Origin of the sequence: uncultured Photobacterium sp. (genome assembly GCF_947502415.1) — a bacterium.
In the GTDB taxonomy this organism is placed as follows: Bacteria; Pseudomonadota; Gammaproteobacteria; order Enterobacterales; family Vibrionaceae; genus Photobacterium.
In genome coordinates, this window is the sequence record NZ_CANMZV010000004.1 from 57,672 (window position 1) to 115,342 (window position 57,671).

Annotated in this window: 50 protein-coding genes, 1 tRNA gene and 2 pseudogenes (2 of these 53 cut by a window edge); 29 read left to right on the top strand and 24 right to left on the bottom strand. The window is 43.7% G+C overall.

Translation table 11 applies throughout. The annotated features are described in order from the left end of the window. Positions 1 to 133, bottom strand: partial view of a GTP cyclohydrolase I FolE gene (folE, locus tag Q0852_RS05670; protein WP_299015108.1) — the beginning only. The gene continues 521 nt to the left of window position 1, outside the view; 133 of the gene's 654 nt are visible here — the first part of the coding sequence; its start codon is at positions 131 to 133; its stop codon lies beyond the left edge, outside the window. 216 nt (positions 134 to 349) lie between these two features. Here folE and moeA point away from each other — a divergent pair, with 216 nt between their 5' ends. Further along, positions 350 to 1,582, top strand: a complete 1,233-nt coding sequence (gene moeA / locus Q0852_RS05675) for a molybdopterin molybdotransferase MoeA (protein ID WP_299015110.1) — start codon at positions 350 to 352, stop codon at positions 1,580 to 1,582. Positions 1,583 to 1,591: 9 nt separating this feature from the next. Beyond that, positions 1,592 to 2,338 carry a molybdopterin-synthase adenylyltransferase MoeB gene (moeB, locus tag Q0852_RS05680; RefSeq protein ID WP_299015113.1) on the top strand — a complete coding sequence of 249 codons (747 nt, stop codon included), beginning with the start codon at positions 1,592 to 1,594 and terminating at the stop codon, positions 2,336 to 2,338. An 81-nt stretch (positions 2,339 to 2,419) separates the two neighbouring features. Here the strand turns inward: moeB and Q0852_RS05685 are convergent, their stop codons facing one another. The 3 genes from Q0852_RS05685 to Q0852_RS05695 form a co-directional block, all read right to left on the bottom strand. After that, positions 2,420 to 2,971 carry an OmpA family protein gene (locus tag Q0852_RS05685; RefSeq protein ID WP_299015116.1) on the bottom strand — a complete coding sequence of 184 codons (552 nt, stop codon included), beginning with the start codon at positions 2,969 to 2,971 and terminating at the stop codon, positions 2,420 to 2,422. A 205-nt stretch (positions 2,972 to 3,176) separates the two neighbouring features. Continuing rightward, positions 3,177 to 4,796 (bottom strand): ABC transporter substrate-binding protein, encoded by a 1,620-nt coding sequence (locus Q0852_RS05690; protein ID WP_299015119.1) that lies wholly within the window; start codon positions 4,794 to 4,796, stop codon positions 3,177 to 3,179. A gap of 124 nt (positions 4,797 to 4,920) precedes the next feature. Then, positions 4,921 to 5,760, bottom strand: a complete 840-nt coding sequence (locus Q0852_RS05695) for a S1-like domain-containing RNA-binding protein (RefSeq protein ID WP_299015122.1) — start codon at positions 5,758 to 5,760, stop codon at positions 4,921 to 4,923. A gap of 326 nt (positions 5,761 to 6,086) precedes the next feature. On the opposite strand from Q0852_RS05695, the gene Q0852_RS05700 reads away from it, so the two are divergent. Next, a complete protein-coding gene (locus Q0852_RS05700; protein WP_299015125.1) occupies positions 6,087 to 7,430 on the top strand; it encodes a hypothetical protein in 1,344 nt (447 codons plus the stop codon). A 185-nt stretch (positions 7,431 to 7,615) separates the two neighbouring features. After that, on the top strand, positions 7,616 to 8,638 hold the full coding sequence (locus Q0852_RS05705) for an acyltransferase family protein (RefSeq protein ID WP_299015127.1): 1,023 nt from the start codon (positions 7,616 to 7,618) through the stop codon (positions 8,636 to 8,638). A 116-nt stretch (positions 8,639 to 8,754) separates the two neighbouring features. Here the strand turns inward: Q0852_RS05705 and Q0852_RS05710 are convergent, their stop codons facing one another. Next, on the bottom strand, positions 8,755 to 9,645 hold the full coding sequence (locus Q0852_RS05710) for a putative PEP-binding protein (protein ID WP_299015130.1): 891 nt from the start codon (positions 9,643 to 9,645) through the stop codon (positions 8,755 to 8,757). 197 nt (positions 9,646 to 9,842) lie between these two features. On the opposite strand from Q0852_RS05710, the gene Q0852_RS05715 reads away from it, so the two are divergent. The 5 genes from Q0852_RS05715 (at position 9,843) to Q0852_RS05735 (ending at position 14,510) form a co-directional block, all read left to right on the top strand. Further along, positions 9,843 to 10,898, top strand: coding sequence for a 3-deoxy-7-phosphoheptulonate synthase (locus tag Q0852_RS05715; protein WP_299015132.1), 1,056 nt, complete (start codon positions 9,843 to 9,845; stop codon positions 10,896 to 10,898). Between the two features lie 111 nt (positions 10,899 to 11,009). Beyond that, positions 11,010 to 11,492 (top strand): YajQ family cyclic di-GMP-binding protein, encoded by a 483-nt coding sequence (locus tag Q0852_RS05720; RefSeq protein WP_299015135.1) that lies wholly within the window; start codon positions 11,010 to 11,012, stop codon positions 11,490 to 11,492. Between the two features lie 613 nt (positions 11,493 to 12,105). Then, positions 12,106 to 13,398: a serine/threonine transporter gene (locus Q0852_RS05725; protein WP_299015138.1), complete on the top strand. Its 1,293-nt coding sequence runs from the start codon at positions 12,106 to 12,108 to the stop codon at positions 13,396 to 13,398. Between the two features lie 146 nt (positions 13,399 to 13,544). After that, positions 13,545 to 14,153: a DNA-J related domain-containing protein gene (locus tag Q0852_RS05730; RefSeq protein WP_299015141.1), complete on the top strand. Its 609-nt coding sequence runs from the start codon at positions 13,545 to 13,547 to the stop codon at positions 14,151 to 14,153. Between the two features lie 201 nt (positions 14,154 to 14,354). Continuing rightward, a complete protein-coding gene (locus Q0852_RS05735; RefSeq protein ID WP_299015145.1) occupies positions 14,355 to 14,510 on the top strand; it encodes a hypothetical protein in 156 nt (51 codons plus the stop codon). 59 nt (positions 14,511 to 14,569) lie between these two features. Here the strand turns inward: Q0852_RS05735 and lpxL are convergent, their stop codons facing one another. From lpxL to Q0852_RS05755, 4 genes and pseudogenes are all read right to left on the bottom strand, one after another. After that, complete coding sequence (lpxL, locus tag Q0852_RS05740; protein ID WP_299015148.1) at positions 14,570 to 15,496, bottom strand: LpxL/LpxP family Kdo(2)-lipid IV(A) lauroyl/palmitoleoyl acyltransferase; 927 nt, start codon at positions 15,494 to 15,496, stop codon at positions 14,570 to 14,572. Between the two features lie 421 nt (positions 15,497 to 15,917). Then, positions 15,918 to 16,850, bottom strand: coding sequence for an LpxL/LpxP family Kdo(2)-lipid IV(A) lauroyl/palmitoleoyl acyltransferase (locus Q0852_RS05745; RefSeq protein ID WP_299015151.1), 933 nt, complete (start codon positions 16,848 to 16,850; stop codon positions 15,918 to 15,920). 324 nt (positions 16,851 to 17,174) lie between these two features. Further along, a pseudogene (locus Q0852_RS05750) lies at positions 17,175 to 17,549 on the bottom strand (molybdopterin-dependent oxidoreductase); the annotation flags it as partial. Then, positions 17,535 to 17,657 (bottom strand): annotated as a pseudogene (locus Q0852_RS05755) (periplasmic nitrate reductase, NapE protein); the annotation flags it as partial. The pseudogenes Q0852_RS05750 and Q0852_RS05755, both read right to left, overlap by 15 nt. 131 nt (positions 17,658 to 17,788) lie before the next feature. Between Q0852_RS05755 and Q0852_RS05760 the strand changes: the two are divergent. Both Q0852_RS05760 and Q0852_RS05765 read left to right on the top strand, forming a co-directional pair. Further along, the gene (locus Q0852_RS05760; RefSeq protein ID WP_299015154.1) at positions 17,789 to 18,082 is read left to right on the top strand and encodes a winged helix-turn-helix domain-containing protein; all 294 of its coding nucleotides are present in this window, start codon (positions 17,789 to 17,791) and stop codon (positions 18,080 to 18,082) included. 173 nt (positions 18,083 to 18,255) lie between these two features. Then, positions 18,256 to 19,338: a site-2 protease family protein gene (locus tag Q0852_RS05765; RefSeq protein WP_299015157.1), complete on the top strand. Its 1,083-nt coding sequence runs from the start codon at positions 18,256 to 18,258 to the stop codon at positions 19,336 to 19,338. A 91-nt stretch (positions 19,339 to 19,429) separates the two neighbouring features. Here Q0852_RS05765 and Q0852_RS05770 read toward each other — a convergent pair whose 3' ends face one another. Continuing rightward, positions 19,430 to 19,783, bottom strand: a complete 354-nt coding sequence (locus Q0852_RS05770; protein ID WP_299015159.1) for a YajD family HNH nuclease — start codon at positions 19,781 to 19,783, stop codon at positions 19,430 to 19,432. Positions 19,784 to 20,336: 553 nt separating this feature from the next. Here Q0852_RS05770 and Q0852_RS05775 point away from each other — a divergent pair. The 4 genes from Q0852_RS05775 to Q0852_RS05790 all read left to right on the top strand — a co-directional run bounded on the left by Q0852_RS05775 (position 20,337) and on the right by Q0852_RS05790 (position 25,995). After that, positions 20,337 to 20,963, top strand: coding sequence for a DUF2760 domain-containing protein (locus Q0852_RS05775; protein ID WP_299015594.1), 627 nt, complete (start codon positions 20,337 to 20,339; stop codon positions 20,961 to 20,963). Further along, entirely contained in the window at positions 20,963 to 22,798 is a 1,836-nt protein-coding gene (locus Q0852_RS05780) for an Hsp70 family protein (protein ID WP_299015162.1), read from the top strand. The genes Q0852_RS05775 and Q0852_RS05780 overlap by 1 nt, the downstream gene beginning before the upstream one ends. 55 nt (positions 22,799 to 22,853) lie before the next feature. Next, on the top strand, positions 22,854 to 25,688 hold the full coding sequence (locus tag Q0852_RS05785; protein ID WP_299015165.1) for an Hsp70 family protein: 2,835 nt from the start codon (positions 22,854 to 22,856) through the stop codon (positions 25,686 to 25,688). A gap of 103 nt (positions 25,689 to 25,791) precedes the next feature. Then, the gene (locus Q0852_RS05790) at positions 25,792 to 25,995 is read left to right on the top strand and encodes a hypothetical protein (RefSeq protein ID WP_299015168.1); all 204 of its coding nucleotides are present in this window, start codon (positions 25,792 to 25,794) and stop codon (positions 25,993 to 25,995) included. Positions 25,996 to 26,136: 141 nt separating this feature from the next. Here the strand turns inward: Q0852_RS05790 and Q0852_RS05795 are convergent, their stop codons facing one another. The 3 genes from Q0852_RS05795 to Q0852_RS05805 form a co-directional block, all read right to left on the bottom strand. After that, on the bottom strand, positions 26,137 to 26,982 hold the full coding sequence (locus Q0852_RS05795) for an ABC transporter (RefSeq protein WP_299015170.1): 846 nt from the start codon (positions 26,980 to 26,982) through the stop codon (positions 26,137 to 26,139). Beyond that, positions 26,979 to 27,836: an ABC transporter ATP-binding protein gene (locus Q0852_RS05800; protein WP_299015173.1), complete on the bottom strand. Its 858-nt coding sequence runs from the start codon at positions 27,834 to 27,836 to the stop codon at positions 26,979 to 26,981. Before Q0852_RS05800 ends, Q0852_RS05795 begins: the two co-directional genes overlap by 4 nt. A gap of 544 nt (positions 27,837 to 28,380) precedes the next feature. Beyond that, positions 28,381 to 28,683 carry a hypothetical protein gene (locus tag Q0852_RS05805; protein WP_299015176.1) on the bottom strand — a complete coding sequence of 101 codons (303 nt, stop codon included), beginning with the start codon at positions 28,681 to 28,683 and terminating at the stop codon, positions 28,381 to 28,383. A 901-nt stretch (positions 28,684 to 29,584) separates the two neighbouring features. On the opposite strand from Q0852_RS05805, the gene Q0852_RS05810 reads away from it, so the two are divergent. Both Q0852_RS05810 and Q0852_RS05815 read left to right on the top strand, forming a co-directional pair. After that, positions 29,585 to 29,661: transfer RNA gene (locus Q0852_RS05810), tRNA-Pro, on the top strand. A 1,029-nt stretch (positions 29,662 to 30,690) separates the two neighbouring features. Then, positions 30,691 to 32,175, top strand: coding sequence for a sodium:alanine symporter family protein (locus Q0852_RS05815; RefSeq protein WP_299015179.1), 1,485 nt, complete (start codon positions 30,691 to 30,693; stop codon positions 32,173 to 32,175). Between the two features lie 201 nt (positions 32,176 to 32,376). Here the strand turns inward: Q0852_RS05815 and Q0852_RS05820 are convergent, their stop codons facing one another. Further along, a complete protein-coding gene (locus tag Q0852_RS05820) occupies positions 32,377 to 32,724 on the bottom strand; it encodes a DUF3802 family protein (protein ID WP_299015182.1) in 348 nt (115 codons plus the stop codon). A 192-nt stretch (positions 32,725 to 32,916) separates the two neighbouring features. Continuing rightward, complete coding sequence (locus tag Q0852_RS05825) at positions 32,917 to 33,195, bottom strand: diguanylate cyclase (RefSeq protein ID WP_299015185.1); 279 nt, start codon at positions 33,193 to 33,195, stop codon at positions 32,917 to 32,919. A 172-nt stretch (positions 33,196 to 33,367) separates the two neighbouring features. Between Q0852_RS05825 and Q0852_RS05830 the strand changes: the two genes are divergently transcribed. The 3 genes from Q0852_RS05830 to Q0852_RS05840 all read left to right on the top strand — a co-directional run bounded on the left by Q0852_RS05830 (position 33,368) and on the right by Q0852_RS05840 (position 35,863). Next, complete coding sequence (locus Q0852_RS05830; protein WP_299015188.1) at positions 33,368 to 33,727, top strand: glutathione S-transferase N-terminal domain-containing protein; 360 nt, start codon at positions 33,368 to 33,370, stop codon at positions 33,725 to 33,727. Positions 33,728 to 33,977: 250 nt separating this feature from the next. Further along, positions 33,978 to 34,655 (top strand): DUF3334 family protein, encoded by a 678-nt coding sequence (locus Q0852_RS05835; RefSeq protein WP_299015191.1) that lies wholly within the window; start codon positions 33,978 to 33,980, stop codon positions 34,653 to 34,655. 158 nt (positions 34,656 to 34,813) lie between these two features. After that, positions 34,814 to 35,863: a ParB/Srx family N-terminal domain-containing protein gene (locus Q0852_RS05840; RefSeq protein ID WP_299015194.1), complete on the top strand. Its 1,050-nt coding sequence runs from the start codon at positions 34,814 to 34,816 to the stop codon at positions 35,861 to 35,863. 21 nt (positions 35,864 to 35,884) lie between these two features. Here Q0852_RS05840 and Q0852_RS05845 read toward each other — a convergent pair whose 3' ends face one another. From Q0852_RS05845 to Q0852_RS05860, 4 genes are all read right to left on the bottom strand, one after another. Further along, on the bottom strand, positions 35,885 to 36,349 hold the full coding sequence (locus tag Q0852_RS05845) for a YaiI/YqxD family protein (protein ID WP_299015196.1): 465 nt from the start codon (positions 36,347 to 36,349) through the stop codon (positions 35,885 to 35,887). A 92-nt stretch (positions 36,350 to 36,441) separates the two neighbouring features. Further along, entirely contained in the window at positions 36,442 to 38,037 is a 1,596-nt protein-coding gene (locus Q0852_RS05850; protein WP_299015199.1) for an ABC-F family ATPase, read from the bottom strand. Between the two features lie 182 nt (positions 38,038 to 38,219). Then, positions 38,220 to 39,251, bottom strand: a complete 1,032-nt coding sequence (gene tdh / locus Q0852_RS05855; RefSeq protein ID WP_299015202.1) for an L-threonine 3-dehydrogenase — start codon at positions 39,249 to 39,251, stop codon at positions 38,220 to 38,222. A gap of 120 nt (positions 39,252 to 39,371) precedes the next feature. Beyond that, entirely contained in the window at positions 39,372 to 40,565 is a 1,194-nt protein-coding gene (locus Q0852_RS05860; protein WP_299015204.1) for a glycine C-acetyltransferase, read from the bottom strand. A gap of 189 nt (positions 40,566 to 40,754) precedes the next feature. Here Q0852_RS05860 and Q0852_RS05865 point away from each other — a divergent pair, with 189 nt between their 5' ends. From Q0852_RS05865 to Q0852_RS05880, 4 genes are all read left to right on the top strand, one after another. Beyond that, positions 40,755 to 41,678 carry a LysR family transcriptional regulator gene (locus Q0852_RS05865; protein ID WP_299015207.1) on the top strand — a complete coding sequence of 308 codons (924 nt, stop codon included), beginning with the start codon at positions 40,755 to 40,757 and terminating at the stop codon, positions 41,676 to 41,678. Between the two features lie 181 nt (positions 41,679 to 41,859). Further along, positions 41,860 to 42,303, top strand: a complete 444-nt coding sequence (locus Q0852_RS05870) for a DUF4174 domain-containing protein (protein WP_299015210.1) — start codon at positions 41,860 to 41,862, stop codon at positions 42,301 to 42,303. A 107-nt stretch (positions 42,304 to 42,410) separates the two neighbouring features. Beyond that, positions 42,411 to 44,282: a maltodextrin glucosidase gene (malZ, locus tag Q0852_RS05875; protein WP_299015213.1), complete on the top strand. Its 1,872-nt coding sequence runs from the start codon at positions 42,411 to 42,413 to the stop codon at positions 44,280 to 44,282. 140 nt (positions 44,283 to 44,422) lie between these two features. Then, positions 44,423 to 45,517, top strand: a complete 1,095-nt coding sequence (locus Q0852_RS05880) for an anhydro-N-acetylmuramic acid kinase (RefSeq protein ID WP_299015215.1) — start codon at positions 44,423 to 44,425, stop codon at positions 45,515 to 45,517. A 280-nt stretch (positions 45,518 to 45,797) separates the two neighbouring features. Here Q0852_RS05880 and Q0852_RS05885 read toward each other — a convergent pair whose 3' ends face one another. Next, positions 45,798 to 47,060 carry an Imm49 family immunity protein gene (locus Q0852_RS05885; protein WP_299015218.1) on the bottom strand — a complete coding sequence of 421 codons (1,263 nt, stop codon included), beginning with the start codon at positions 47,058 to 47,060 and terminating at the stop codon, positions 45,798 to 45,800. Continuing rightward, positions 47,057 to 47,479, bottom strand: a complete 423-nt coding sequence (locus Q0852_RS05890) for a hypothetical protein (protein WP_299015221.1) — start codon at positions 47,477 to 47,479, stop codon at positions 47,057 to 47,059. The genes Q0852_RS05885 and Q0852_RS05890 overlap by 4 nt, the downstream gene beginning before the upstream one ends. 400 nt (positions 47,480 to 47,879) lie before the next feature. Between Q0852_RS05890 and Q0852_RS05895 the strand changes: the two genes are divergently transcribed. Continuing rightward, complete coding sequence (locus tag Q0852_RS05895; RefSeq protein WP_299015223.1) at positions 47,880 to 49,319, top strand: glyceraldehyde-3-phosphate dehydrogenase; 1,440 nt, start codon at positions 47,880 to 47,882, stop codon at positions 49,317 to 49,319. Positions 49,320 to 49,428: 109 nt separating this feature from the next. On the opposite strand, the gene Q0852_RS05900 is transcribed toward Q0852_RS05895, so the two are convergent. Next, positions 49,429 to 51,228 (bottom strand): carboxylesterase family protein, encoded by a 1,800-nt coding sequence (locus Q0852_RS05900; protein WP_299015226.1) that lies wholly within the window; start codon positions 51,226 to 51,228, stop codon positions 49,429 to 49,431. A 691-nt stretch (positions 51,229 to 51,919) separates the two neighbouring features. On the opposite strand from Q0852_RS05900, the gene Q0852_RS05905 reads away from it, so the two are divergent. Continuing rightward, positions 51,920 to 53,215: an outer membrane protein transport protein gene (locus Q0852_RS05905; protein ID WP_299015229.1), complete on the top strand. Its 1,296-nt coding sequence runs from the start codon at positions 51,920 to 51,922 to the stop codon at positions 53,213 to 53,215. Positions 53,216 to 54,130: 915 nt separating this feature from the next. After that, on the top strand, positions 54,131 to 54,325 hold the full coding sequence (locus Q0852_RS05910; RefSeq protein ID WP_299015232.1) for a hypothetical protein: 195 nt from the start codon (positions 54,131 to 54,133) through the stop codon (positions 54,323 to 54,325). 107 nt (positions 54,326 to 54,432) lie between these two features. Here Q0852_RS05910 and Q0852_RS05915 read toward each other — a convergent pair whose 3' ends face one another. After that, a complete protein-coding gene (locus Q0852_RS05915) occupies positions 54,433 to 55,350 on the bottom strand; it encodes a LysR family transcriptional regulator (RefSeq protein ID WP_299015235.1) in 918 nt (305 codons plus the stop codon). Positions 55,351 to 55,527: 177 nt separating this feature from the next. Here Q0852_RS05915 and Q0852_RS05920 point away from each other — a divergent pair, with 177 nt between their 5' ends. Beyond that, complete coding sequence (locus Q0852_RS05920; protein WP_299015238.1) at positions 55,528 to 55,836, top strand: monooxygenase; 309 nt, start codon at positions 55,528 to 55,530, stop codon at positions 55,834 to 55,836. A 35-nt stretch (positions 55,837 to 55,871) separates the two neighbouring features. Then, positions 55,872 to 56,249, top strand: coding sequence for a hypothetical protein (locus Q0852_RS05925; protein ID WP_299015241.1), 378 nt, complete (start codon positions 55,872 to 55,874; stop codon positions 56,247 to 56,249). Between the two features lie 172 nt (positions 56,250 to 56,421). Here the strand turns inward: Q0852_RS05925 and ppsA are convergent, their stop codons facing one another. After that, positions 56,422 to 57,671, bottom strand: partial view of a phosphoenolpyruvate synthase gene (gene ppsA / locus Q0852_RS05930; protein WP_299015244.1) — the 3' portion only. Its footprint extends 1,123 nt past the window's final position; the window shows 1,250 of its 2,373 coding nt (coding positions 1,124-2,373); its start codon lies beyond the right edge, outside the window; its stop codon occupies positions 56,422 to 56,424.

Consider the following 57,671-nt stretch of genomic DNA (forward strand, 5'->3'; position numbering starts at 1 on the left):
CCTCGCGCATGTGGTATTCGATCCTCTCTTTTTTCTCTTCGCGGCCAACCACCTTATCTGTCATCGGGGTTTCTAGTCCGCGATCTTGCAGTGCCTTACGCACTTTCAATGCAGATTCACTTAATGCTGTCATTCTTTCCCTCCAACTGGCATGGGCGCAATGCGAAAGTACCCTACTTAACTCTGCCAGCGATAATTCAGACCGAAGGATACCTGTAATTGCCAAGAATACCAAATTGAATAATTACAGCTCGCATTCACTAAGGCATTAGTTATAACCCGATTTTTTTGTCATAATAATTCCTTACACCAATGATAATAAGCGAAAGACTTATAACGGATACCAATTATGGGATGTTGTGACGCACCAGGCCTGATGCCTGTTGAAACTGCTCTGGCCAAGATCTTGGCTGAAGTTAAGCCACTGGAAACAGTTAACACGGTTTCCTTGTCTGAAGCGATGGGACAGGTGATCGCAGAAGATATTCTTTCTCCAATTAATGTACCGCCATTTGCCAACTCTGCAATGGATGGATATGCCATGCGCGGTGCCGATCTGGAAAGTACTGACACCCTGACCATGGCTGGCAAATCTTTTGCCGGGATCCCGTTTGACGGTAAATGCGAAAAAGGCCAGTGTATCCGTATTATGACCGGAGCCCAGATGCCAGAAGGTACTGATACTGTCATTATGCAGGAAGAAGCTGAAGCTGATGGTGACAGCATCCGCTTCATGATCAAACCACCAGCAGGTGACAACGTCCGCCCTATCGGTGACGATGTTCGTCTCGGTGACACTGTTGTTGGCAAAGGCACACGCCTTACAGCCCGTGATATGCCTCTTCTGGCTTCGTTAGGTATCGCAACCGTCAATACTTACCGCCGTCCAACCGTTGCCTTTTTCTCTACCGGTGACGAACTACGCTCTGTTGGCGAGCCGCTTGAAGCGGGGCAAATTTACGACAGTAACCGCTACGGTATTCGTGCCCTGCTTGAAAAATTCGGCTGTGACGTAATCGACTTGGGTATTATCCCGGACAACCCTGAAAAATTACGCCAGGCATTCGACGAAGCGACCAAAGCTGACGTGCTGATCACCTCCGGTGGTGTAAGCGTGGGTGAAGCTGACTACACCAAAGACATTCTTGATGAGCAAGGTGAAATTGGCTTCTGGAAAATCGCCATGAAACCAGGCAAGCCATTTGCCTTCGGTACTATCAACAATACTTGGTTCTGCGGCCTGCCAGGCAACCCGGTTTCAGCTATGCTGACCCTGTACCAGCTGGTGCAACCAATGATTGCCAAACTATCCGGTCACAGCCAATATCAGCCACCTCAGCGCATCAAAGCCCAAGCAACAACTGTATTCAAGAAACGTCCTGGCCGTACTGATTTCCAGCGCGGTATCTACCAGATCAATGCCCAAGGACAGATTGAAGTTGCAACAACCGGCAACCAAGGTTCTGGCGCATTCAGTTCAATGCATCAGGCAAACTGTTTCGTTGTTCTGGAACAGGAACGCGGACGTGTTATGCCGGGTGAAGAAGTTACCATCGAACTGTTCAATCATACGATGTACTAGGGAAACGCAGTGGTAGAACTTACAGATGCAGAAATGCTGCGCTACAACCGTCAGATCATCCTGAAGCAGTTTGATTTTGACGGACAAGAAGCGCTTAAAGCGTCATCAATGCTGATCCTTGGTGCAGGCGGACTGGGTTGTGCCTCAACCCAATATCTGGCTGCGGCCGGTACGGGTAAACTGACTCTTGTTGACGATGACAAGGTCGAGGTATCTAACCTGCAACGTCAGGTACTTCACAATGACAACACCGTCGGTATGCTGAAAGTCGAATCGGCTAAGCAAGCGCTGACAATGATCAACCCTAATACCCAGGTTGAAACTGTCGCCAAGCGCCTGACTGACGATGAACTGCTGCCGTTGATTGAGCAACACACCCTAGTGCTTGACTGCAGCGATAATGTCGAAACCCGCAACCAGCTGAATCGTCTTTGTTATCAAACGAAAACGCCGCTGATTTCCGGAGCGGCTATCCGTATGGAAGGTCAAATCAGCGTTTATACCTATCAGGATAACGAACCTTGCTACCAGTGCCTGAGCGCCCTGTTTGGCCAGCAAGCCCTGACTTGTGTGGAAGCCGGTATCATGTCTCCTGTTGTTGGCATTGTCGGCGCCGTACAGGCAATGGAAGCAATTAAAGTCGTCGCCGGCATGGGCCAGCCACTAATCGGTAAGATCCTGATGCTTGATGCTATGAGCATGAACTGGCGTGAAATGAAACTTAGCAAACAGCCATCCTGCTCCGTTTGCTGTTAATATCAATCCGCCAATAGAGAAAAAGGAAGCCGAAGCTTCCTTTTTCCCTTTCCCTCTACACGTTTCTAACTCTCAAATCTTTTAAATAACGAACAACTCAAACTTTGGCGTAATGCGGACTTCAATCCGACGATTCTCTCGACGCCCAACAGCCGAATCATTTTCAGCAATCGGGATCATCTCACCAAAGCCAAAAGTGCCAAGCCTTTCGGAATCCACACCTTGCGAGACTATGAACTCAGAAACCGACAACGCCCGTCGTTCTGATAGCTGTTTATTGTATAACTCCGCCCCCACACTATCGGTATGGCCAGCAATAAAAATCTTGGACTGTGGATGCTCCACCAGCAGGGAGGAAAGGCGCTCCAGTACGTAATGACTCTCTTTACGAACCTCTGCACTATCATGTTTAAAGCTCTTATCACCATGGAGAACCACAATCACCTGATCTCCAACGCGCTTTACCGTGCCATCTTCAGTTGTAATAAACTTCTGGGCCTGCTCATAGGTATCATTCAAAAACGCGTCGACCTTTTTCATAGAGACATTGTCTCCATATGTATTCGCGTTCGATGAACAACCGAACATCAGTGCCGACATCAAAAATAAAATGGTAATTTTCACCTTGTGCATAAAACTCGCCCTATCAATCTGATTCGTAGATAACTCTATCAAATCAACAAGTTGCTATGTTACTTGAAATATCTATTATGGAGGTGCTTCACAATAGTTATTTTCACCCCACATTGATTACATTGAAAACAAAAATATCCGATACAAAAAAGCCGAGTACACGTACTCAGCTTTAGTCATTGTGAAGTTAAAGCAATAGTGATAATTACTGCTTAATAACATACAAATCACGGGTAAATCGTGCTTCAGCCGCATTTGTTGTCGAGTATCCCCCAACATCCGTCTGCTTAAGTACAGAGCGAGTGTAATGATAAAGCGGAATCGCCGGCATCTCTTGGGCAAATACCAATTCCGCCTGTTGGTAATACTGATTACGTTTAGCGTTATCTGGAGCTTTTATCGCGTTAGCCATTGCCTCGTCATAAGCCTTATTACTCCATTTCGAATAATTCATGCCTGAAGTTTCGAAATAAGACAAAAATGTCGAAGCTTCGTTATAGTCACCATTCCATGCATAACGAGCTACAGTAAAGTCTCTCTGGCTCAGTTTCTGCAAGAAAGTCTTCCACTCCTGATTGGCGAGATCAACTTTCACACCCAAGGTCTTCTTCCACATCGCCGCCATTACAATTGCAAGCTTCTTATGTGATTCCATGGTGTTATAAATCAACTCAAACTCCAACGGATTCGACTTATTATAGCCAGCAGCTTCAAGCAACGTCTTCGCCTTGGCATTTCGCTCTTTCTGGCTCATATCGGCCCAGGTAAGCTCCGGGGCTTCAAAGCCGGAAACCGATGGCGGAGTAATGCCGTATGCTGGAAGCTGTCCTTGCCCCAGAATCACCTTAGTTACTACATCACGGTCAATCGCGTAAGCCAGCGCCTTACGTACGCGCGCATCGTTAAATGGTGCTTTATCGATATTAAACAAGTAGTAATAAGTGCCGAGAGATGGCATGGTCAGCAATTCATCCGGACGCTGCTTCTTGATCGCGTTGTATTGCTCTAGCGGGAAGGACGAGGTGATATCAATTTCACCGGTACGGAAGCGGTTATATTCGGCTGTCATATCCTGAATTGGTAAATACGTCACCTTATTGATAACCGTCTTGCCGTTATTCCAGTAAGTCGGGTTACGTTCTAAAACGATTCGTTCATTAATCACCCATTTAGATAGCTTGTAGGCACTACTGGTAACAATATGTTCCGGTTTAGTCCAGCCGTCACCATATGTTTCAACAGCTTTAGGATAAACCGGTGACATCGATGGATGTACCAGCATCTTTTCAAAATACGGGACAGCCTTATCTAAGATGATCTGAAGCGTCAAATCGTCCAGCGCTTTCACACCTAATTTGTCCTTAGGCATTTCACCACGGCTAATTGCATCGGCATTTAAGATATGAGCCATGGAGTAATACCACGCATAATTTGAACCAGTATTCGGATCGATTACACGCTGGTAGCTATATTCAAAATCACGAGCTGTGATCGGCTCACCGTTTGACCATTTTGCGCCTTCACGCAGAAAGAAGGTATAAACCTTGCCATCATCAGATTGCTGCCAACGGGTAGCCAATGCTGGAATAATATTTCCATCTGGGTCTTGGGTTATCAGGCCTTCAAACATATCATGAATAACACGGGAACTGGCTGTATCAGAAGAAAATGCGGGATCAAGCGTTGGTACTTCATCACCATTACCGCGAACAATTTCCTGAACATCAGCCAATGTTACATTCGCGGGTACCTCTGCAGCCATAGCGGGCGCTGCAACTATCAATGCCATCAAAGCCGCCAGCTTTGATACTTTACTTCCATGCATAGTATTTCCTTGCTTTTGGTTTTTTTTTCCTCCCGTAACATACACCTATACACTATGACTTTGTATACCTATGCTCACAAAAAAGCCGATGAAATCATCGGCTTTTTTATTGAATTTCTAATTATTAATTGTCGTTAAGTTTGATACCTTCACGCTCAATTACAATCAGCCCCTTTTTATACAGGCCACCAATTGTTTTCTTAAACGTCGCTTTACTGGTACGGAACTCTTTGAAAATCGCTTCAGGTGAAGACTTATCGCTAAGCGGTACAAAACCACCCTTACGAGCCAACGTCGTCAGGATCTTGTCGGCAAGATCATCAACCTTCGCTCGGCCAGCCTTCTGCAACGACAGGTTAATTTTACCATCCGGGCGGATTTCCTTGATGTAAGCTTTCAGCTTCTTACCCGGGAACAGCTTACCAAAGGATTCTGTCTTGAAAATCAAGCCCCAGTGCGCCTCTTCAATCACAGCTTTGTAACCCAGCTCGGTCACTTCTGCAATCATCACTTGCACTTCCTGACCAACCTTATAGTTTGCCGGCGTTTTATCCAGGAAACGATTGAACTTAGTAGAACCAACAATACGGCCAGAGGCTTTATCAGTGTATACCCGAACCATGATGTCCTGGCCAACTTCAAGGCGGCGGCGCTGCTCACTGAAAGGTACCAGAAGATCTTTGTCCAGCCCCCAGTCTACGAATGCACCCACACCACAAATACCAACAACTCGCAACAGAGCAAAATCACCAACTAGAGCCAGTGGCTGCTTAGTTGTCGCGATGACATCATCTTCGGAATCAAAATAAATAAAGACTTCAATGTTATCCCCCAACTCAGTGCCAGCCGGAACAGAGGATTTCGGCAACAATATATTGCCAAAGTCTTCACCACCATCAAGGAATACGCCAAAATCAACCAGCTTGACGACCTCTAACGTGTTGTATTGTCCTATTTTAATCATTTATTCGACACTCTCTGGGTAAATAAAACAACTGTCGTATCACTGTTCCCACAACGCCTGCGAGAAAAAAAACGAAAGTCGTCATCGTCTATACTTTAAGCCGCGCATTATACGTGATGTTGGCACAACACGCCTGACCTATATTTAGTAAATAGACTAATTTTTACTCTGTCGATATCCTAAAACACAAATTGAACTGATAATAAAAAATTCATTCATCTAAAATCAGCACTATTGCTAACATTTCTATCAGATGTAAGTGATAATCAACTTCTAACATTTTTCCTAACCAGTTCAATTATTTTCTCGCGAGGTTTAAAGACATAGTGATCACTGTTGAAAAGAAAGATGGGCACAAAGTAAAAATATCCCATGTCATTCAGGAAACAACCAATCGACAGCTTGACCTCTATGTTTTCGTACCCGGTGAACTTGGCCTAAACTCCAACATCATTTCTGAAGACGAGTTTTACCATAATGCCATTATTGGCAAACGCACCTATTACAGTGACGTCAACCATCTGCCATTGGTTCACAGCCGCCTAGCAAGCCGGGGCAAACTCTCTACTGAACAGTACCGCCTTAGTTTAAGTTTATATGCATTTCAATATGCACTGGCGCTAGAAAAAACAGCCCAGCAATTACTGGAAGACAAAGAAGAGCGAACACTGGAAGAAGTCGAGGATGTAGCACAACTTGCTGTCCATATCTTGAAGCGGTTACGCCGTAGCGCACCTAGTGATAAAAAGCTGCTGAAATATTACGAGAATATTGATAACTATCTATCATGGTACACCGAGCAACGCTTGCTATCACTGGTTTCACATCTGCCCCGTGGCAATGATTATTCGGAAATAAAAAAGCTGCTGCTCGACATTTGCGAAAAAGAATCCCAGCACCGCCTCGACAATGACTACAACTCCATCAAGGCGACTCAGGATCCAACCCGAATGTCCAACAAAATGCGTCTTTTACGCCGTTTGATTGAATATCCGGTAACCATGAAAGAAAAGACCATTGCTCTGGGTAAAAACACCAAGAAATTTGTCGCCGGATTTGCTGCCGGTTTTGTGATGATCTTCGTCTCCTTACTGATGATCAAGGCGCGAGGTGTTCTGGGAGATATTACCGCCTCTTTCCTGTTGGTTCTCTCGTTTATTTACGCCGTGCGCGAAGTTTTCAAAGACGATCTAAAAAGCATGTTATGGCGCTGGATGCGTAAAGGGAAACCCAAATGGCGTAAACAGTTTTTCGACGCCAACTCTAACCGCTTGGTAGGACGCCAGCTGGAGTGGCTGGAATATATCAGCTACCGCAAAGTCGATGAAGAAATAAAAAAAATCAGAAAGCACAAAGTCTCACAACGCGAAGAGACGATCCTTCACTACAAAAGTACGACCCGAATGTCACCAACCAAGTTCCTGACAGGTTACGAACAGACACTTGAGTCTCTTACTCTGGACCTTCGAGTGCTATCTAAGCTGATGGAAAGAGGTTCACAACGGATTTATCAGTTGAAGGACGGTCAGGTCTCCAAAGAATCCGTTGAAAAACGTCACCTGATCAACCTGATCACCCGTGAAACAGATGAAGATAAAACCGTTCGTATCCGCCGCTGGAAAATCATCATCAATCGTTCAAAAATTGTTGAGATCGAAGCAATCACCTAAGTGAGCGCATTACAATGGGGCAAAAAACCTGAGATAAGTTGTTAATCTTAATGATAATTTGAGAACTAATTCACGCTTCAAAATATCTTTTTAACTTTTAGCCGCGAACCTGATCCTGTCGGGTTTACAAAACTCATTTCATTGATACTTTTTGCCAATGTTAAATTAGGTGGAGAGCAATCACTATGAGTAACAACCGAATAGCCAGTCTGGAATGGGGGCGAATATTAGCCATTTTTGCGGTTATCACGATTCATTGCGCGCCATTTCAAACAACACCCCTCATCGGCGAACATGCCTGGTTCGGAATGATGTTAAACCAGTTGTCGCGCTTTGCCGTCCCTTTCTTCTTCATCCTTGCTGGCTACTTCATAATGCCCCACCTTGTCGCAAAGCCAGCTGAAACACTGAAAAGCTATAACATCCCATTACTGAAAATCTGGCTGGCGTGGAGTGTTATCTATCTGCTTATCCCTTTTAACTTGGGAACTGTTGTTGAACAAGGCTACCTTGCTGAGCGATCCGGCTATTGGGACTTCTTAGTTTCCGCCCCACTTAACTCCCTTTTTGAAGGTGGTATAGTTCATTTGTGGTTTATTCCGGGGCTTATGTGCGGATTGGCTATCATTGGCCTGCTCTGTCATTTAAAGCAGACAAGTCTTATTATCCCTACTGCTATTATCCTTTATGCTTACGGCCTGATGGCTGGAAGTTACCAACCGCTCTTTGGCTTCGAGGCACCAATCTTCACCCGCAATGGTCCATTCTTGAGCACTCTGATGATTACCATTGGTTTTGAAACCCGGCGTCGGGATATTACGGTTTCCACAGTTAATGCTTCTGCACTCATGTTAATGGGACTGGCACTGCATCTTTTTGAGGCAAAATACCTGATGGGTTTCGAAATACCATTTGTTAACCATGACTTCCTAATCGGCACACCATTCTGGGCTGCCGGCTTATTCTTTCTGCTTATCGTCAAGCCAACGTTCGGAAATAATGCATGGACATCCAAATGGAGTAAAGATGTTCTCGGGATTTACCTCTGCCACCTGATGATCGTAATTTTCCTTATGAACCTCACGGCTATCTTCGGTATCGAAGGTATCATCAACGATATTATATATGTTCCGCTCACTTTTGTTATTTCAATGATGCTCACCCGTCTGATCAGAAAAACACCACTAAGACACGCATTACTCCGTTAATACCAAACTGAATAATAATCTAGCCTATCCGCGAGAACTAAAAGGCTCACTCGTAAGTTTCAGCAAGAAAAAACCGGCAGACAATGCCGGTTTTTTTATTGCTTTCCAGAGCCGAATTACTGGCTAATAACAGATTTCACACCATAATCCTGAAGCCATTTTTGCAACTTCGGCGCATGGTCAATATTGTGACTGACAATATCGCAGGCCTTGTTACTTTTTTCCGCAGCTTTTAATGTCTGCCTGATCAACTGCAACACCGCTTCATTTTGATCGTCATGCAGATAATTCAACATTGGGTGGTCTTGATCCAAGCCCAAGGCAAATTGCCCCAACTGATCAATATCCACCACCATGCCATCAAAATATTGCAGGAACTTCTCTGCCAGCAAAGCATTAGCCGGCAATTCGCACATGAGGTTAACTTTCAAACCTTGCGCACCACGGCACAGCCCCTGTTCAGCCAGCAGATCAATCACCGTAGCCGCCTCACTACAAGTTCTGACAAACGGAATAACCAACTCAATATTTGCCATCCCCTCAGCACTGCGTACCCGTTTAATCACTTCACACTCAAGTTCGAAGCTCGAATGATGTGACTTATCAGCAAATCGGGAAACACCGCGCAATCCAATCAGAGGATTCACTTCTGTCACTTCCAACTCACTGCCAAATAGCGACTTACGCAGATGGGAATCAGCTCCTGACAACCTAACCCGAAGCGGCTTCCCCTGTACTTTTTTTGCGGCACTGACCAATATGTCGGTCAATGTCGATACATACCACTCAGCAGGCGTGTCGAACTCACCGGCCTGCTCCATCACCTGCTGTTGCTGCGACTTTTTTAACTTGGTTGTTTCAGCTATTGCGTAAGGATGAACACCAATCGCACTTTTGATGAGGTCATCCATTGAAACCAAGCCAATCGTGAAATCCGACTTCTCAAGTTGAGAAGCTTCTCGTAATACTTCGGGAAAATTAAATCCAGACTGAACGTTATTTGTCATAAGGCACCACTTTGTTTTGCGTTGCAATTGTATTTTCTTCGTAACGATTGCTTATCAATACAGCAGCTATGCTTAACAAAGCATGGATTTATACATAAAAACCCAAGACATATCACAAGTTTGGTTTATTCCTGCTGTCTTTTGGGCTATCTTTACGCGTCGTTATTTTTTGTTATACCGAGATAGGCAAACGTATTATGCCAATGAAAACAGATGAACTCCGCACCGTTAGCCTAGGGGCAATGCCAACACCAGCAGATGTTGAAGCCGCATACCCTACCACTGACAAAGTTGCAGAGCATGTTGCAAACTCGCGCCGACAGGTTGAAGCGATTTTAACGGGAGAAGATTCCCGGCTTCTAGTTATCGTTGGCCCTTGCTCGGTACACGATCCTGAAGCTGCACTTGATTATGCTAAACGTATTCAGGGCATTCAGGATAAATACAAAGACCAGCTTTGTATTGTTATGCGCACTTACTTCGAAAAACCGCGCACTGTTGTTGGTTGGAAAGGTCTGGTTTCAGATCCTCACCTTGACGGTAGCCTTGATCTGGTCGCTGGCCTGCATACAGCTCGTAAGCTCCTAGTTGATATTAACCAGCTGGGCGTCGCAACAGCCACTGAATTCTTAGATATGATCACTGGCCAGTATCTGGCTGACCTGATCTCCTGGGGAGCGATCGGTGCCCGCACTACCGAATCACAAATCCACCGTGAAATGGCGTCGGCACTGTCGTGCCCGGTTGGTTTCAAAAACGGGACCGACGGTAATATCAAAATTGCAGTCGATGCAATCCGTGCTACCCGTGAGCCGCATGTATTCTGCTCTCCGTCCAAAAATGGCGAGATGACCATCTACCGTACAGCTGGTAACCCATATGGCCATATCATTCTTCGTGGCGGCAAAATGCCGAACTACCACCAGGAAGATATTGAAGCATCATGCGAAACCCTGGCCTCTTTCGAACTGCCAGCTCGCCTGATCGTTGATTTCAGCCACGGCAACTGTCAAAAACAGCACAAACGCCAGCTTGATGTTGCCGCTGATATCTCTGAGCAAATCAAGAACGGCAGCAACCATATTGCTGGCATTATGGCTGAAAGTTTCATCGTTGAAGGCAACCAGAGCGTTGACGTTAAGAAGCTTGATCAACTTACCTATGGTCAGTCGATCACCGATCCGTGCATCAACTGGGATGATACGATCACCATGTTCGACATGCTGGCTAATGCGATAAAAACACGCAAATAAGCTATAACTAGATGCAAGGCAACACCACATATTTCCCGGTGAGTCAGGCGTTTCCAACGTTGTTTTGATATACTCGCCAAACATAAAGAATTAACAGTTAGGATTTTGCAAATGCCTTCTTTTGATATTGTTTCTGAAGTCGATAATGTTGAACTAAAAAACTCTGTAGATAACGCGAATCGCGAGCTGGCAACACGTTTTGACTTCCGCGGTGTCGAAGCAAGCTTCACCCTAAATAAAGAAACTGTAAAAGTCTCTGCCGAGGATGATTTCCAAATTACCCAAATGCTGGATATTTTCCGTGGAAACCTGGCTAAGCGTGGCGTTGACGCAAAAGCGATGGAACTAAAAGACGTTGTTCACTCAGGCAAGACTTTCCATCAGGACGTTGAATTCAAACAAGGCGTCGACAGCTTAACGGCTAAAAAAGTAGTTAAGGCTATCAAAGATGCAAAACTTAAAGTCCAGGCAGCGATCCAAGGTGAAAAAATTCGCGTTACCGGTAAGAAACGTGATGATCTGCAAGCTGTTATGGCTCTGATCCGTGAATCCGATTTTGGCCAGCCTTTCCAGTTTGATAACTTCCGCGACTAATAATTAGCGCACCAAGTTAAAAACACAGACTTTATTCCCGAAGGAAGGCATCTCGCCTTCCTTTTTTATTTTTCAAACTTATACCAAAGGATTTTTAATCTCCGTCACTTATTAATTTTAAACATGTCTGACTTGAATATAAAAAAACCGCGCGTTAACAACTACCAACCTTTTGTCGCAATTTTTCATAACTATCCTTTTGAGGAATTGATACAAGTGTCTGTTATTTGCGCAAACAATCCCTATATGAACCGAAATCAATAGGTGTGAGACGAATAATCCCCTATACTCCCCCACCGTCGTCTAGGGTTCCATTTGTATTTATAAGGTTTTATTAAATTTAGTGATATAAAGCAGACAATAATATCAGCAGCTCAATACCGCATGGATCGCAACTTTAGACTCAGGAACCGTCAATTGAATATTAAGCTCAGTAAAAACTCAGCTATTTATTCAACCTTTCATTAAGCTTCTTTTTTGTTCACCAGAACATAAGTACGTACTACGTACAGCACTCTGCTTTTATTCCTTCGCCATTTCGCGAAGCATGGAAGATATGCGACTTGAACCCTTTGAAGGCTATAACAATATACCTATAAAGGAGATGTCCATAATGGACACAACAAAGAACAATACTGTTAATACTTCTTCAACTAGTGCAACCAAACTAGGTTGGAAAAAAAGCGATACCGTTTGGGTGCTTGGCCTATACGGTACAGCTGTAGGTGCAGGTACACTGTTCCTGCCAATCAACGCCGGTGTTGGCGGTCTTATCCCACTATTGGTAATGGCGCTACTAGCCCTGCCAATGACTTTCTTTGCACACCGAGGCATGACTCGCTTTGTACTATCAAGCTCTAATCCTGGTGCTGATATAACCGAAGTGGTAGAAGAACATTTCGGTATAGGCATGGGTAAAGTGATCACCCTACTTTACTTCTTTGCTATCTACCCGATTCTTCTAGTTTACAGCGTTGCTTTAACCAACACTGTTGAAAGCTTCATGGTTCACCAGCTAGGAGTCCAGCCTCCAGAGCGTGCAATTTTGGCTCTTCTTCTAATCGTTGCGCTAATGGCAATCGTCCGTCTGGGTGAGCAGCTAATTATTAAAGCAATGAGCGTGCTGGTATTCCCATTTGTCGCTGTGCTTTTAATGCTTGCTATGTACCTGGTTCCATACTGGAACGCTTCAATTTTCCAGGAAGTAGTACCAGCTGAAGGTGGTTTCACTACAATCATGATGGCGGTATGGCTGATCCTGCCGGTAATGGTTTTCTCGTTCAACCACTCTCCGGTTATCTCATCTTTTGCTGTTGCCAAGCAGAAAGAGTACGGTGAAAATGCTGAGAAACAGTGTTCTCGAATTCTGGCACGCAGCCACATCATGATGGTTGTAACCGTTATGTTCTTCGTATTCAGCTGTGTTTTGAGCCTGTCTCCGGCTAACCTTGCTGAAGCGAAAGCACAAAATGTTTCAATCCTGACTTACCTGGCGAACCACTTTAATACGCCGGCAATCGCTTATGCAGCACCTGTTGTTGCGATTATTGCGATCACCAAATCTTTCCTTGGCCACTACCTGGGTGCAAGCGAAGGCCTAAACGGTCTTGTAATCAAAATGGCACGTAGCCGTGGTAAAGAAGTTGGTTCTAAGGCGCTTAACACCTTTACAGCCCTATTTATGCTGGTAACAACTTGGGCGGTTGCAACAATTAACCCAAGCATTCTGGGTATGATTGAAAGCCTGGGAGGTCCGATTATTGCGATGCTTCTATTTATCATGCCAATGTACGCAATCAAAAAAGTACCTGCAATGCGTCAGTATTCCGGTGCGCTGAGCAACATCTTTATTGTAGCTATCGGACTGATTTCTATTTCAGCCATCTTCTATTCACTGGCTCAGTAAATCATTCTTTACGAGTTCAGGTAATATTATCAAGGCCATCTAATGATGGCCTTTTTATTATTTATTCTATCTGTAGAGAATTGGTATTATTTTCTGTCTCTGCTACAGTCTCTATAATATTTACCTTCACCGAGATTTCCCTGCTAATGGATTTGGAGCGCAACACTGAATATGACAACCCTCTGATCTGGCCAATTATTTCGATTTTGAAAGAAAAACCATCAGGCTGGATGATTCACACCCTATCCGAGGCATTAAAACAACAGGGTTTGTTGACAACTCTTGATGATGATCAAGAAAAAGATCTCTTTAAGCGTAACTTCCTTTTAATGAATGCCCTGTACCAGCTACAAGAAATGCTACTGCCAGAACAGTGGCTACAAGCTCAGGCAATGGACATCCGCCTTTATGCCAACCCGGCAGAAGAACGCAACCAAATCGATCAAGATGATCCGCTCAGGAGTTATTATCTCGACTGGCAAAATTACAATACGGACACAGATGTGATTAAATCGCTCCTTTCTTCATTCTGGCGTCGCTATCAAAGCCATATTGGTTCAACAACGATTCATGGCACTCAACCTCTACCGGAAGATTACACGCTATTTGGCCTGCCAGCGGATGCTTCGCCTAGCCAAATTCGCCGACAATGGCGTAAATTGGCCCTCCGTTGGCATCCCGACAGACCGAATGGCGATGCAGAGCAATTTCGCAAAATCTGTGAAGCTTGGCAACGCCTGGGGGCTAAATTCTAGCGTGTAATCTGCATTACGTTACGGGACACACCCTAAATTTTAGTTTTTTTCAGCCACCTGAACTCGTTCAATTATTTCTAACAAGCCGTCCAACTTTATCATCTGTTAACCTAATGACACCGAATCTAGGCTAATACCAATCGAGTTTATCCAGATTGGTATCAATATTCCCGTATTCAGGGGGCAATATTCTGAGGTCTTATGGCTATAAGACATATCAAGCAAATCATCCAGTCACATCCTTCATCAGACGGCAATGGTGTAAAAGTCAAGCGAACACATGGCTTTGAAAATGCGCCGTTTTCGCCATTCCTGATAATTCAGAGCTATACCGAACAGAATAATAATCTAACCTAAAAAAAAGACAGCCGTCTGGCTGCCTTAAAACATCAGTTACTCTTCATTAGTAGAAAATATCAGTAAAGGGAAGGCTCGCCCTCTGGACGAGTTTTGAAGCGACGGTGCAGCCACATGTACTGATCCGGTGCTTCCATAATCGAACGTTCAATTGCTTTGTTGATATAAACTGCTGCTGCATCAGGATCATCATGCGGAAACTCATCCAGAGGCGGGAACACTTTCAGGGTATAGCGACCAGAATCCGATTGACGCACCATTGTAAATGGCACGACTGCACAGTCTGTCGCATCAACTAACAAGCTTGTACCTGTTGTCGTACATGCTTTTTCTACAGCAAACAACGGTGCGAACGTTGAACGACGACGACCATAATCATGATCCGGGGCATACCACACACGTTCACCGTCACGTAATGCTTTCAGCATGCCTTTAACGTCTTTACGATCAATCATATATTTGTTTGAACGTACGCGGCCTTCAAACTGGAAATAATCGAAACATGGATTGTTGTTCGGACGATAAACACCGACACCGGGAGCCTTCATGCCAAATGCACGGGCACCAAGCTCAAGGTTCATTGAGTGAATTGCAATTAATAAGACCCCCTTACCTTGCTCTTCCAGCTTACGTATATGTTCCAAACCGTCAATCTGTACGTGTCGCTCAACACGCAAATCTGGCCAAAACCAGGCCATCCCCGTCTCAAACAAAGCCAGGCCAGTATTGTCGATATTCTTTTTAATCAATTCAGCGCGCTCTTCTTCTGACATATCAGGGAAACACAGTTCCAGATTACGCTTCATTGTTTTGGCTCGCTTTTTCATCACGCGCATTACAAGGCGTCCAATACTCTGGCCTAGACGAAATTGAATAAAGTAAGGCAACCAGCTCATTAGGTACATAACGCCAACCAATAATAGCGTTAACCAATACCGAGGATGGAGAAATGATTTTTTAAACGTCGGTACTGTAAATTTACTCATATTAGATATGTTCCCATCGTTATTGTTATGGCTTCGTCATGGTCAAAGAAGACAAGGCGCCCCATATCGAACGTCGTATTTTATTAATACCATTCAAATCATGCAAGATCATGAATCATAATTCTGTTCATGGGTACAGGCTAGGTTAAGAAAAATTATCAAACGATGACTCCCAACATGTTTCTGTGACAAAAACGATGAAAATAGACCCAACAGTTCCCCCTCAGCAATACCTAGAAGTAACACTTCTGTAAATACCATCCCAAACAGTGGAGGATACAGAAACTCAACAATGTTTAGATCCAAACATTGTCCGGCCCCACTTCGGCGCACAAATAAAAAAGCCCACAAAATGTGGGCTTCGGGATAATGAATACATGTTAGAGCTGATTTAGCATAGTTAATTCAGCTGCTAAATCGATTATTGGCTATACAAGCAAGCCTCTCCTTCTGGGCGAGTCTTAAAACGTCGATGTAACCACATGTATTGTTCCGGCGCTGCCATTATCGAACGTTCAATGGCTTTATTAACATAGGCAGCGGCTGCCTTGTCATCATTGTATGGAAATGCCTCTAAGGGCTGATGGACTTTCAATGTATAATGCCCGGAATCTGTATTTCTGACCATGGTAAACGGTACAACGGCGCACTTAGACGCATCCGCTAATAAACTTGTCCCTGTGGTGGTACACGCATTTTCAACGGCAAACAAAGGCGCAAATGTTGAACGTCGGCGGCCATAATCATGATCTGGGGCATACCAAACCAATTCACCTGTACGTAAGGCATGGATCATGCCTTTGACATCTTTACGATCAATCAAAGTCCGGTTCGACCGTGAACGCCCCTGATACTGGAAATAATCAAAACAAGGATTGTTATTTGGTCGATACACACCCATTCCCGCTTTATGAATACCAAAAGCACGAGCACCTAACTCTAGGTTCATTGAATGAACGGCAATCATTAATGCCCCCTTGCCTTCGTTTTCAAGCTTCCGAATATGCTCCATTCCTTCTATGGTCACATGACGACTAACACGCGCATCAGGCCAAAACCATGCCATACCAGTTTCGAACAGTGCAAGACCGGCATTTTTGATATTCTTTTCAATGAAATGATTTCGCTCATCTTGACTCATATCAGGGAAGCAAAGTGCCAGATTACGTTCAATCGTCAAGCGGCGCTTCTTCATAAATCGCATAATCCCTTGGCCAAACCATTGCCCAAGGCGAAACTGTATAAAATATGGCAGCCAACTCAACAGATACATTATCGATATCAATGTTAATGTTGACCAATAGCGAGGCAGTAAGAATTTGAGACGAAATGACGGAGCAACAGACTTAGGCATAAAATTTTTTCACAGTGCTGATGGTTTTTATGTACGCACTGTAATAACAATGAATACCCATAATTCAAAAAGCAACGCATTTTATTACGACTCTTTTATCAAAAAAAGGCATAAATTAAATTGTGCCAATTATTTTTCTAAATATCAGAAAACTCAGCCTATAATTCAAGCTTGCACTATGCACTATGCACTATGCACTATGCACTATGCACTATGCACTATGCACCATACAAACCAACCTCTTATATTACACCATGGCAAAATGCACCTTAATAACACAAAAATAAAGAGGTAACAATAATAGACTTGTTACCTCTTTATTCAATGCAGTGCATTCGATTCGATATTATTAGAACGAAACCCCGCTTTCATCAATTTAGATGCTACATACCCTTCATAAACTGTCCACTGCCCGAAACCAAACATCCCTATCGCTTCCAGTCCTTTTGCATTCAAAGTCGCCTTCCACTTCTCAGCCATAATATCGAATGCCTGCTCCCACGTAATCGGAGCAAACTCACCGTTTTTATCGTACTTACCGCCTTTCATCCTCAACATAGGTTGAGTCAGCCGATCTTTGCCATACATGATTTTTAAAAGGAAATACCCTTTAACACAGTTAAGGCCTCGGTTTACGGGCGACTTGATATCACCGTGAGTAGCAACCGCTGCCGAAACAGCTGCCTGTAGCAACCACACCCAAAAGCCGTAACCACCAACAACGGCAACAGCTAAGATCGGAAATAAGATAACAGTGATAAACAGAAAAGCTTTAAGCTCAGCTTGACGCAGGTTGTCATCATTCATCTGCCTACTCCAAAACAGGCAAGTTAACTTTAACTCTAGCCATCATCTGGGAAATTAATAACTCGATAGGCTCCCCCCTTTAGTGTTACGCTGGAACTATCAGGATGATTACGCAGGATTAACCGACATTTATGCCTATAAGCAAAACCAAAACCAGCTTTTACCGCAGGCTCTATATTGCTCATTTGATTGACCATGGAATCGCAACAGTACCCGGTATTTTGGAATACACAGGCATGCCCAGAAGAACCGCACAAGATACGATCAAAAGCCTGGCCGAACTCGATATTGTCTGTACGTTTATCCAGACCGAAGGAAAACGAAATAAAACAGGTCACTATGAAATCAGCGATTGGGGAGCTATAAACAAAAGTTGGATTGAAGACAACCTGACTGAAATCAAATCACTTCTCGGCTACCCATAAAATCTTATAACTCTCCATAAAGCCTGATAAACACCGGACGCATTACTCTTAAAGTGCGCTTCGTGTGTTTTCAGCGCACTTGACCTTTACCCTGCCAAACCTTGCTTTACGCCACCTTCCACAGCAAGGCATAATCTCGATTCTACTATTACTCCTGAAAAACGGAATATTCCTTGGAACTTTTATCAATTGATTTTCTTGGCCAACCGCTACGACTAGAAGGCTCAATGGCCGGGTGGCAACAACTTTTTTGGAATAACACCCTTGTCTCGCAAATCAGTGCCAGTGCAGAGCATGACGATCAACACCTTCACGAATTCGAGCTAAGCAATGGTGAAGAGTCCATAAAATGCCGGGTAGAAGTATCACTTAGCTGGCAACCATTTCTGATTGAATATCGAATTTGCGCTAATGAGCAGCTGGTTGCCAACGGCTCACGCAACGCCAAAGATATCGAGCGGCAAACACCAGCTGCACCACAAGAACCAGATCGTAAATTTAGCCTGATCGGACTTGCCTCGTTAGGAATGAAATTATTCAAAAGCGCCAAGGTGATTAAAGGTGTTCTCGCAGTGGTAAGCTTAGCTGCCTATTCCTGGCTGTTTTCAGTAAAATTTGCCCTGGCACTGGTAGCCTGTCTGGTTTTTCACGAATACGGCCACATCAAAGCGATGAAATACTTTGGTATGAAAACCAAAGGGATCTATCTTGTCCCGTTCTTCGGTGGCTTGGCTCTTAGCGACGAGAAAATCAATACCCGTTGGCAGGACGTCGTCATATCTATCATGGGGCCTTCATTCGGCCTTATCATGTCTCTGTTATGGATGGTCACCTACTGGCTAACCGGTGAGATGTTCTTTGCCGGCCTAGCCGTGTTCAATGCCTTGCTCAACCTCTTCAATCTGCTACCTATCTTGCCTCTCGACGGTGGGCACGTATTAAAGAGCATCAGTTTCTCGATGAACAATATGGCCGGTGTAATTTTCGGCTTACTAGGTGTAATTGGCGGTGTGCTACTGTGCTACAAGCTCGGCATGACCCTGTTCGGCTTCCTGCTGATTATGGGCTCAATTGAAATCTTTACTGAATGGAAATACCGCCACCATAGCCACCTGCTTCCACTTGATCGCTATGGCCAGATTGTATCGCTGGTCTGGTATGTAGGCCTGGTTAGCACGCTAATGGGAATTATGTGGTATTTCGCCGGTACAGGTGACACCATGTTAGGCTTGCCGTTACAAATTCTAGGTTCCTAGTTCGAAGATAAACTTAAACAAAAAACGAGGCATTAAAGCCTCGTTTTTTATTTTTTCCTGAAAGCAGGACGCAGCTATTAAACCCGCGCGATTATTTATCCTTCGCCATCATTGCCTTCAGATCAGCAAATGGATTAAACGTCGCAGGTTCGTGATCGTTCTCTCCGGCTTTTACGACGCTTCCCACCTGCTGATCATGCTCTGTATATTTTTCATGTTCATGGTCGTGACAGAAAAGACACAGCAATTCCCAGTTACTACCATCTTCAGGATTATTGGTGTGGTCATGATCGATATGATGAACCGTCAGTTCTCGCAAGTTTGAGTAGACAAATTCACGTGAACAGCGCCCGCAAACCCATGGATATAGTTTAAGAGCTTTCTCACGGTAGCCCTGTTCTTTACGAGCGTAAGCGGCACTGGTGCCGTAAAAATCTGATGACATTGTTCAGCCTGATACTTGGTTAACGCAAATATACCCATTCTTCCAGACGCCTTCTGGCTCCATAAAAAACCAGTACAGCAGAATAGGTATTAATCCATTGCTAGTCTACCCCAAACAAGCGGCAATTACCGGATCCACTACACATTTCTTCCACACATTGAATTCAATACTTACCAATTCTCTTAAGAGTAAATCAGCACGGGGAACAAACTGGCACGATTTATATCTCTGAAATGAGAAAATGTATGAACAAAGAGTGACAAGCTCGTGAAAAATAGACAAAAAATAAAAAGGAGCAATCAAAGATTTCATAAAATACTTTATGGACGCGATAGAATATCACGGCCTCTGGTCTACAATGACAGAGTTGTGTCAAACCCTTGATTGGTTGCAAAATAATCTCAGGCTTCGATTCTAAGCTGATTTAAGGCAAAAAAGCGCTGGCCTTAGATGTATTGCAGCATGAGTATGTTAGTATTCAGCCCAAATTGTTCATAGTGAATGTATTTTTCACTGTATAGAGAAGACGGATATGGCTTTTGATTTTTCTAAAATGACTGTGGATTTATCGGCAATGCCGACAACAATTGATATGGGCCACGCTTGGTTAGGCGGGCTGGTATTAGTGTTACTGGTTTTATATATCGCCAAAAAAGGCAAATCAGTTGAAGTCGAAAAGATTGTCGAAAAAGAAGTCGAAGTAGAGAAAATCGTCGAGGTTGAAAAACCAGTTGAGAAGATCGTAGAAGTTGAAAAAATTGTCGAAAAGATTATTGAAGTAGAACCAAAACTGAAAACGGCAACGCCTGATGCCGCGCTTCAGCTGCTTTCCCTGCTTCAGCAAGAAGCACGTTTTATTGATTTCATGCAAGAAGATCTAAAAGGTTTTGCTGATTCTGAAATCGGTGCAGCTGCACGTGTTATTCACGAAGGCGGACAAAAAGTTCTTAATGACTACTTCTGCTTTGCCCCTATTCGCTCTGAAGAAGAAGAGACCCGCATCACCCTGCCACAAGGTTTCAATGCCTCTGAAGTGCGCCTGACAGGTAATGTGGTTGGCGAAGCACCTTTCACCGGAACCCTTATCCACCGCGGCTGGAAAGTGACCGTAGTTAAACTGCCTAAACTGGCTGAAGGTCACGATGCACACATTGTTGCCGCCGCTGAGGTAGAACTGTAATGCAAGAAACTCAAGAACATCGTTATAGCGTTGGTATCGACTTAGGTACCACCCACTGCGTATTATCATATGTCGATCTGCAAGACGAAGAAGCACAAATAAACGTCATGCCGATCGCCCAACTTACCAACCCGGGTAATGTTGAAGAAAAAGACCAGCTACCATCATTCATGTATCAGGCTCACGAATCAGAGCTTGCAGAAGGTGATACGGCACTACCATGGAATGCTCAGCCAAACGCAATCGTTGGTGCCATGGCCCGTACGCTGGGCAGCAAAACACCAATCCGCCTGATTGCCAGTGCAAAAAGCTGGCTATGCCATGGCGGTGTAAACCGTCGTGACGCATTCCTTCCACTTAATAGTCCGGAAGAGGTGGCGAAAGTTTCTCCATTAGATGCGACTCGTAACTACCTTGAGCACCTGGCTGAAGCGTGGAACAACCAGCATCCTGAAACCCCGCTGTTTGAACAAGACGTCACGATTACTGTTCCAGCTTCATTTGATCCGGCAGCCCGTGACCTGACAGCAGAAGCTGCACGCAATGTTGGCTTCAAGCACATGACCCTGCTGGAAGAACCACAAGCTGCGGTATACAGCTGGCTTAAGAATAACGACGATACATGGCGTGACCAGGTGTCTGTCGGTGATGTGATCCTGGTTGTTGATATCGGTGGTGGTACTACTGACTTGTCATTGGTTGCAGTTACCGAAGAAGACGGCAACCTGACTCTAAACCGGGTTGCTGTTGGCGATCACATCCTTCTGGGTGGTGATAACATGGATCTGGCTCTAGCTTACCGCCTGAAAATGAAGCTGGCTCAAGAAAGCAAACAGCTTCAACCATGGCAGATCCAAGCAATTACTCATGCTTGCCGTGACGCTAAAGAAGCACTACTGAGTGATTCAGAACTTCAGGCTGTGCCAATCGTAGTTCCAAGCCGAGGCTCAAAACTGCTTGGCGGCACCCTGCAGACCGAACTGACTCAAGAAGAAGTTCAACAAACACTGGTTGAAGGTTTCTTCCCTCGTAACAGTGTCGAAGAACATCCGGTTGAAATGCATCGCGGTGCGCTGACTCAAATGGGTCTACCTTATGCGCAAGATGCCGCTGTGTCTCGCCATGTCGCTGGTTTCCTTAGCCGCCAGTCTTCGGCGGTTGATGAGTTGTTTGAAAAATATGAACAAGTTCATGAAGGCTTTATCCGCCCGACTGCAATTCTGTTCAACGGTGGTGTGCTAAAATCTCAGCTGCTGTCTGAGCGCCTTCTTTCTATCATCAACAGCTGGCTGACAACTGCCGATAGCCCTGAAGCAAAACTGCTGTCAGGTGTAGATCTTGACCTTGCTGTAGCAAGCGGTGCGTCTTACTACGGTTCTGTCCGTAGAGGTAAAGGCGTTCGTATCCGTGGTGGTATTGCAAGCAGCTACTATGTAGGTATCGAAAGCTCGATGCCGGCAATTCCTGGTATGGAACCTCCGCTGGAAGCACTGTGTGTTGCACCATTTGGTATGGAAGAAGGCACTCACGCCGATGTTCCTAGCCGTGAGTTTGGCCTGGTTATTGGCCAGCCGGTTCAGTTCAAATTCTTTGGTTCAACAGTCCGTCGTGATGACCCGGCCGGAACCCACCTTGACTGGTGGCAGCCTGAAGAGTTGGAAGAACTACCAGCAATCCAGGTTACTCTGCCAGTATCTGAAGGCCGTACAACCGGAGAAATCGTCCCTGTTCGCCTCGCCTCGCGGGTGACAGAACTAGGCACCCTCTGCCTTGAAGCTATCCCTACTGATGGCGGCGAAAAATGGCAGGTTGAATTCGACGTACGCGAAAAATAAACCCTACCCTATTACGGCGCATCCACGATGCGCCGTGATTTTTTTGGAGTAATAGATGTCTTCCCCTCGTTATCTTGTCGGTATCGATTTAGGTACAACTCACACCGTTGTCGCATACACCCCAATAACCGACGACCTCGAAACAAGCCCTATCAACATCTTTGAAATCGACCAACTGATTGCACCAGGCGAAGTTGCGAGAAAGCCCCTACTACCTTCATTCCGCTACCATCCAGCTGTCGGAGAAATCACCCCGTCAGAGCTGGTATTGCCCTGGGATATCGAACCTGTGCTAGGTGATATCGACAATGCCATTATTGGTGAATTTGCTCGTGAACTTGGTGCCAAAGTTGAAGGTCGTCAGGTTGTCAGTGCCAAAAGCTGGCTTTCTCACACAGGTGTTGACCGTAGTGAGCCCATCCTGCCATGGTCTTCGAACAGCAATGTAGACAAAGTTTCGCCTGTTATTGCAAGCGCCAGCTACCTTAACCATGTTCGTCAGGCATGGGATTACCATCATCCGAATGCAAAACTGAAAAATCAGGAAGTGGTTATTACCGTTCCAGCATCTTTCGATGAAGCCGCTCGGGCATTAACGCTCGAAGCCGCAGCTATGGCTGGCTTACCGAACATACTGCTACTCGAAGAGCCACAGGCCGTTTGCTACGACTGGTACGCAAAGAATAAAGCTGACGCAGAGGAACTACTTAAAGATATTCCTCTGCTGATGGTGTGTGATATCGGTGGTGGTACAACGGATCTGAGCCTGATAAAAGTCAGCACAAAAGAAGACAAATTGACACTGGACCGTATAGGTGTCGGCGATCACCTGATGCTTGGCGGTGATAACCTTGATCTGGCCCTGGCCCATAAAGCGGAACAACGGCTACATGGCGGTGCTAAAAAACTCAGTGCGGCCGGCCTGTCCAAACTGATCCAGCAAACCCGCAAAGTTAAAGAACAATTGCTGTCTGGCAATGCACCAGAAACAGCTAAAGTGACCTTACTGGGTAGCGGTTCAAAATTGATCGGCGGATCAAAGAGCATTGAGCTAACCCGTGAAGAAGTACATAACATTGCCCTTGATGGCTTCTTTCCGAAAACAGAATATAAAGATCAGCCAAGCCACCGTCAGGCAGCGGTTGTGGAGTTTGGCCTTCCCTACGCAGCTGATCCGGCCATCAGCAAACACCTTGCGCAGTTTATTGATTTGCATGACAAGGTTTGCCGTGAAGCCCTAACAACCAATGACGTCACCATTGGTGACAACCAGCCAGCCATTCCTGCGGCAATATTGCTTAATGGTGGCGTCTTCAATAGCCCGATACTGGCGGAGCGCGTACTGAATACCTTTTCACTCTGGAAAGGTGACGACGTCACAGAATTAAAGAACCCGCATCCGGACCTGTCTGTTGCCTATGGTGCTGTAGCTTATGCAAAAGCTCGTCACGGTGCTCAACTGAAAATTGGTGGCGGTTCAGCCCGCTCCTTCTTCCTTGCTCTCGATGACAAAAAAAAGACCAAACAAGGTATTTGCATCCTGCCAAAAGGAATTGATGAAGGGGCAGAGATCAGATTTAAAGATCGTAAGTTTGCCTTAACACTTGGCGAGCCGGTTCGTTTCAACCTTGTCTCATCAACCGATGATGATTACACCCAAGCCGGCAAGCTATTTAATATTGATAGTGAAAGCTTTGTCTCTTTGCCACCTTTTATCGCGACGCTTGACAGTGAGCGTGATCGTGCTGAGCTGGCAGCCAACCAGAAAGATCGTGAAGAAGTCACCCTCGCCTGCCAGCTAACTGAAGTAGGTACCCTGCAAATTGAGTGTGTGAGCGTGAACGATGAAGACAAGCGCTGGAAAGTTGAATTTGCCATTCGTAAGGATTTAGCAAAACTCCAGCGTGGTCATGAAGGCTCAACCCTAGCTGAATCCGCATTACCGGCCCGAATTGGCGAAGCAATTGACGCTATCAAGCTTGTCTATGGTGGCAGTACCAAAAATGTCGACAACAAGGCCATAAAAACGCTTCGCAGTAATCTGGAAAAAATGCTGGGTAAACGAGACAACTGGGAAACTCCTTGCCTGCGTGAGCTGGCCAATGCGCTGCTGGACAGTAAAAAACGCCGTCGCCGTTCTGATCTTCACGAACGCAATTGGCTTAAGCTAACTGGTTTTGCAATGCGACCAGGGTTTGGTTATCCATCTGATGACTGGCGTATGGAGCAAGTGTGGGCGCTGTACCAACACAGTATTCAGTTTGATAGTAATACCCAGACCTGGAGTGACTGGTGGACTTTCTGGCGACGTATCGCCGGAGGCCTAAGCCAGGAGCAACAGCTCGTGATATTTAAAGATATAGCCAAGTACATCAACCCGAGCGCCCTGCGTAACGGCAAGCTCAATAAAGAAATGAATGAGCGCAGCTACGAAGATATGGTTCGCCTTGCAGCATCTTTGGAACACCTACCATTTGATAAAAAGCTTCAGCTTATCGAGTGGCTTTTTGGCCGATTGCAAAAGACTCAGCACGCACAGGCACACTGGTGGGCTATTGGCAGAATCGCTACGCGAAGTCCGTTCTACGGCAGCGCCCACAATCTGCTGACACCACAACATATTTCCTACTGCCTGCCGGAGCTGATGGATTTCGACTGGCGAAAAGAACCTTACATCGCTTTTGCAGCCGTAATGATGTGCCGAATGACAGGTGACCGTGCAATCGATGTTGATGAACACAACCGAGCCGAGGTCATCGCTAAACTTAAGGCAAGCAAAGCACCTCAAAGTTGGATAAAAATGGTATCGGAGGTCAAGATCCTGACTGAATCCGAAACCAAACGTGTATTCGGTGATGCATTACCTTCAGGATTACGCTTGCTCGATTAAGGTTCTGTTAGGGTTCGGGCTGTTAATCTCAAAGCATAAAATTTCCTGTATTCCCTGCATTGACTATCCTGCAGGGAATTTTATGTGTTTAGTGAGTATTAGCATGACCCGTACACAATTTAAGATAATTGCTCAGCGAATTTTTAAATCAGAAAATCAGCGTGTCGCTGTTGAGGCAGTGATCTTTGATGGCCTATCCAGCTATGAAGCTGAAAAACGCTTTGAGGTACCCAAAGGTACACTGTCGCGTAATGTAAGAAAATACAAAAACGAGATCGATTATCTTAAAACAGTTGTAGCCGCCTAACAGTCGACGACATTTATCTGATCGAACAACGGAGAGCCAAGCTCTCCGTTTTTTATTAAGCATACCAAACTGAACAATGACCTAATCCAATCAGAGCGTTCTCAGCCGTTTGAAAACAATTCCATTTGGTATCACTTCCAACTAGTCCGATAAACTCAGATCATCGCTAGACCTTAATTTGCTGCACAGGAAAAACAAGCCGCCACTCATTAATAACAAGCCTGTTTGCGTAAGCACCCCCAAACTCAAATAGGTTTGTAATGGCACTTCACTCTTCAAAATCATCACTGGCAATGAGTAAATCCCACTCAGAAAGTCGCTTATGATACTGGTATCAAAAACTATATAAGTCGTGAGCTTCAGGACAATAACAGCAACGATAGCAGTAATAAGCGGATGGTTCGTCAGTTGAGAAATCACCAGTAAAACACAAGCAATCGGCAGCAATGACAGACTAATTACAGCCAATCGGCCAATAAAGCCCAGCCAGTGCCACAGCATAGCAGGCATAGTAACTGAAAATGAGGCCATAACCTCATCCGTCATCAACCATTTTGCCAACAACCAAACAATGGCATCAGAGAATAAAAGCAGGACAGATGTAATTAAAGGAATTATCACCAAGGCAAAAAGCAATTTAGCCACAATAGCAAATTGATCTGAAACGGGAACTAAGCGCCAGAACATCAAACTTCCTTCCTGACGTTCTTTGCGTAATGTTTTAGGTATATACACCATAAACAGCACAAGAAAAACCAAGCCCGAAATCATCTCATTCAGCTTTCCGATCAAACCCGCATATGCCGTGGATGCCACATCAAAGGCAAAACCGCCCATTGCTGATGTTTGCACAGTAAAGCTAACATTGTCTCCACTAGCCACCAGTGCAAAGTTCAACACCGCAAACAAAGCAATCACGAACGGCAACTTTAATACAATTCGATACTCAATAAGCTCTTTTTCTATCAAGCAAAGCAAGGTTTTCATGCATCAACCTCCAGCTGTTTTGCGATAAAGATATCTGCAAGATTGGTTTTTGTGACCTTACCGAATTGCTTTAAACTTTCTCGGCTCATGTCCTCAAACAAAAATAAATGATCATTACTTCGCGGTTTATGATAAACAGGTGATAGAGCCAATGCATTTTCTAAAGCTTCCGGAGTGGTCGTCAGAGATATAAACCGTGTTTCAAGTTCCTCTACACTGGCCTGCAATACCGGACGACCTTTTTTCAAAACCAGAATGTCAGTAAGGAGATCTTCAATTTCAGCTAATTCATGGCTTGCTATTATAAGTGCGCGATCACCGCTAGCAAACCAAGTCATCAGACTACGGTAAAATTTCTCACGATGTATCAAATCTAAACCAAGTGTCGGCTCATCAAGAATAAGAACCTTAACGTTAGTTGCCATAACCAACGCAAGATGTAATTGCACTTTCATTCCTTTCGAGAGGTTCTTAATTCTACTGGAAAAATTTATATCTGTTTCTTCTAAAAGAAGGTTAGCTTTTTCCTGATCGAATGACAGGTGGGTACCTGCCATATACTTTATAATTTGACTGACTTTCATCCAACCAGGTAGAACAGCCACATCCGAAATATAAGCCAGATCTCTGACAATTTTCACTCGCTCTTTTATCGGGTGAAGGCCAAAAACCGATAACTGTCCGTCGTAATTTTGTGAGCCTAATATCGACTTAATTAATGTTGATTTACCTGCACCGTTATGTCCAAGCAAACCAAGGACTTGGCCTGGACGCAATTCAAAACTGACATCTGTCAGTGCTTGATGTCGCCGATATGACTTTCCTAGCTGTTTGGCTTTAATCAATAATTCCACAAACAATTACCCGCTGTTTATATACTCCGGGAATAATACCAAAAGATAGTGTGAATTAATAAGCGCCGACAGTTATGCCAGCGCATAATGAAAATATTTCATAAATGATAATGACAAAAGTTTATACCTCCGTCAAAAATCGGCAGGAAAAGCAGCTAAGCAAATTCTCTGTGTCGAACTCGTGTTGCTCACGAATACAAGAGCGAAACCTCAGCCTAAACTGTTAAGCTGAAATTAATGAGAAAACAAGCACATCTTATTCTAAAGAGGTGAGTCGTGGTGTCTATTTGAAACCAATATCGTTTCTTTGGGTGTACGCAACCTTACCACCGCCAAAAGCAGTACATTGTTTGAATGCTACTCAGTATCCATTGATGCAATTGTGTTACAGCTAATAGAAACTCTATCGCTTTAAAGCAATCAATTAAAGAATTGATATGATGATGTTCAGAAGTAAGTGTTACCTATTACAACATCTACCATACCCAACATAATGATGGGTTTATGCATTAGATGTAATAATAACCATATTAGTAGTAACGCTTTACTCGTCGTTACCTAAAAGTTCATCAGGATGAACACCATCCTTTTCCATCAAAGCTAATATTTCAGTCATGCGTACTTGCCGTGCTTCTTCTTTAAACTCATACAACACGGCAATCAAATCATTGATCTTTTGCAATGGAATACGTTTAATGACAGCCTTCTGACGGCCTGGTACTTCATCAGCAAAGTCGATCAAAATTTTTCGGTAATCAACTCGCTCTTCTTTCATCGTACCGGTCGTAGAATCAACGTTTTTTAACATCGCAGACAGAGCTTTTTCTGCCGCTGCAAAACTATCCATGAAATATACCTCTTAAATCATAAACCAACGTGTAATTAGCAAGCCAATAAATAGATTAAACGTTTTTATTAAAGTGGCCTTGAGACAATAATCACGCGGTTAAACTTTTTTGCTCACAAAGAAAGACAACCTCATTAGAAAGTCAGAGGTTGATGACTGTCTGTCAATTAACATCAGTAATGATTGCGATCAGTAGTCACACTCTAATTATAATGGAAATTTGCGGCTACGTGGCCACCAGACTGTCTCACAGGCTGATAATACCTCTAGACGACTATCATGTGAACTCAAATTTAATGAATTTCATCAATTACACATGCAAAATTGTGTTCGTTAAGACACTATTCAGCCTCATTGTAAACATTTTGGTTCAAATGAAACAGATTGGCAACAGCTAAGATAGCTAAAATTCACACTTTCGCCCCTTAACCCCACTAGCAATAGCCGCCACTTATAATATGCCGAATGTGCAACGATTTAATAATATGTTAAATCTTGTATCCCGTTTCCATCGTTCAACGCTGCCCCCACCCTCTTATTTATTATTTCTTATCCATGATTTTCATCTGACTCAGATCTTTGTGCTCTGCCTGCATACTTTCCCACCTTTCATACTAGCGAACTAAGGGTTTTAAATGAAAACTGTTAGTGTAATTCACTAAAAAAGCCGATCACGTCTAATTTTGACGTTGTAGAGCCTAGATGCATCCATTTGATTTGCTAATCCAAAGGCACTTCACCGTATAAAAAGACACCGCTATAAAAGTAAAGATGCCAAGGGTAAGTGCACCATTAGCCTTTTGCCATTTATGTTACGGTGATCATATTTTTATTTTGCGTTGCCTTCTCATTGCTGATAACCTTTTTATGTCAATAAGTTAGTATCAATAAGGCCTTTTGGCGGACATTAGCGCAGTCTGGTAGCGCACTACTCTGGGGGAGTAGGGGTCGCTGGTTCGAATCCAGTATGTCCGACCAAGAGGCCTTATTTTTTCAACACTCCCCAGCCTCTTTCTCGTTTTCTCTTATACCCCCCTCTAACTGATCCCCTCCTTTTATATTGCAAGAAAAAAAACTATTCCAAATGTTAAATCTTGCTATGAATCCAAGATTCATTTTCACAGGATATGAAATTGATTAGGCTCACAGTAAGATAAAAACAGAATCATAACGGAGGTATCAATGAGCCAAATTCCGGTCTGCGAGAATTGCGGTCAATCAGATGAATATTTAATGTCAGAAGATAATATTTATATCTGTGTTTGTGGACATCAGTGTACAAGCAGTACTTCAAATGAAGTCTCTCAAACGATTAACCTATATTATCTCAATCATGTTAAACCTGCTTTCAACCACTAATCTGCTCACAAACAAAAAGTGAATTAAGCAACTCTTATAGCTGCACTACATATGACTTCCTCCCCCTTCTTTTACTGACGGGGGAAATTCAACACAGCAATCATATATAAGCAATATTTCAACCACCGAGCAAATGCTCATCAAGCTAACTCGTTCTCAAATGATGAGAAAACAGCTCACAAAACAAGCACATGATAATATTATGTGACAAGGCAGACCTGCCAAACAGGTTGATATTTCGATAATAACGGTTAATACCGAGTTAAATCTCCATCTTTTATTTAAAGAACACCGTTCACATAACCAAGTCCAAAAACACCGTTTCTTTGTTTTAAGTTGTTGTATAAAAATGATATTTAATAACAGCCAGCATACCGTTTACATTTTTTGCATAATCTCCATAGCAAAAATGTGATAGGGATCACACTGGCTTTGCGGAGTTTCATGCTAACTTTCAACGCCTTACTCAGATGAAACATCCGATTCTATGTTTCACAATTGTAAATGCAACCAATGGCTCATATTGGTGTGTTCACAAACTATATAAATATAAATCCAGAATCACTTCCACGAACTGTCACATAAATGGACGTTCCGGTTCTCTCGGCCAATCTCGGACTGGCTGAGCTTTATTTACAGGAAAATTGTATGAGTGTAACTAACGAAACTTGGTTAACATCGCTAAATGACGGCTTAATGTCGGTCATCGGCGCGGTTAATGGTATTCTATGGGGCCAACTACTTATTTATCTACTTGTTGCAGTAGGCGTGTATTTCACCTTACGTCTCGGCTTCATTCAAATCCGCCAATTTAAACACGCTGTTACCGTGCTTAAAAGTGGCACTGATGTTGACAGTGGCATCAGCTCTTACCAAGTATTTTGTACATCAATGGCAGCCCGGGTCGGTACAGGTAACATGGCTGGTGTTGCAGTTGCCTTAACTGTCGGCGGACCTGGTGCAATCTTCTGGATGTGGGTTATCGCCCTGTTCGGTATGTCGACCGCTTTCATCGAATCAACTTTGGCCCAGATCTACAAGACTAAAGACGTTGACGGCCAATACCGTGGCGGTCCTGCCTATTACATGGAAAAAGGCTTAGGTATGCGTTGGATGGGTTCACTGTTCTCAGTGTGTCTCATCATCGCTTTTGGCCTGGTATTTAATGCTGTTCAAGCAAACACTATTACAGATGCCCTAAACCACTCTTTCGGTATTGATGAAACCTACATGGGTATGCTGATCGTTGCTGCCTCTGCATTTTTCATTATGGGTGGTCTACGCAAAGTAGCTGCAGCATCTGCCCGCATTGTTCCAGTCATGGCTGTTGGCTACCTGGCGATCGCACTGATCATCGTTGCAATGAACATCACAGAGCTACCAGCCGCACTTGCATTGATTGTTAAAAGCGCATTCGGCTGGCAGGAAGCTGCAGCTGGTGGTGTTGCGTACACTATCGCTCAGGCAATGCAAAGCGGTATTGCTCGCGGTCTATTCTCGAACGAGGCTGGTATGGGTTCTGCGGCTAACGTAGCAGCAAGTGCAACACCAAATCCAAACCACCCTGCTTCTCAGGGTTTTGTTCAAATGTTAGGTGTTTTTGCTGATACCTTGGTAATCTGTACTGCATCTGCTGCAATGATTATGCTTTCTGGCGTAATGGATCAACCTGACGCAGCATCCGGTATTGGCTTATTACAACAGGCATTAACTAACGAACTGGGTAGTTGGACAACCTACTTTATGGCTGCCGCAATCCTGCTGTTCTGCTTCTCATCTATTATAGCGAACTACACCTATGCTGAAACGAACATCATGTTCCTAAACGGCAACACCAAAAAAGGACTATTTGCTTTCCGTCTGGTTGTTCTTGCAATGGTAATGTTTGGTTCAGTTGCATCACTACCTGTAGTATGGAACCTTGCTGATGCTTCAATGGGCCTAATGGCACTCATCAATATTGTAGCACTGGTTATGCTGTCTAAGCTTGCTATCAAAGTAATCAAAGACTACGAAATGCAGCTAAAAGCTGGAAAAACACCAGAATTCGACCGTTCTAAGTTCCCAGAACTAGACGAGCTTGACGGTGCATGGCACCCAGAAGGTACAGACCCAGTTGCTGTAAGCAAATAAGCGTAACAACACTCTTCATAAATCAACGCCCCGCTTTTAAAGCGGGGCGTTTTTTATTATCGTCACACACCGGACATTCTCGACTATCATAAGAGACGGCAGCTTAAGAATGACAATGAATGATAACCACCAACTAAAGTAAGTGGTTTAAGGATGAAAAAAAGGCAACCGAGGCTGCCTTTGGTATCCGTTTAAATGCAATTACGCCCCTTGTTGGCTAATCGCACTGTCAAATAAGTTTTTAACTAGCCCAATATAATCTTCAAGAAATGCAATCTGTTCATTTGTCGGACAACGATGCCAAGCGCCCGCTAGCACTTCTGACAAATCTTCAACAACCGCATCCGCTTCTTGCATCAACTTAAAACGAAAATCAGCTTCAATATCAGGGTTTTGTGAGAAAACCGCCATTAAATTGGTTGCTATCATATCAGTAACAACATCTTCTACTGTTTCACTACCACCGTCTGTATTTGCATTTTCAAACAAAGACAGATGCTCAGTAAAATATTCTATCAACGCATGATAGCCTTCAGACTCAACAACCATATAAATTCTTTGGGTTCGTTATAATTTGTTCCAATTCTAAGAAGAATGAGCGGAATTACAATACTCTAAATCGATGTTCTTGCTCTCGATCAAAATGATAAATAAACTACCACATATAACTTGTTGTTAAATATTGACAGTTTTCAAAAAAGTACAACGGTCTTTATATCCCTTTTGAGCATAAATTGTTGTTTAATTTCGACCATTCTGCTTAGACCTATACAGTGCCGTATCCGATAGTTCCAGCCACTGTTCATAATTTTCAATCCAAGGAGCCCACTCACAAAGTTCCAGGTTTATTGTGATATTAATCTGCCTGACATCCACTGAAACAGAGGCTTCTTCTATCCTGCCACGTAAGCGCTCTGTAAAATAAAGCCCAGGCTCGGCAGTTGCACCGAGTAAAATCACGTCAAACTTCTCAGCCAGATACGCCTCCCAATGACCACAATAGCTATACCTCTTAGCCATTTTTAACGGACTAATAATAATCAATTCTGGTCAAATTTATATTCACTGTTTATGAAAGTTATTTAATAAGTGTGCTAAATCGTCTTTTTGCCGTTTAACTTTATGGTTATCAATTTAAAGCGACTGTAATACAATCTCGTTTCTAAATGATAACGATAAGGACTAGCCTTCAATGAAAGTCATCCGATGGGTTCTCGGGCGGGTAATTCTGCTACTTAATGGTGTATTTTCTCCTAAGCCACTCAACCGAACCGATAGTGAGCAGCAGAAAATTAATGATTCTATGAGTCAATTGCAGCTTTATCAATTTGATGCCTGCCCTTTCTGCGTCAAAGTCAGGCGTGCAGCCAAACGTCTGAACTTGCCACTTAAAACCAGAGATGCCAAGCAGGCTCAATGGGAGCATGAGCTTGTCAACGGTGGCGGTCGACGTAAAGTGCCATGCTTACGGATAGAGAAAAACAACGGAGAAGTCGAGTGGATGTACGAATCCAATGACATAATCCAATATCTCGAAAAGCGTTTCGCCTGATCACGAAGACATATTTAACCCGTTTTCTTGCTCAAAACGGGTTTGCTGACTTAACGGCATCTTATTTTTACAGGCTGCACAAGTATTTACTGTTTAGTACAACAGTGTTTCAATCGCTATTGACAAGAACAGCAGTTTATAAACAGTGAACCACATCAATTAGCTTTCTGAATGAGTGTGCATTTATTAGCATTTTCGAGTTTTTAATGACACACTGCCAATTATTGCAATATAGACACCCGAGCATTCAATGAAGAAAACGAAAACCATCACTACTGACGACATTTTGTTGAAACTATGTCAGTCAATCTCAAATGTATTAACCACTGCCACTGATAGCCAAATCGGCTATTCAGCGATGGTTCAAAAAATCAATAAGACAAGCCTAAAGCCAGATATCGGCTGCTTTGTACTTTTTGACGGCGGATTTACCGGCCTGGTTGTCACCAACTTCTCACAGCAGGCCGCGCTAGAGATTTACCAGAACTACATGTTGAAGATGGGCATGTCACAAGATGACCTTGCCATTCACCATACAGCTGACGAAGTTTCCGACGTATTAGGTGAACTCATGAATCAGGTTGTTGGTGACTTCACTGGCAAGATCCGTCGTGAGCTGCGTATTTCGATTACCCAGAACCAGCCCAAAATGCTGGCTCTTAACAAGCAGATTTTACTGTCTGTTGATACAAACCTGGATCGCCCTCAGGCTCGTCGCGTTAGCTTTACCACTGAAAATAACAACATTTTCTATCTGGAACTGGCGATGGATAAAACTGAGTTCATTCAGCTTGAAGAGTTCGAACAGCAAGACGAAGTTGATCCGGATGCAATCATCGAAAACGCGAAGAAAGACCAAGCAGGCAAGAAACAAGCCGATGATACTGTAGACGTAGATTTAGACTTGCTTGACGAGCTAGGTATCTAAATTCACGCTATCCGTCGCGATACTAACCTGATCTATCTGTATCCATATACCAGAGCAAATAGATATAAGATCAGGTTAGTTTATTACTTCTTTGACACTCCCGCCTATTCCACTTTGCTAGACTTTGAATCGTCTTCGCTGCCCACGAGATCTGATTTATGCTGAGTCTGCGTGTCATCTCTTGCTTTGCCATTATTGCATCAATTGCAACCTTAAGCGCAATTGTGCATACAAAGAAAACAACTTATGGCAAACTCAAAAGTGGCGATGTCATTACTGTGAGCCTAGATCAATTGCTTCCGACCCAAGCAGTATTAAGCTACGACCGGGAATATGCCAACCTTGCCCGTTATAACAAAAACCAAAAACAAATGTATAACGACCTTTGTAAGGCAAACGGCGCCAAAGGCATCAAGAAATGGAGCGAAGACTCCAAGCCAACCGACCCATCATCGTATCAGTGTAAAGCCAAATCAGGCACCCTCAGCGACGCCTTGAGCACTGTTATTATTGGTCCCGAAGACGGAATGCTATTTCTCACGAAAGGACACCATACCCTCTCGACATTCTGGGATATGCCTAATGGTGGGATAAGTGTTCCGATAATGGTCAAAGTGACGCACAATCTTGTCGGCTCTGCCGATGATTTCTGGGCTGAAATGAACAACGACCATGAAGTCTGGCTCATTAGCGCCAAAGGCAAGAAGCTAGATGTCGACGACCTGCCGCAGTATATAGGGCGTAAGCAACTGAAAAACGACCCGTACCTTTCGCTGGTCTATTTTCTGGAAGGGATCAGCTATTCCTCTGCTAAAGCAAGAAAAAATCAGAACAAAGAATCAACACCTCCCTATTTTGAACTGAACTGGGCGCTGACACTAAGAAAGTACATGAAAATATCTGACTACGACTTAAATGTACCCGATGAGTACGCGACAGCCTTAGCTGAAGCCGCAACTGTCATGGTTGATATGCCTGATGATGAAATCATAGGGAAGTCAGATAAAACAGCCAAAGAAATGGGAAAGTTTAAAACAGTCGACAGCAAAGCTCTCGAACACCTGATTACGAACAAAAAATCAGACTTCAATTATGCATTAGCGTACCGATTGGAAAAAAAAGAAAAATCCACGCCTAAACGTCTTCTGGAAAACGAAGAAAAAGATAAAGATAAAAGCAAAAAAAGCTCAAACAAAAAGGCCGAGTAGCTCAGCCTCTTTAGCTATCTGTTAAGTTTCAGAAGGTCTACGAAAGTTCTTAGCAAGAAAACTATCAAGCTTATTGGCAAAGTTCTGGCGGTCAGCTTGATTCAACGCAGCAGGGCCGCCCGTTTGAATACCGCTGCTTCGCATGGTTTCCATAAAATCACGCATTTGCAGCCGTTGCTTAATCGTATCTTTGGTATACATTTCACCACGCGGATTCAGGGCGTGTGCACCTTTGGTGATCAGCTCATCAGCCAGAGGGATATCGGCAGTTATCACCAAATCTCCGACTTCAGCTTGCTGAACAATATAGTTATCAGCAACATCAAATCCAGACTCAACCTGAATTGATTTAATATGCGGAGATGGCGGAACACGAATAAACTGGTTAGCCACCAGCGTTACCTTTACCCCTACCCGGTTAGCAGCGCGAAAAAGAATGTCTTTAACGACATTCGGACAAGCATCAGCATCAACCCAAATTTTCATTCATTACTCTCGTTAGCTAAAGATAAAACTAATAGGTATAAAAAAGCCGCCTTAAATGGCGGCTTTAAAAGATATTACCATTGATATAATGATTAACCTAGCAGGCCTTGCTTACGTAGGTATTCTTCATAAGTACCGTGGAAATCTTCTACGCCATCTTTGGTGATCTCGATAATACGTGTCGCAATCGAAGAGACGAACTGACGGTCGTGAGAAACAAACATCAGTGTACCTTTAAAGTTCTCCAACGCCAGGTTCAATGCTTCAATGGATTCCATATCCATGTGGTTAGTTGGTTCATCCATAAGCAGAATGTTTGGTTTTTGCATAATCAGCTTACCAAACAGCATACGACCTTGCTCACCACCAGAAATCACTTTTACCGACTTCTTAATATCATTTTGTGAGAACAACATACGACCAAGGATGCCACGAACAGTCTGCTCGTCATCACCTTCTTTCTTCCACTGGCCCATCCAGTCAAGCAGAGTCATATCTTCTTCGAAATCAGCACTGTGATCCTGAGCGTAGAAACCAATATTATTGTTTTCTGACCACTTGATCATACCTTCCATTGGCTCCATCTGGCCAGCCAACGTATTAAGGAAAGTTGATTTACCGATACCGTTTTGACCGATAATCGCAATACGCTCACCCACTTCAACCAATAGCTTCACACCATTAATCAAAATGTTCTCACCGTAACCCTGTTTTAGGTCTTCAACTTCTAACGCGTTACGGAACAGTTCTTTTTCCTGCTCAAAACGGATAAACGGGCTCTGACGGCTTGATGCTTTTACTTCATCAAGCTGGATTTTGTCTAGCTGCTTCTGACGAGAGGTTGCCTGTTTTGCTTTAGATGCGTTTGCAGAGAAGCGACTTACGAATGTCTGCAAATCCGCGATCTGTGCCTTTTTCTTGGCGTTGTCAGCGAGTAAGCGCTCACGTGAAGCTTCTGCCGCCGTCATGTACTCATCATAGTTACCAGGGAACAAGCGAAGTTCACCGTAATCCAGATCCGCCATGTGCGTACATACGCTATTTAGGAAGTGACGGTCGTGCGAGATGATGATCATTGTACAGTTACGCTCAAGCAGAACCTGCTCAAGCCAGCTGATTGTGTGGATGTCCAGGTTGTTCGTTGGTTCGTCAAGCAGCATGATTTCAGGGTCAGCGAACAGAACCTGAGCCAGAAGTACTCGAACCTTAAGACCCGGTGCAACCGCACTCATCAGGCCGAAATGCTGCTCTTCAGGAATACCCAGACCTAGAAGTAGTTCACCTGCACGAGCTTCAGCAGAGTAACCGTCCATTTCTGCGAATTCGGTTTCAAGATCCGCCACTCGCATACCGTCTTCTTCGGACATTTCCGGCAAAGAATAAATACGGTCACGCTCTTCCTTCACTTTCCACAATTCTTTGTGGCCCATGATCACAGTATCAACAACTGTGTACTCTTCGAACGCAAACTGGTCCTGACCTAGCTTCGCCATACGCTCGTTAGGATCGGTTGAAACAGTACCTGCAGACTGCTCAAGCTCGCCACCCAAAATTTTCATGAATGTCGACTTACCACAGCCATTAGCGCCGATAAGACCGTAGCGGTTACCTTCGCCGAATTTAACTGAGATGTTTTCAAACAATGGCTTATCGCCAAATTGCATTGTGATGTTAGCTGTTGAAATCAATGTACTGTTCCAATATAGATTTATCTATCGAGCATTAAAAAAGCCGCCTTAATCAGGCGACTTTTCTCTGAATTGGCGTGGAGTATATCAGATTTAGTGACATACATCACCCCTATCCAAACTGAACCATATCAGATAAAAAAAGCGCCGATATACGGCGCTTTTTTCATTCAGCTTCAGGATTATTCCCAATCAAGAATTACTTTACCAGACATGCCGGAACGCATGACATCGAAGCCTTCCTGGAAATCATCAATCTTGAAGTGGTGTGTGATGATTGGAGTTAGGTTCAAACCAGACTGAATCAAACTTGCCATCTTATACCAAGTTTCAAACATTTCACGACCATAGATACCTTTGATAATCAAGCCCTTGAAGATAACCTGATTCCAATCGATACCCATATCTGATGGCGGAATACCTAGCAGTGCAATCTTACCGCCATGGTTCATGCTAGCTAACATGCTGTTAAACGCAGATGGGTTACCAGACATTTCCAGACCGACATCAAAGCCTTCTGTCATACCCAGTTCTTCAATCACATCTTCCAGCTTCTCTTTCGCCACATTTACAGCGCGGGTCACACCCATTTCACGAGCTAGATCCAAGCGATACTCATTCACGTCAGTAATTACAACATGACGAGCACCAACATGCTTAGCAACCGCAGCAGCCATAATGCCGATTGGGCCTGCACCGGTGATCAGAACGTCTTCACCAACAAGGTCGAAAGACAGTGCTGTGTGAACCGCGTTGCCAAACGGGTCGAAAATTGACGCCAAATCATCAGAAATGCCATCAGGGATCTTAAATGCGTTGAATGCAGGAATAACCAAGTATTCGGCAAACGCACCTTCGCGGTTTACACCAACACCGATAGTATTACGGCAAAGGTGTGTACGGCCGCCACGACAATTACGGCAGTGACCACAAGTAATATGGCCTTCACCGGATACACGGTCACCAATCTCGAAACCACGTACTTCCTGACCGATACCAACAACTTCGCCTACGTATTCATGGCCGACAACCATTGGAACAGGAATCGTTTTCTGAGACCACTCATCCCAGTTATAGATATGAACGTCAGTACCGCAAATTGCGGTTTTCTTGATACGGATAAGCAAGTCGTTATGACCAATCTCTGGCTTATCCACTTCTGTCATCCAGATGCCTTCTTCAGGATTCAGTTTAGATAGAGCTTTAATTTTCATGGCTTTTATCTCAACAACGTTATTGGATTAAAGATATCAGGAACGAGCTACAACTTTTTTTGTAGGTGTACATTCTTCCCGTCCCTGTCTTAAAAATGTTCAAATAAGCATATTGAGCGCTTAAATGATGCCCATGTCTTTACCGACTTCAATGAAGACGTCAATGGCTTTGTCCAGCTGCTCACGAGTATGCGCTGCAGACATCTGAGTACGGATACGAGCCTTCCCTTTTGGCACTACAGGGAAAGAGAAACCAACCACATAGATACCTTTAGCCAGTGCACGCTCGGCAAACTCAGCAGCGACTTTCGCATCACCCAACATGATTGGAATGATAGCGTGATCAGCACCCGCCATAGTAAAGCCAGCTTCTGTCATACGGCTACGGAAGTGAGTCGCGTTATCCCATAGTTGATCGCGCAGAGAACCACTTTCTTCAAGCAGATCTAGTACACGAAGTGAAGCAGTAACGATACCTGGCGCAACAGAATTTGAGAACAGGTATGGACGTGAACGCTGACGCAGCCAGTCAATGACTTCTTTCTTACCGGAAGTGTAACCACCAGATGCACCACCCATTGCCTTACCAAGCGTACCGGTGATGATATCAATACGATCCATAACGTTATGGTATTCGTGAGTACCGCGACCGTGCTCGCCCATAAAGCCAACAGCGTGCGAATCATCAACCATGACTAATGCATCATACTTATCGGCCAAATCACAGATAGCAGGCAGGTTAGCAACTACACCATCCATAGAGAACACGCCGTCTGTCACAATAAGCTTATTGCGAGCACCCGCTTCGTCAGCGGCAATCAACTGTTCTTCCAGTTCTTGCATGTTGTTGTTTGAGTAACGGAAACGTTTTGCTTTACACAAGCGAACACCATCAATGATAGATGCATGGTTCAACGCATCTGAAATGATAGCGTCCTCCGCATCCAGGATAGTTTCAAACAGACCCGCATTAGCATCAAAACAAGATGTGTACAGAATAGTGTCTTCCATACCCAAGAAATTTGACAATTTACGCTCAAGTTCTTTGTGAATGTCTTGTGTACCGCAGATAAAGCGTACAGACGCCATACCAAAGCCATGTTTGTCCATACCGTTCTGAGCGGCTTTAATCAGCTCAGGATGGTTAGCAAGACCAAGGTAGTTGTTGGCGCAGAAGTTGAGAACTTCTTCACCAGATTGAATAGCAACGGCTGCCTTTTGGGCAGAAGTGATAACACGTTCGGATTTATATAAACCTTCAGCTTTTACTTGTTCAATTTGCTGATTGATTCGGTCGTAGAATGCAGCTGACATGATGTTCCTCTCAACTCTAACTTTAGTAGATACGACACAATCATCGTATTCACCAAGTAAATTCCATATAGTCAGGGTAGGTAATTTGCCTGAAAAAATATACATTTATCAGGATCTTTGTTCTACGCCCATTCTAATTCAAGTGTAATCAGACTATTATCCCCTGACTGGGAAAAGGACTCTTGAACTATGGACACAAATAAACTGATTGCCCTGATGCCGGAACTGGCTGTTTTTAAAATTGTCGTTGATGAAGGCAGCTTTACTGCCGCAGCCAAAAAGCTTGGAGTTACCCCGTCGGCACTAAGCAAACAGCTTTCCCACCTGGAACATGCACTGTCGGCCAAACTACTGGAACGTACCACCCGTAAACTGGTTATTACCGAATCAGGAAAAGGGATCTATGATCAGTGCAGCACAATACTGGAAGCAACAAAGCAAGCCGTTGAATACACCAGCTCTGAGCACACGACACCTTCAGGAACACTAACGGTTGCTGCCCCAAAAGCATTTTTGAGTATCGTACTGCAGCCACTTGTCACTCCGTTTCTTACCCAATATCCGGATATTGAATTGAAGCTCAAAGCCTCCGACGGGGACATTGACCTTATCTCGGAAGGTATAGACGTGGTTTTCCGACTAACTGAAAAACCGACTGAAGGCCTGGTACTGAAACAAATGGGCAAAGTCAGCCTGAGCCTTTGCGCCAGCCCCGACTACCTCAAGCGACGCGGTACACCCAAAGCACCTACAGACTTACTTGAACACGACTGTATCTACCTGGGAGAAACAGCCACCGACCATATCTGGGATTTTGTCAAAGACGATCAATTCCACACCATCCCGGTTAAGGGCCGTTATGCGGTGAATCACTCGCAAATGCGCTTGAACGGCGTACTGGATGGGCTTGGGATCGGTATCTTCCCCGACTTCGTTATTAAAAAAGCACTGGAAGATGGAACTGTCAAAGAAGTGCTAAATGACTGGACAATCAAAGGCAATTACCAGGGCGATATTGCGCTTCAATTTGCTCAGACCAAATTTATGCCTGCCCGCTTACGCGTATTTATAGACTATGTTTCAGAGCACTTGTATCAGTACACAGTTCATTAATTGTCAATTAGCTACAAGATGACCAACATTCGGAATAAAACCACCCCAATCTTGCCGATGAGCAATAGACTATACTGTTTCTAGTTATTTAGTTTGGTATCAACGGTGAACCACTATTGATCTTTGCCATCAAGTTCACCGTTTTTACTCGTACTAAAACACGGCACTCAGGAGGACAACAATGAAAGCATTTCTTTATTGTTTGTACTCAGCATTCATCCTATTCAGCGCATCAGGCTTCCCCTACCCTATAGATTCAATCCACTGGAACCATCGCAGTATTGTCCTGTTTGCGCCAGAGAAGGATGAACATGTTCAGGCATTCATCGTGGAAACATTAATGAATGATTGCTTGCTGCAAGAAAGGGATATCAAAACCGTCATCATTACCCGAGATGGGTTCAATCAGCCCGCCAATTTATTCAGTCCTGAAGACATTCTGTTACTGAGGAAAAAATACAACATCAATAGTGATGGCCACACCACGATTCTGATCGGCAAAGACGGCCAGGAAAAATACCGCTGGGGAGAAGAAACAAACTGGCTTTATATCACAGAGCTCGTTGATAAAATGCCACTCAGAAAAGTCGAAATGGCATCCCGCCCGAGTCGCTGTTCGGCCTGATCTACGCCTCCTTGTCTACTCCGTCCAATTTTTCACCAAGGAGGATTTAACTTTGTACTAGAAAACGTATCTTATTATCAATGACAGATAACTAGCTATTAATAACTATGATGAAAGCGCCCTACTTATATCATGGCCAAGATGCGTTTTGGGCAACACCAACCCAAGACAGCATGAAACTGACCATTGTCAGCGAAGCTGATACCCTGATATCTGCCATCTTTGTTCGTTGCGAGCCTGATAACGAAGAAATACTGGTGGATATGGAGCGCGGTGAAACTCGCGGCCGACTTCAATTTTGGCACGGCGATATCCCGCTTAATACTGATAAACCAACCACCCATTACTGTTTTAAAGTGATGCAAAACAGCCGCCAGTGGTGGTTACATAGCAACGGTATTTCCCCACGAGTTCCTGGCAAAGAATCTCACTTCAAATACAACAGACAGGCCCAGCCACCTGCCTGGGTTAAGAAGCAGATCTTTTATCAAATTTTTCCCGATCGGTTCGCCAACGGTGATCCATCTATCAGCGTCCAAACGAATGAATACTGCCTGAAAGGCGATGAACGCCCGACTATTGCCAAAAACTGGGGCGAGCCTGTTTCCAGCCACGGCGAGAATCGCCCAAATGAATTCTATGGCGGTGATCTTGCTGGCATTCAAAGCAAATTTGATTACCTACAAGTTCTCGGAGTAACAGCTTTATACCTTAACCCGATTTTCTCCGCGCCAAGTAACCATAAATATGACACAACCGATTATTTACAAGTCGATCCCCATTTAGGCACCAACGCGCAATTTGCTGATATGGTTGCCGATCTTCATCAGCGTGATATGAAGATCATGCTAGATGCGGTGTACAACCACACCTCGGTTGATCACTCTTGGTTCGATATGTACCAGCGCAACCATGACGAACCCGGCGCGTATAATCATCCGCAATCAAAATACCGTGACTACTACCAATTCGACGGCCATAGCAATAACTATATCGGCTGGAAAGGTATTGCTAGCCTGCCAAAACTGAACTTCTCTAACCCAGCAGTCCAAGACTACATTTATGCAGGTGAAGAGGCGGTGATCAAGCAGTGGCTTCGACCTCCTTACAATATTGACGGTTGGCGCTTTGATGTCATCCACATGTTGGGGGAAGGAGCTGGCGCATATAATAATGCCCACTATGTTCGTCAATTCCGAGAGTCTGCCAGGTCTGTTAACCCGGACTGCTACGTTTTAGGAGAACACTTTTTCGAAGCCAGCAACTGGTTACAGGGCGATCAGGAAGACGGAGCAATGAATTACTATGGTTTTGCTCACCCAATCCGCGCCTTCTTTGCCCAAAAAGATATCGCCTACCATAGTTGCCAGATAGAGGCCGAAGAGTTAGTCGACTGGCTAAACGAAGCACGCAGCAAAATACCGTGGCTTAACCAGTTGTCCCAACTTAACCAGCTCGACAGTCATGACACCATGCGTTTCCTGACAATGCTGGGAAATGACAGTCAGACAATGCAGCTAGCGCTACTCCTGCTCTTTGCCTATGTAGGTACGCCCTGTATTTACTATGGTACAGAGGTGGCTTTGGAAGGCGGCCAGGATCCAGATAACCGCCGCTGTTTCCCTTGGGAGCGAACTCACACATCACATCCAACCTTTGACTATGCCCAAAAACTCATCGGTATCCGTAAACAAGCTAAATCTTTACAAGAAGGCAGCTTGCAATGGCTGGTTGCCGAGCACAAGCAACTTGCTTTCGCCCGAACACTTGGTGATGAAATCCATATATGCCTTATCAACAACAGCTTAAATGCCAAGCCAATTGAAGTGCCGCTATGGCAACTGGGTATTGAACAGGCAACACTTCGCGATCGCCTTACCGATGATGAATGGCTAGTAAAAGATGGAACCCTTTCAATGACGCTCGCAGGCAAAGAAGGCTTACTACTTACTAAAACCGGATTACTTACTAAAGCCTGATAACCTCACTAACTGGCTGGCCTGGTGCCAGCCGTTTTTCCTTTTTCCGACATACAACAAAGACTTCATAGATTACCCGTTGCCGATCATCTTACAGCCCTGTAAATTAAATCAATAAATTACTTAAGTGGGAGGCAGTTATGAGTGCAGAACGTTACATCGGTATTATGTCAGGCACCAGTATGGATGGTGTTGATACAGTATTAGTCGAAATCGACGGCAACCAGATCGAATTACTTTGTGACCATTCCTTCCCTATGGGGGAAAACCTCAAACGCTCCCTGCTTGATATCTGCCTCGGTCAGCCGACCAGCCTGCAGGCAATCGGTGAACTTGACCATCGCTTAGGGCACCTTTTTGCGGATGCAGTCCTTGCTTTGCTCGACAAGGCAGGTATCGACCCGAGTACAGTAAAAGCAATCGGCAGTCATGGACAGACAGTTTTTCACTCCCCTAACACCGAATACGCTTTTACCATGCAGCTCGGTGATGCCAATATTATTTCGGCCAAAACCGGTATCACTACGATCGCCGACTTTCGCCGCAAAGATATGGCCTTCGGCGGCCAAGGTGCTCCACTCGTTCCCGCTTTCCACCAGCAACTATTTAGCCAGCCGGACCTCACCCGCGTTATTCTCAACATAGGCGGAATCGCCAACATCACGATTTTAGACCCAGGAAAACCTGTTACAGGCTTCGATACAGGCCCGGGTAATATGTTGATGGATGCCTGGATTAACAAACACCAAGGAAAGCGTTTTGATAGCGATGGAGAGTGGGCTTTATCCGGCAAGCTAAATACCGAACTCCTGAATACCCTGATAAGCAATCCCTATTTTGCTCTACAGCCCCCAAAAAGTACGGGCCGCGAACTCTTTAATCTCCCTTGGCTAGAAGAGCACTTAGCACTGTTCTCGCTACCGCCAGAAGATGTCCAGCGGACACTGGCTGAATTCACCGCAGTAACAATCAGTAACGACGTCAAAAAGGAAAGACCGGGAGAGCTACTGGTTTGTGGCGGAGGAGCCCATAACAGGCTAATCATGAATCGTCTTACAGAGCTGCTTCCGAAATGGCAAGTAATGACAACGGCTGATCGTGGTGTCGATATCGATAATATGGAGGCAATGGCCTTTGCATGGCTTGCCTATCGCACCCTCCACAAGTTACCGGGTAACCTGCCCGAGGTAACCGGTGCATCCCAGCTCACTAGCCTAGGAGCTATATACCCTTAATCTGGTTAGCCGTATTGCTGATCTTATGATGAAAAAGCTGAACTGAAAAAGTGACCTAACGAGAATTACACCATTTACCCTCACCCACTTGCACGCTGACAGACAGTGCAATGATTGAAGATTCGCCTGATCCCAATCATTGTTCCGGGGGGGAAAGTGACAGAGAACAACAGTGTTTGCCGATAGAGGAGAGAAAAACGTCACTTCTGCCAGACGGAGAATAGTGACTAATATTGAAATATAGCCCGTTAGAACGGGCTATTTCACAAATAAAAGAAAGTTAACCATCAATAAAGTGGGCTGAAGTTTCCGCTTCAGGCAGGATTGAAGAAACATGCTCCTTCCACTTCTGCTTCATATCAATCAACCACTTTTCAGGCTCCCCTAACAAACAAGGTTCCATAGAATATAACTTGAATACCGGAGGCTCATTCCCCAAGACATCGATAAATACCTCACCTTGCAAAGTTTTATCTACTGATAAGGAATCAACTTTCTTACCTATCACCTCACAGACTATAGGTAAATTAGGTTCCGCCTTCGCCCATTTGATGGTTGCCAACCAAATCGGACGCCAATCAAGCCCCTCCTCCATGTGCGATGCGGTAAACTCAAAGTCTTTATACTGGGGTTTAGGGGCATGTATTAGCTCAGGGAAGGCCGCTTCATAACAAGGAAACTCCCCTTTTACTAACCACATTGGCATATATTCCGTATCAACATCCGGCACTAAACCGAACGCATCATAGGCATGGGCTGCAAATGCGGTGATCCCCAAAGATAGCCAGCCCCACTTGTTACACACGTCATTCGGATCACCCGAAATCTCGGTATAATAACGACGGTGAGACTCTAAAGAGTGCATCAATTTCTCTGGGTACTTCACCGCTCTGTCTTTGGTATGGGCATACACCAGCATTTGCGTAAGCGGTAAATACAGGTAGTTGACAAAATCCTGCGCCTCACCATCCCCCACAAACTCAGGTGCAGAGAACTCAATTACATCGCCAATTAATGTTGTTAGCTCTTTTTTCCCGTGGCCAAAGAAACCTTGGTATAGGCGATACAATACACGACGAATATCATTTTCATTATTTTCGTCCCACGCTCTAAAATCACTGTCATCAATTGCAACCAGATCTTTTAGTTGATCAAATGGGTCCCGTAAAATCAGCGTTACATAAAATGCTTGAAGCCATTGTGACAGGTGCAACTTACGTGATGGCTGAGCCTCTTTTAATACCGTTTTGCCATGAAATGTGACGGAATAACCCCGTCCTTTATGGATGTAAGGCTGAAGATCCATCATCAGCGCTTGGAGGTAGTCATATAAATGGCGAATTATCTCAGTATTAGACTTTTTTAGTAAAGAACTATAAACAAACAACTCATGCGATCGCTTATAACTAACGTTCAGCATCAAACCATCATAAAATTTTTGAGTATTCTTCTGATACATTTTAAGTTCATCAAAATAATCTTCTTCCATCCAATCCATCGGTTTCGATGGAACGCCATAGATATGATGTTCAAATTTCATCATGCTTTGCCTTTATTCATATCATAATTGCTGACAATAATATTATCTCTGACCTGTCCTGTTGTCTGATTAACAGGCTGTTTAACCACTATATACTCTAGTTCAATAGACTCATCTTTCAATTTCGTCAGTGTATCTTTAAACTGTTGCATTCCATTTTTATCAGGATTACTTCGATTCTTCTTATACCATTGTTCCATTGTGTTAATCACACTATCTTTGTACTCCGGTGTTCCTTGCTGCACACGAAGTTCACCATTAGCATTCAAGCGACTGCCTAGTGTACTGCTCCCCCCCTTCGCTTCAACAATGATAATTTTACCATCGGCAGTCTGCCAGACTTGATCAAACTGGTTATTTTTCATGTTTAAACCAGGGTAATCACTTTTTAAGCGTGTTGCACCAGGATATTGTTTTTTCATATACCCTTCAGCGGATATTTCACCAAGCTGTTCCTTTGCCTTATAAGATTATGAGATTGAAACGCCTGTTCCCATAATCAATAGCTGGCGTTTCTTTATCCCAACAAGTCACAAATTATCAGCATAGAATGTGACTATAACCACCAGCCCCAAGTCACCCGCATTCAAAGTTAATAACCCGTTAAAATTAAGTGCTAGAAATCCACTTGAACACACATTTATTTGCATAAAATTCATGAGCAAGATCACCGATTAAACCAGAGCCAGATCACAGATATAAGTCATTAATTTTACTAGGACAAAAACGAAGCAAACGTTACACTCCTTGCCATAAAAACTACAACGGTTCACAGGATACAGTCCTGTTTTTCTTCCCCAACGTGAAAGGTCCTAAGTAAAGATGAGTCCGGAAAAATACCTCCTAGACTGGCAAACAAGCCAAACTAATGCAGAATCCATCTCACCACTTCTTGGCCAGCTATACCGACAGAAAGGTGTTGAAATTCTTCTGTTCGGTCGCCAAATTGTTACCGCCACTGTAATCGATATCATTAAGGCGCACCGGGTGGCTCGCCGCTACACAGGCTGTGAACTCTCGCCAGCCCAAACACTACCTTTGATTCAGGCGTTAACTGAACTCGAATTGTCACCTTGTAAAATCGACATCGGTCAACTGGCTCATAAATACTGGAAAGATCAGAATGATACGAGCAACATAGTCGATTTTTTACAGACCGCACTGAGTGAATCCCTCAGCAGTACTCAATCCGTCGAACCTCGTGATGTTGTCCTCTATGGTTTTGGCCGGATCGGTCGCCTGCTTGCCCGCTTGCTTATTGAAAAAAGTGGACCAGGTTACCCGCTACGCCTGCGTGCGATTGTTGTTCGCGGCGGCAAACAAGGCGATCTTGAAAAACGAGCCAGCCTACTTCGAAGAGATTCAGTACACGGCCAGTTCAATGGCAGTATCACCATTAATGAAGAACGTAAAGCCATTATCGTTAACGGTAACTATATCCAGGTTATTTATGCCAATAGCCCGACTGAAGTGGATTACAGTATCTACGATATAGAAAATGCGCTAATTGTCGACAATACCGGTATGTGGCGAGATTCAGAAGGATTGAGCAAACACCTGAACTGTGCCGGCACCGAAAAGGTACTATTAACGGCACCAGGCAAAGGTGATATAAAAAATGTGGTATTCGGAGTCAACGAATCCGTTATCCAAAATGATGACCAAATCATCTCCGCAGCCAGCTGCACCACTAATGCCATTACCCCGATTCTGAAAGCGGTAAATGACAAATACGGTATCCAATCAGGTCATATCGAGACTGTTCACTCATTTACCAATGATCAGAACCTGATAGATAACTTCCATAAAGGTGAACGTCGTGGACGTTCTGCCGCTCTGAACATGGTACTGACCTCAACAGGCGCAGCCAAAGCAGTTGCTAAAGCTCTGCCTGAGCTAACAGGTAAACTGACAGGTAACGCCATCCGAGTCCCGACTCCGAACGTGTCTATGGCAATTGCCAACCTGAATCTCAATACAGAGATGGATGCTGAAGAGCTAAATACTTACCTTCGAGAAATGGCCCTGAACTCACCGCTATCCGGCCAGATCGATTTCACCCAATCCACGGAAATTGTTTCTACCGACATCGTCGGTTCGCGCCATGCCGGTGTTGTCGATGGTGCCGCAACCATCGCACAAGATAAGCGTTGTGTATTGTATATTTGGTATGACAATGAATTCGGCTATAGCTGCCAGGTTATACACTGCATGGAACAAATGATGGGTGTTCATTACAAGACATACCCTGAAGCTAAGTAATCCTAGTCCCAAATAATAATAACGATTTACCCTCTTGCTATTTGCCGCCTGCGCTCCACCAGGCGGCATTTTTATTTTTAAAACTTAACGTTCAAATCGCAAAATGCGGTTATAACAACAAGCCTTTTACGAGTTCGCAGCGGCCAGCATTCACAGATGTATCCCAACCGTTAATATTACTGAATCCATGCCCGTCAATCATCACAGCATTATCTAAGCCTGGCAGCATCTCTTTATTCTCAAATGTTTTAGAATTAAACCATTTATGAGACATTAAGTTCATCAATTCCCGATCATTCTTCGTTGGGTAGACCTTTTGTGAAATGTAATCGACCGGCTTATTAAAGACAAATGGCAGTTCTGCAGCATGGCAGGCTTTGCCCGAACCATCTTGATTCATGCAACTCAACGACATCAATGGCGATGCGCTCACCGGCCAAAAGTTGAATCCTGGGGTATAATTGAAATGATACATTACTGTGGGGTTGGAACCGTTATGGTTATTCACCTGATTTTGTGCAACTTTCCTAGCAGCACAAGTAAACAACATATCATTTGCAAGCATTCTAAATTTAGCAACGTTATTACCCGAACCTTCCAATGTACTGTCATCTTCAGGCGCATAGCTGTCCATTCCAAGTAATTTGTTTGCCTTAATTATTCCATTTAGCCCATAAAAAGCACGAACAGATAAGTCGTACATATTATTGTTTCTTGCAATCTCTGGAATTGCTGGATGATCAATAATGAAATTTCCATCTTTGTCTTCAATATTTACAAAGAGTAGAGCTTCAAGCATAGAGGTAAAAATATTTGCCTCATCCGTGTTAAAACCAACAACAGTAGGAACCGAAAACTGAGTATTAATCGGTTGTTCGGTAAGATGATACCCCTCAACAATAACTTGTCCCAATATATTTTCCTTTTGTTCAATATAAGGGGCAAACGGTAGCATACCAGATGTAGCAGGAGCCGACTTCAACAGAGAATCTACCATTACAAGTCCGGACTTGGCATAACTTTGCACATTTTTGATCTGTGCTAAATCAAGTTCTTCGAGAGACTTGCCATTAAACTCAGGACTTTCTGCAACATACTGTCTTAATGTTTCTTGCAACTTTTCTGCTGAGTCGTAATTCTTATAGGCTAAGCCATAGGGGTTACTCTGCATGATTGCCCGCTGGTAGTACTGGCCTGCTACACTCTCCTCTTTCTTTGGAGTTTCTTGCTGTAAGATACCGATCGACATCGCACCGGCGCTTTCACCGAAAACCGTCACATCATCAGGATTACCGCCAAAGTTGGCGATATACTGATTTACCCATTCAAGCGCTCTTTTCTGATCTCCAATACCATAATTACCGCCTGTAGGATCATCTGTCCACATGCTTCCTAACAGTCCTAAACGATAATTTAAAGAAACCGAAATAAACGGGTTTCCACTTTCGGCTCCCTGAGCAACAATCGTATCCCCTTGATTGACCAATGTTGAGCCTGACCCACTTTCAAATGATCCACCATGAATGAAAACATAAACAGGCAAATCCGCCCCAATCTCAACACCTCTTGGACGCCAGATATTCAAGTACAAACAATCTTCTGACTGCTCTTTGTTTGTCTTACCTAGCTGTGGGCATATCGCCCCAAACTTAGTTGCATCAATGCTTCCATCAAGAGGCTTAAGAACGCTATGAACAAATCGCTGGCTGGTCGCATATCGAATTCCTTTAAACGATTCTACATTACCGTCTCTTTCAACCAGGCCTGTCAACGTTTCACCATTTTTAGCTGTTACTGTAACGTACTCCACTTTATTTACTTTTCCATAATTTGTAGCCGTATCTTCACCACAGCCAATTAAAGATAAAGCAATCATAAGCCCAATGACTTTTTGTTTTTTATTTTTCATTGCTAACAATCAAATCCATTTCATGTTGAAGATAAATAGAATAATCAATCTAAACTTATAATTAGTTTAACTATTCGAGATTATGTATAGAGTTACTAAAACAAAGAAAAGTATAATTAAAACAGAATCAAAATAAACATTCTTTTCTCTGGTCGGACGTTTTAAACTATAAGCAGCCATGAAATAAAAATATTAAATTCATATCCTGCAAACATCTTACGAGTTTACAAATAAAAACAATAAATATTACATAAAAACACACCATCCAACAAATTCATTAAAAAACACAACCAACCTCACTAAACTCAAGATATTAGATAAGATGGAATAATGAATAGATATAAGATGGCAATATAAAAACCGAGAATAACAACCACTACAAATCAGTTGCACGCAATCAAATTACAATAATAAAAAAAGCATTAAACCTCAATGAAATCAGTTTAGAAAACTCAACCTAAAACTTTTAAAGTATAATCTACAACTCATTACCTTTCCCGTCCAAAAAAAAACAAACATCACTAAAACCAATTAAGTTAACCCGTAGTAAACATATTAAGAACCTTTGTTTACCTTTTATTATTCAAATATCTGGTCCGATTTGTTCAGATTAATTAAAACTCTAAACTCAAATAAAACAAATTCCATCACCCTTATCTATATAACGTTCAAATAAAATAAGTTAATAATTATGTTCAAGAAGCGTCTATTACCCAGTTCAGTTATATCAGCTATTATATTTTCCTCTGCATCAACACAAGGCGCAGGTTTTCAATTAAACAGTCAGTCTGCTACTGGACTTGGTCGTGCTTTCGCGGGAGATGCCGTTATTGCCGATAATGCTTCAGTAGCAGCACGTAACCCGGCTGCAATGGCTCTTTTCAAAGAAAATAGCGTTTCACTTGGCTTTAATGTCATTTCAACTGACGTTAGCATTAAAGAAGGAACCTATAACCAGCCCCGAATTATCACCAACGGTAATGAAATACTTGCTGTAGAAACTAATCAATATGATATTTCAGGCACCGATGATATTGGCGGTTCATCATTTGTACCTAACCTGCATTTAATCGTGCCACTTAATGATCAATGGGCGTGGGGAGTCTCACTCTACTCGAACTTTGGTACAGAAACCGAATTTGATAATGACTTTGCTGCCTCAATCTTTGGCGGTAAAACCAGCGTGAAAAGCATGAACTTAGGTACCAGCCTTTCATACCGACTCAGCCAAAACCTAAGTTTCGGTGCCGGTATCGATCTCATATATGGTATGGGTGATTTAAAACGTGATTTTGATACTGAAGCCTGTATGGCTATTGGCGGAAAACCTGCATTATGTCGTGATATTCAAATGAATGTCATCGATGTCGAAGCTTCAGGATTTGCACTGGGCTGGAACGCCGGCATCGTCTATGAAATCAATGAAAACCATCGCTTCGGACTAAGTTACCGTTACAGCCCGACCGTTAATGCCAAAGGTGATGTTAAAGCCGGTACCAATGAGGCTGACTCAATGGATCTTCCGCTACCGGATATCGCTGAGGTTTCTGGCTATCACCGACTAACAGACAAATTTGCTGCCCATTATAGTCTTCAATGGGTTGAATGGAGTGCCTTTGATACTTTGCACATAGCCGGGATAGACAAAGAATATCAATGGAAGGATGCCGGACATATCTCTATTGGGGGAACTTATTTCCTCAATAATGACTGGACATTGCGTGCTGGTTATATGTACGACATCTCAGCTACGGATGAGTTAAAATCTATTTCGATTCCAGATTCAAACCGTCACTGGTTCTCTACCGGATTCACCTACCAGCTTAACAAAAAAGAAAATATCGATTTTGGTTTCACTTACCTGATGGGTGAAAACGTCACTTTCGATGAGCAACTGAACGATAATCTGCCTGCGCCTTCAATTTCAGGTGCAACAACAAGGGCTGATGCCATCCTTGTCGGCCTTCAATATAGCCGCACTTTCTGATTCACCTTAGATAAGGTGCTCCTTAATTATCTGGCCATAGCCAGTGAATAACAATATAGCTACTTTCTCTTATTTGCCGCCACATTCCACCTGGCGGCAAAACTCAACTAATAATACAACCACCAATTAGCATCGAAATAAAGGAGCCCCCTTATTGACACTTTCAACAACAAGGCCAAAAGTCGAATACTTTGAACCACAAAAACCATGAGAGTCATTGAAATTTCGATAAAAGTTGAACCAAGCTCAAAAAACACCAATAGAAAAACAACCTGTTGAGGACTCCATATATTCATTATTAGTATAATAACTCTATAAATATTCAACGGATACGAATAAATGAAAATCAGCGATCTTGAACATAAATGCCTTGAGTTCGAGCTAAACCAGTCAAAAGACATAATACAAGGATGGCTTGATGGAGAAGAAATAAACCCTGACTTACTGAGATTCATACTAAAGAAAATGGAATTCTTGCTAGATCAATTAGATGAACAATGACAGCAAGATCCGACAGCCAACAAATACCACGCTCATCCTAAAAAACACCTTCCCACGGTGTTTTTTATGCCTTTATACAAGTGTTCTTATATAACAGCCCGAGAGAAGCAAGTCCCTAACTTTCCTCCTTCCTTTTTGTGGTGAAAGCATCCAAATTTGCTTTCCTACAACAAAGCCTCTATTTACACGCGAACCGCATTAGATTGGTATTTTCTTGCTTTGTACGCTTGATACGATTAGCGATCATTGAATTTAATCCAAAAGGCAATATCCTCATTACAAATAATGAAATGAAGTTATTTTTTATAAATCAATAAATTAGTGCCATTAAGAAATCTCAAAAGATAGAAACCCGTCTCATTTAGTTAACGTCTATACTCTTGATACCCACCATGGGTAAATATGGAGAGTATTATGATCGCACGAGATCCTAGAAATGAAATTTGTCGTCAACTTGAAAGAGCAAAAGATGACCTTGAGTTTTCACTCTATATTGCAACTGATTGTGCAAAACAAGGCAGGGCTACTCTAAGTGACAGTCAATACGACGAAATCAAAAACAATTTTGATAGTGTTACGTCAATATTAAACAATATAAAAAACAAATAAATAGTATAAGCCTCAAGCTTTCTTGAGGCTTATTAAGCCTACATTTTTGTTCTCAGAGAAGCCGTGGTTAATGCCCCAGCGTTTTTAAAGGTAGTTGTTACTAGTGTCTAATTCTCTTCTATACCGCTATTAGCAAGTCGCCAATTCGCATCATCAACTAACAACTCATATAGTTTTCTTGCAGCAGGTCCTGTCTTCAGACCTTTCGGCAAAGTTATATGAACCGGAACCTGATAGCGGTTTGCACCTTCAATAGATAACCGAACCAGACCCTTACTATCCATTGCATCAAGCATATGATCTGGAAGGCGACAAAATCCCAAACCTTCTGTGACCGCGCGTAAGGCATGGTCAAAATTATCGACGGTTAAGCGCTGCTGAGATTTCAACCAGCCAGCATTCGACTCATCCTCGGTGTTATGCGTACCCAAATCACGTATTACAATTTGTGTTTCTGTTATCAGGTCGCCTAGACACATATTCGTTTTTTCTGCCAACGGATGATGTTTTGCTACCACCGGCACCATAGTAACAACACCAAAAGCTTCAACCGGGTAGTTGGTGATTGGAAAATTAATTATCGCAATGTCAGATTTTTCAGATAAAACGGCATCGGTGGTGCCTGACAGAGAGGTCTCAACAACCTGTACTGATGTACTTTTATTGATTGTGAAGAACTTGGATAAAGGTTGATAAACCCACTCTCTATCACACAGATGGTCAATTGATACCGTTATCTCAGATTCAATCCCTTTTGATAACTGAGCACTGAGTATTTCAAGCTCCTGCGCTTGCTCTAACATCGAACTGGCACGACGAAGCAATGCCTGCCCATCATCCGTCAAAACGGCTCTGCGCCCCTTAATTTCTACCAAGGTTACACCTAACTGCTCCTCCAATTTCTTGATGGCATAGATCAGTGTTGTATGGCTCTTGTTCATTCTGGTTGCAGCCGCCTGAATACTTCCAGCACGATCAACTTCTTGTAACGTAAGCCATTGGTCCAGTGTCGTTCTTAGTCTCATTGGTTGATATTTTCCACACTTAGCATAGAAATTTTGAACTTTTATGTTCATTTTTTGCAGATATTATTATTGCACATCCCGCAGAGAGTGAGCCAGATGCAGTGTTTACCTACTGATGAAAAAAGCTCACTCGAACGAAATCGTAACCTATAGAACCAATGAATGGAGTAATTCATTATGCGCAAGTTATTACAGGTAGATTTTAATTATCAGGGCCCATTTGGAACAGAAATGTCTGAGCAATTAAAAGAGCTGGCAGAATCTATTAATCATGAACCTGGCATGATCTGGAAAATTTGGACTGAAAGCGAAAAAGAACTGCTTGGTGGCGGCATCTATTTTTTTGAAAATGAAGAAACTGCCCAGGCCTATCTGAAAATGCATAGCGAACGTTTGCAAAAAATGGGCATCACAAATATCCGAGGCGTGGTGTTTGATTTTAACGAGAACCTGTCTTTGATTAATAAAGGCCCGGTTTACCAGTAACAGCCATCAGAAGAGTATTTAGCAGGAACAACAATATGCAGAACAGAACATTTTTAGTCGTCCATGGTGCAATCTACAGCGTATTTGCCGTAGCACTGTTTTTTATTCCAAGTCTGATGTGGCCGATGTACGGCGTTCAAGTGAACGACCAATACGCTTATTTCTTGTCGCAGCATAACAGCATCTTTCTGGGTGGTATTGCGGCACTAAACTTTCTGTTCCGCAATATTGAGAGAAGTGAATTATCCGCCAAGCTTTTTCAGGGGCTGATGATAACCAACATACTTGGCCTGATTATCACCTTGTATGCTTGTTTCAAAGGCATCTTTGTTGGCTTTGGATGGAGTGACCCTGCATTTTTTGCTTTACTGACAGCTCTGAGCTTCATTCAGTTAAAGAAGCAGACGCAATAATTCAACCTACATCAGAATCAGGTTGTTACTAACCTCAAGTTATGACTAATCAATGAAGAAGATAAAAGCCCGCACCTACGTTGATAATAGGTGCAGGCTTTAATTTTTCAGACCAGTAACTTCAGACCTTTAACTTCGGGCACTTAAGCTCGAAGGAGTATTCTTCAGAAAATTACTTACCTGATTTTTCACCAAGGTGCAGCCATGTCTCAACAACCGTATCCGGGTTAAGAGAAACAGAATCAATCCCCTGCTCCATCAGCCAGTCGGCAAGATCTTCGTGATCAGATGGCCCCTGACCACAAATCCCGACATACTTACCCGCTTTGTTAGCAGCCTTAATTGCCATTGCCAGCATTGCCTTGACCGCTTCATTACGCTCATCGAACATATGGGCGATATCGCCCGAATCACGGTCTAGCCCTAATGTCAGCTGAGTCATATCATTCGAACCAATAGAGAAACCGTCAAAATACTTAAGGAATTCATCAGCCAGTACTGCATTTGATGGTAGCTCACACATCATGATGACTTTCAAACCATTTTCACCACGGCGCAAGTCAAATTTAGCCAACAGGTCGATAACAGAAGCCGCTTCACTGACAGTGCGCACAAACGGAATCATGATTTCAACATTTTTAAGACCCATTTGCTCTCGCACCCGCTTAATTGCTTCACACTCTAAAGCAAAACAATCCTGAAACTGTGGCGAGATATAACGGGATGCACCACGGAAACCAAGCATCGGGTTCTCTTCCGTTGGCTCGAAGTTAACACCCCCAACCAGGTTTCGGTACTCATTCGATTTAAAATCCGACATCCGGACAATCACCCGCTTCGGCCAGAATGCCGAGGCCAATGTCGAGATACCTTCAGTCAATTTCTCAATGTAGAATTCGACCGGATCTTTATATCCGATAATTCGGGCATCAATTTCAACTTTCAGCTCATCAGGTTGCTCACTATAATTAAGCAATGCTTTAGGGTGGATGCCGATCATCTTGTTGATAATGAACTCTAATCGAGCCAGCCCTACCCCCTCATTCGGGATGCAGGCAAAATCAAAGGCACGATCTGGATTACCTACGTTCATCATCACTTTCAGTGGCAATGTCGGCAGATCGTCAACCGCAGAGCGACGAACCTCAAACTCCAACTCACCTTCATAGATGTACCCTGTCTCGCCCTGAGCACAAGAGACGGTAACTTGCTGGCCGGTAGTCAACAATTCCGTTGCATGAGCACATCCAACAACCGCAGGGATCCCAAGTTCACGGGCAATAATCGCAGCATGGCAGGTGCGGCCACCACGGTTGGTAACAATCGCCGCCGCTTTTTTCATGACAGGCTCCCAATCCGGGTCCGTCATATCGGCTACCAGCACGTCGCCGGCCTGAACCTGATCCATCTCGCTCAAATCAC

Coding starts and splice junctions, on each gene's coding strand:
- moeA (WP_299015110.1), top strand. CDS start 350: ATGGGATGTTGTGACGCACCAGGCCTGATGCCTGTTGAAACTGCTCTG.
- Q0852_RS05685 (WP_299015116.1), bottom strand. CDS start 2,971: ATGCACAAGGTGAAAATTACCATTTTATTTTTGATGTCGGCACTGATG.
- Q0852_RS05690 (WP_299015119.1), bottom strand. CDS start 4,796: ATGCATGGAAGTAAAGTATCAAAGCTGGCGGCTTTGATGGCATTGATA.
- Q0852_RS05695 (WP_299015122.1), bottom strand. CDS start 5,760: ATGATTAAAATAGGACAATACAACACGTTAGAGGTCGTCAAGCTGGTT.
- Q0852_RS05705 (WP_299015127.1), top strand. CDS start 7,616: ATGAGTAACAACCGAATAGCCAGTCTGGAATGGGGGCGAATATTAGCC.
- Q0852_RS05710 (WP_299015130.1), bottom strand. CDS start 9,645: ATGACAAATAACGTTCAGTCTGGATTTAATTTTCCCGAAGTATTACGA.
- Q0852_RS05715 (WP_299015132.1), top strand. CDS start 9,843: ATGCCAATGAAAACAGATGAACTCCGCACCGTTAGCCTAGGGGCAATG.
- Q0852_RS05720 (WP_299015135.1), top strand. CDS start 11,010: ATGCCTTCTTTTGATATTGTTTCTGAAGTCGATAATGTTGAACTAAAA.
- Q0852_RS05725 (WP_299015138.1), top strand. CDS start 12,106: ATGGACACAACAAAGAACAATACTGTTAATACTTCTTCAACTAGTGCA.
- Q0852_RS05730 (WP_299015141.1), top strand. CDS start 13,545: ATGGATTTGGAGCGCAACACTGAATATGACAACCCTCTGATCTGGCCA.
- Q0852_RS05735 (WP_299015145.1), top strand. CDS start 14,355: ATGGCTATAAGACATATCAAGCAAATCATCCAGTCACATCCTTCATCA.
- lpxL (WP_299015148.1), bottom strand. CDS start 15,496: ATGAGTAAATTTACAGTACCGACGTTTAAAAAATCATTTCTCCATCCT.
- Q0852_RS05745 (WP_299015151.1), bottom strand. CDS start 16,850: ATGCCTAAGTCTGTTGCTCCGTCATTTCGTCTCAAATTCTTACTGCCT.
- Q0852_RS05760 (WP_299015154.1), top strand. CDS start 17,789: ATGCCTATAAGCAAAACCAAAACCAGCTTTTACCGCAGGCTCTATATT.
- Q0852_RS05770 (WP_299015159.1), bottom strand. CDS start 19,783: ATGTCATCAGATTTTTACGGCACCAGTGCCGCTTACGCTCGTAAAGAA.
- Q0852_RS05775 (WP_299015594.1), top strand. CDS start 20,337: ATGACTGTGGATTTATCGGCAATGCCGACAACAATTGATATGGGCCAC.
- Q0852_RS05780 (WP_299015162.1), top strand. CDS start 20,963: ATGCAAGAAACTCAAGAACATCGTTATAGCGTTGGTATCGACTTAGGT.
- Q0852_RS05785 (WP_299015165.1), top strand. CDS start 22,854: ATGTCTTCCCCTCGTTATCTTGTCGGTATCGATTTAGGTACAACTCAC.
- Q0852_RS05790 (WP_299015168.1), top strand. CDS start 25,792: ATGACCCGTACACAATTTAAGATAATTGCTCAGCGAATTTTTAAATCA.
- Q0852_RS05795 (WP_299015170.1), bottom strand. CDS start 26,982: ATGAAAACCTTGCTTTGCTTGATAGAAAAAGAGCTTATTGAGTATCGA.
- Q0852_RS05805 (WP_299015176.1), bottom strand. CDS start 28,683: ATGGATAGTTTTGCAGCGGCAGAAAAAGCTCTGTCTGCGATGTTAAAA.
- Q0852_RS05815 (WP_299015179.1), top strand. CDS start 30,691: ATGAGTGTAACTAACGAAACTTGGTTAACATCGCTAAATGACGGCTTA.
- Q0852_RS05820 (WP_299015182.1), bottom strand. CDS start 32,724: ATGGTTGTTGAGTCTGAAGGCTATCATGCGTTGATAGAATATTTTACT.
- Q0852_RS05825 (WP_299015185.1), bottom strand. CDS start 33,195: ATGGCTAAGAGGTATAGCTATTGTGGTCATTGGGAGGCGTATCTGGCT.
- Q0852_RS05830 (WP_299015188.1), top strand. CDS start 33,368: ATGAAAGTCATCCGATGGGTTCTCGGGCGGGTAATTCTGCTACTTAAT.
- Q0852_RS05835 (WP_299015191.1), top strand. CDS start 33,978: ATGAAGAAAACGAAAACCATCACTACTGACGACATTTTGTTGAAACTA.
- Q0852_RS05840 (WP_299015194.1), top strand. CDS start 34,814: ATGCTGAGTCTGCGTGTCATCTCTTGCTTTGCCATTATTGCATCAATT.
- Q0852_RS05845 (WP_299015196.1), bottom strand. CDS start 36,349: ATGAAAATTTGGGTTGATGCTGATGCTTGTCCGAATGTCGTTAAAGAC.
- tdh (WP_299015202.1), bottom strand. CDS start 39,251: ATGAAAATTAAAGCTCTATCTAAACTGAATCCTGAAGAAGGCATCTGG.
- Q0852_RS05860 (WP_299015204.1), bottom strand. CDS start 40,565: ATGTCAGCTGCATTCTACGACCGAATCAATCAGCAAATTGAACAAGTA.
- Q0852_RS05865 (WP_299015207.1), top strand. CDS start 40,755: ATGGACACAAATAAACTGATTGCCCTGATGCCGGAACTGGCTGTTTTT.
- Q0852_RS05870 (WP_299015210.1), top strand. CDS start 41,860: ATGAAAGCATTTCTTTATTGTTTGTACTCAGCATTCATCCTATTCAGC.
- malZ (WP_299015213.1), top strand. CDS start 42,411: ATGATGAAAGCGCCCTACTTATATCATGGCCAAGATGCGTTTTGGGCA.
- Q0852_RS05880 (WP_299015215.1), top strand. CDS start 44,423: ATGAGTGCAGAACGTTACATCGGTATTATGTCAGGCACCAGTATGGAT.
- Q0852_RS05885 (WP_299015218.1), bottom strand. CDS start 47,060: ATGATGAAATTTGAACATCATATCTATGGCGTTCCATCGAAACCGATG.
- Q0852_RS05890 (WP_299015221.1), bottom strand. CDS start 47,479: ATGAAAAAACAATATCCTGGTGCAACACGCTTAAAAAGTGATTACCCT.
- Q0852_RS05895 (WP_299015223.1), top strand. CDS start 47,880: ATGAGTCCGGAAAAATACCTCCTAGACTGGCAAACAAGCCAAACTAAT.
- Q0852_RS05900 (WP_299015226.1), bottom strand. CDS start 51,228: ATGAAAAATAAAAAACAAAAAGTCATTGGGCTTATGATTGCTTTATCT.
- Q0852_RS05905 (WP_299015229.1), top strand. CDS start 51,920: ATGTTCAAGAAGCGTCTATTACCCAGTTCAGTTATATCAGCTATTATA.
- Q0852_RS05910 (WP_299015232.1), top strand. CDS start 54,131: ATGATCGCACGAGATCCTAGAAATGAAATTTGTCGTCAACTTGAAAGA.
- Q0852_RS05915 (WP_299015235.1), bottom strand. CDS start 55,350: ATGAGACTAAGAACGACACTGGACCAATGGCTTACGTTACAAGAAGTT.
- Q0852_RS05920 (WP_299015238.1), top strand. CDS start 55,528: ATGCGCAAGTTATTACAGGTAGATTTTAATTATCAGGGCCCATTTGGA.
- Q0852_RS05925 (WP_299015241.1), top strand. CDS start 55,872: ATGCAGAACAGAACATTTTTAGTCGTCCATGGTGCAATCTACAGCGTA.